At 69.7% G+C, this 57372-nt stretch carries 45 protein-coding genes (1 of these 45 only partly in view); 11 read left to right on the forward strand and 34 right to left on the reverse strand.

The features are described 5' to 3' along the window. The coding region (locus H6A23_RS02725) for an MBL fold metallo-hydrolase (protein ID WP_204830670.1) at window positions 1-1065 on the reverse strand (1065 nt) is incomplete at its 3' end. Continuing rightward, window positions 1058-1522, reverse strand: coding sequence for a YhcH/YjgK/YiaL family protein (locus tag H6A23_RS02730; protein WP_204830671.1), 465 nt, complete (start codon window positions 1520-1522; stop codon window positions 1058-1060). The genes H6A23_RS02730 and H6A23_RS02725, both read right to left, overlap by 8 nt. Before the next feature lie 133 nt (window positions 1523-1655). Between H6A23_RS02730 and H6A23_RS02735 the strand changes: the two genes are divergently transcribed. The 4 genes from H6A23_RS02735 (at window position 1656) to H6A23_RS02750 (ending at window position 6445) form a co-directional block, all read left to right on the forward strand. Beyond that, window positions 1656-2537 (forward strand): Mrp/NBP35 family ATP-binding protein, encoded by an 882-nt coding sequence (locus tag H6A23_RS02735; RefSeq protein ID WP_204830672.1) that lies wholly within the window; start codon window positions 1656-1658, stop codon window positions 2535-2537. A gap of 1 nt (window position 2538) precedes the next feature. Further along, window positions 2539-3777 (forward strand): NAD(P)/FAD-dependent oxidoreductase, encoded by a 1239-nt coding sequence (locus tag H6A23_RS02740; protein ID WP_204830673.1) that lies wholly within the window; start codon window positions 2539-2541, stop codon window positions 3775-3777. 353 nt (window positions 3778-4130) lie between these two features. After that, window positions 4131-5792, forward strand: coding sequence for an NAD(P)/FAD-dependent oxidoreductase (locus H6A23_RS02745; RefSeq protein ID WP_204830674.1), 1662 nt, complete (start codon window positions 4131-4133; stop codon window positions 5790-5792). A gap of 164 nt (window positions 5793-5956) precedes the next feature. Continuing rightward, window positions 5957-6445: a GNAT family N-acetyltransferase gene (locus H6A23_RS02750; protein ID WP_204830675.1), complete on the forward strand. Its 489-nt coding sequence runs from the start codon at window positions 5957-5959 to the stop codon at window positions 6443-6445. Between the two features lie 6 nt (window positions 6446-6451). Here the strand turns inward: H6A23_RS02750 and H6A23_RS02755 are convergent, their stop codons facing one another. The 3 genes from H6A23_RS02755 to uvrB all read right to left on the reverse strand — a co-directional run bounded on the left by H6A23_RS02755 (window position 6452) and on the right by uvrB (window position 10282). After that, a complete protein-coding gene (locus tag H6A23_RS02755; RefSeq protein WP_204830676.1) occupies window positions 6452-6736 on the reverse strand; it encodes a PTS sugar transporter subunit IIB in 285 nt (94 codons plus the stop codon). A gap of 1 nt (window position 6737) precedes the next feature. Beyond that, a complete protein-coding gene (locus tag H6A23_RS02760) occupies window positions 6738-7949 on the reverse strand; it encodes an Mbeg1-like protein (RefSeq protein ID WP_204830677.1) in 1212 nt (403 codons plus the stop codon). Between the two features lie 98 nt (window positions 7950-8047). Then, window positions 8048-10282, reverse strand: a complete 2235-nt coding sequence (gene uvrB / locus H6A23_RS02765) for an excinuclease ABC subunit UvrB (protein ID WP_204830678.1) — start codon at window positions 10280-10282, stop codon at window positions 8048-8050. 161 nt (window positions 10283-10443) lie between these two features. On the opposite strand from uvrB, the gene H6A23_RS02770 reads away from it, so the two are divergent. After that, the gene (locus tag H6A23_RS02770; protein WP_204830679.1) at window positions 10444-12795 is read left to right on the forward strand and encodes a hypothetical protein; all 2352 of its coding nucleotides are present in this window, start codon (window positions 10444-10446) and stop codon (window positions 12793-12795) included. Window positions 12796-12852: 57 nt separating this feature from the next. Here the strand turns inward: H6A23_RS02770 and H6A23_RS02775 are convergent, their stop codons facing one another. The 15 genes from H6A23_RS02775 to rpsA all read right to left on the reverse strand — a co-directional run bounded on the left by H6A23_RS02775 (window position 12853) and on the right by rpsA (window position 28406). After that, window positions 12853-13374: a lytic transglycosylase domain-containing protein gene (locus H6A23_RS02775; RefSeq protein ID WP_204830680.1), complete on the reverse strand. Its 522-nt coding sequence runs from the start codon at window positions 13372-13374 to the stop codon at window positions 12853-12855. Window positions 13375-13558: 184 nt separating this feature from the next. Continuing rightward, on the reverse strand, window positions 13559-14248 hold the full coding sequence (gene coaE, locus H6A23_RS02780) for a dephospho-CoA kinase (protein ID WP_204830681.1): 690 nt from the start codon (window positions 14246-14248) through the stop codon (window positions 13559-13561). A gap of 179 nt (window positions 14249-14427) precedes the next feature. Beyond that, complete coding sequence (locus H6A23_RS02785; RefSeq protein ID WP_204830682.1) at window positions 14428-14934, reverse strand: hypothetical protein; 507 nt, start codon at window positions 14932-14934, stop codon at window positions 14428-14430. A 129-nt stretch (window positions 14935-15063) separates the two neighbouring features. Further along, window positions 15064-15681 (reverse strand): ATP-binding cassette domain-containing protein, encoded by a 618-nt coding sequence (locus H6A23_RS02790; RefSeq protein WP_204830683.1) that lies wholly within the window; start codon window positions 15679-15681, stop codon window positions 15064-15066. Further along, entirely contained in the window at window positions 15678-16469 is a 792-nt protein-coding gene (locus tag H6A23_RS02795) for an ABC transporter permease (RefSeq protein ID WP_204830684.1), read from the reverse strand. The genes H6A23_RS02790 and H6A23_RS02795 overlap by 4 nt, the downstream gene beginning before the upstream one ends. Before the next feature lie 6 nt (window positions 16470-16475). Further along, complete coding sequence (locus H6A23_RS02800) at window positions 16476-17516, reverse strand: MqnA/MqnD/SBP family protein (RefSeq protein ID WP_204830685.1); 1041 nt, start codon at window positions 17514-17516, stop codon at window positions 16476-16478. A 95-nt stretch (window positions 17517-17611) separates the two neighbouring features. Further along, complete coding sequence (locus H6A23_RS02805; protein ID WP_204830686.1) at window positions 17612-18022, reverse strand: hypothetical protein; 411 nt, start codon at window positions 18020-18022, stop codon at window positions 17612-17614. Between the two features lie 288 nt (window positions 18023-18310). Then, window positions 18311-19366 carry a M20/M25/M40 family metallo-hydrolase gene (locus tag H6A23_RS02810; protein ID WP_204830687.1) on the reverse strand — a complete coding sequence of 352 codons (1056 nt, stop codon included), beginning with the start codon at window positions 19364-19366 and terminating at the stop codon, window positions 18311-18313. 57 nt (window positions 19367-19423) lie between these two features. Further along, window positions 19424-20674 (reverse strand): peptidase T, encoded by a 1251-nt coding sequence (gene pepT, locus H6A23_RS02815; RefSeq protein ID WP_204830688.1) that lies wholly within the window; start codon window positions 20672-20674, stop codon window positions 19424-19426. A gap of 168 nt (window positions 20675-20842) precedes the next feature. After that, window positions 20843-21898: an ABC transporter ATP-binding protein gene (locus H6A23_RS02820; protein WP_204830813.1), complete on the reverse strand. Its 1056-nt coding sequence runs from the start codon at window positions 21896-21898 to the stop codon at window positions 20843-20845. A 19-nt stretch (window positions 21899-21917) separates the two neighbouring features. Next, window positions 21918-22997, reverse strand: coding sequence for an ABC transporter ATP-binding protein (locus H6A23_RS02825; RefSeq protein ID WP_204830689.1), 1080 nt, complete (start codon window positions 22995-22997; stop codon window positions 21918-21920). A 12-nt stretch (window positions 22998-23009) separates the two neighbouring features. Next, complete coding sequence (locus tag H6A23_RS02830; protein ID WP_087320373.1) at window positions 23010-23978, reverse strand: ABC transporter permease; 969 nt, start codon at window positions 23976-23978, stop codon at window positions 23010-23012. After that, complete coding sequence (locus H6A23_RS02835; protein ID WP_204830690.1) at window positions 23978-24913, reverse strand: ABC transporter permease; 936 nt, start codon at window positions 24911-24913, stop codon at window positions 23978-23980. Before H6A23_RS02835 ends, H6A23_RS02830 begins: the two co-directional genes overlap by 1 nt. Window positions 24914-25033: 120 nt before the next feature. Then, window positions 25034-26680 carry an ABC transporter substrate-binding protein gene (locus H6A23_RS02840; protein WP_204830691.1) on the reverse strand — a complete coding sequence of 549 codons (1647 nt, stop codon included), beginning with the start codon at window positions 26678-26680 and terminating at the stop codon, window positions 25034-25036. Window positions 26681-27233: 553 nt separating this feature from the next. After that, window positions 27234-28406 (reverse strand): 30S ribosomal protein S1, encoded by a 1173-nt coding sequence (gene rpsA / locus H6A23_RS02845; RefSeq protein ID WP_204830692.1) that lies wholly within the window; start codon window positions 28404-28406, stop codon window positions 27234-27236. A gap of 278 nt (window positions 28407-28684) precedes the next feature. On the opposite strand from rpsA, the gene H6A23_RS02850 reads away from it, so the two are divergent. After that, entirely contained in the window at window positions 28685-29434 is a 750-nt protein-coding gene (locus H6A23_RS02850; RefSeq protein WP_204830693.1) for an HAD family hydrolase, read from the forward strand. A gap of 692 nt (window positions 29435-30126) precedes the next feature. On the opposite strand, the gene H6A23_RS02855 is transcribed toward H6A23_RS02850, so the two are convergent. Next, window positions 30127-32217: a glutamine synthetase III family protein gene (locus H6A23_RS02855; RefSeq protein ID WP_204830694.1), complete on the reverse strand. Its 2091-nt coding sequence runs from the start codon at window positions 32215-32217 to the stop codon at window positions 30127-30129. A 370-nt stretch (window positions 32218-32587) separates the two neighbouring features. On the opposite strand from H6A23_RS02855, the gene polA reads away from it, so the two are divergent. Together polA and rnhA are read left to right on the forward strand one after the other, a co-directional pair. Further along, complete coding sequence (polA, locus tag H6A23_RS02860; RefSeq protein ID WP_204830695.1) at window positions 32588-35272, forward strand: DNA polymerase I; 2685 nt, start codon at window positions 32588-32590, stop codon at window positions 35270-35272. After that, on the forward strand, window positions 35272-35808 hold the full coding sequence (rnhA, locus tag H6A23_RS02865; RefSeq protein WP_286165766.1) for a ribonuclease HI: 537 nt from the start codon (window positions 35272-35274) through the stop codon (window positions 35806-35808). The genes polA and rnhA overlap by 1 nt, the downstream gene beginning before the upstream one ends. Window positions 35809-36338: 530 nt before the next feature. Here the strand turns inward: rnhA and H6A23_RS02870 are convergent. The 5 genes from H6A23_RS02870 to H6A23_RS02890 are packed head-to-tail and all read right to left on the reverse strand — an operon-like array spanning window position 36339 to window position 41018. After that, window positions 36339-36734, reverse strand: a complete 396-nt coding sequence (locus tag H6A23_RS02870) for a DUF956 family protein (RefSeq protein WP_204830696.1) — start codon at window positions 36732-36734, stop codon at window positions 36339-36341. A gap of 8 nt (window positions 36735-36742) precedes the next feature. Continuing rightward, window positions 36743-37759: a PTS system mannose/fructose/sorbose family transporter subunit IID gene (locus H6A23_RS02875; RefSeq protein WP_204830697.1), complete on the reverse strand. Its 1017-nt coding sequence runs from the start codon at window positions 37757-37759 to the stop codon at window positions 36743-36745. Window positions 37760-37769: 10 nt separating this feature from the next. After that, window positions 37770-38564, reverse strand: coding sequence for a PTS mannose/fructose/sorbose transporter subunit IIC (locus H6A23_RS02880; protein WP_204830698.1), 795 nt, complete (start codon window positions 38562-38564; stop codon window positions 37770-37772). Between the two features lie 36 nt (window positions 38565-38600). Beyond that, window positions 38601-39563, reverse strand: a complete 963-nt coding sequence (locus H6A23_RS02885; protein WP_204830699.1) for a PTS sugar transporter subunit IIB — start codon at window positions 39561-39563, stop codon at window positions 38601-38603. A 45-nt stretch (window positions 39564-39608) separates the two neighbouring features. Then, window positions 39609-41018, reverse strand: a complete 1410-nt coding sequence (locus H6A23_RS02890; RefSeq protein WP_286165767.1) for a 6-phospho-beta-glucosidase — start codon at window positions 41016-41018, stop codon at window positions 39609-39611. Window positions 41019-41194: 176 nt separating this feature from the next. Here H6A23_RS02890 and H6A23_RS02895 point away from each other — a divergent pair, with 176 nt between their 5' ends. Further along, entirely contained in the window at window positions 41195-42052 is an 858-nt protein-coding gene (locus tag H6A23_RS02895; RefSeq protein WP_204830700.1) for a MurR/RpiR family transcriptional regulator, read from the forward strand. A gap of 207 nt (window positions 42053-42259) precedes the next feature. Here the strand turns inward: H6A23_RS02895 and H6A23_RS02900 are convergent, their stop codons facing one another. The 4 genes from H6A23_RS02900 to H6A23_RS02915 form a co-directional block, all read right to left on the reverse strand. Beyond that, window positions 42260-43336: an ABC transporter ATP-binding protein gene (locus H6A23_RS02900; RefSeq protein WP_204830701.1), complete on the reverse strand. Its 1077-nt coding sequence runs from the start codon at window positions 43334-43336 to the stop codon at window positions 42260-42262. Window positions 43337-43339: 3 nt separating this feature from the next. Beyond that, on the reverse strand, window positions 43340-45049 hold the full coding sequence (locus tag H6A23_RS02905; RefSeq protein ID WP_204830702.1) for an ABC transporter permease: 1710 nt from the start codon (window positions 45047-45049) through the stop codon (window positions 43340-43342). Between the two features lie 115 nt (window positions 45050-45164). Beyond that, entirely contained in the window at window positions 45165-46307 is a 1143-nt protein-coding gene (locus tag H6A23_RS02910; RefSeq protein ID WP_204830703.1) for an extracellular solute-binding protein, read from the reverse strand. 195 nt (window positions 46308-46502) lie between these two features. Further along, window positions 46503-47435, reverse strand: a complete 933-nt coding sequence (locus tag H6A23_RS02915; RefSeq protein WP_204830704.1) for a hypothetical protein — start codon at window positions 47433-47435, stop codon at window positions 46503-46505. A 129-nt stretch (window positions 47436-47564) separates the two neighbouring features. On the opposite strand from H6A23_RS02915, the gene H6A23_RS02920 reads away from it, so the two are divergent. Beyond that, window positions 47565-48083 carry a DUF308 domain-containing protein gene (locus H6A23_RS02920; RefSeq protein ID WP_204830705.1) on the forward strand — a complete coding sequence of 173 codons (519 nt, stop codon included), beginning with the start codon at window positions 47565-47567 and terminating at the stop codon, window positions 48081-48083. A 359-nt stretch (window positions 48084-48442) separates the two neighbouring features. Here the strand turns inward: H6A23_RS02920 and H6A23_RS02925 are convergent, their stop codons facing one another. The 4 genes from H6A23_RS02925 to H6A23_RS02940 all read right to left on the reverse strand — a co-directional run bounded on the left by H6A23_RS02925 (window position 48443) and on the right by H6A23_RS02940 (window position 56034). Beyond that, on the reverse strand, window positions 48443-48748 hold the full coding sequence (locus tag H6A23_RS02925) for a hypothetical protein (protein ID WP_204830706.1): 306 nt from the start codon (window positions 48746-48748) through the stop codon (window positions 48443-48445). A 2-nt stretch (window positions 48749-48750) separates the two neighbouring features. After that, a complete protein-coding gene (locus H6A23_RS02930) occupies window positions 48751-50220 on the reverse strand; it encodes a glutamate synthase subunit beta (protein ID WP_204830707.1) in 1470 nt (489 codons plus the stop codon). A gap of 1 nt (window position 50221) precedes the next feature. Beyond that, the gene (gene gltB, locus H6A23_RS02935; RefSeq protein WP_204830708.1) at window positions 50222-54874 is read right to left on the reverse strand and encodes a glutamate synthase large subunit; all 4653 of its coding nucleotides are present in this window, start codon (window positions 54872-54874) and stop codon (window positions 50222-50224) included. A 212-nt stretch (window positions 54875-55086) separates the two neighbouring features. Beyond that, complete coding sequence (locus tag H6A23_RS02940; protein WP_204830709.1) at window positions 55087-56034, reverse strand: CPBP family intramembrane glutamic endopeptidase; 948 nt, start codon at window positions 56032-56034, stop codon at window positions 55087-55089. Window positions 56035-56236: 202 nt separating this feature from the next. Here H6A23_RS02940 and H6A23_RS02945 point away from each other — a divergent pair, with 202 nt between their 5' ends. Next, window positions 56237-57372: the 5' portion of a BMP family ABC transporter substrate-binding protein gene (locus tag H6A23_RS02945; RefSeq protein ID WP_204830710.1), read on the forward strand. The gene runs 826 nt beyond the window's last position; 1136 of the gene's 1962 nt are visible here — the first part of the coding sequence; it begins with the start codon at window positions 56237-56239; its stop codon lies off the right edge, out of view.

A 57372-nucleotide genomic window follows, 5' to 3' on the forward strand; every position in this document is an offset into this window, starting at 1 on the left:
GCGGCGCGCGGCGCCGGTGGCCACGAGGTGGTCGAGGTGCGCGATGCTCTCCGAGACGAGGAACCACCGCGTCAGGGCCGGCGTCTCCGCCCAGCGCTCGAACGGCGCGCGCCAGCCCATCGCCGGCACGAGCTCGAAGCCCGTCTGCCCCGCACGCTCGCGGATCGCCGCCAGGGCGCGGGCGCTGCGGCGCTCGTGGTGCGCGGCGTTGGCGCGGCACCGCGCGTCGAGCGGGCCCTCCTGGAGGCCGTGCCCCATGAGGGCCCGCTCGATCCCGAGCGCCGCCAGCCGCTCGAGCGTGGCGAGCTGCGCGCCGATGGGGTCCTCCCCCTCGCCCCAGAAGCCGATGCACGTGGAGCAGAGGAAGAGCACCGCGTCGCCGAGAAGCGCCGTCCGCGTGACGGGCTCCCACAGCACGCACTGCCCGACGGTGTGGCCGGGCGCCGGGACCACCTCGAACGACCAGCGGCCGCAGCGCACGCGCGCGCCGGGCCCCACCGTCTCAAACGGGACGCCCTCGCGCTCGAAGTTGACCACGTGGTCCCAGATCGCGTCCGCGAGCTCGGCCGCCTCGGCGTCGCCGACGCCCTCGGCCCGCATGCGCGCGACCATCCCGTCGCGCCAGGCGGGCACGGCGAAGCGCCGCATGTCCGCGAGCACGCCCTCGGGCACGAGCACGCGGGCGCCCGCCTCGGAGAGCTCGCGGGCGAGCCCCACGTGGTCGATGTGGGCGTGCGTGCAGAAGAGCGTCACGCGCGTGGGGTCGACCCCCAGGCCGAGGAGCGCCCGCATGAGGCGCGTGTCGTTCATCGGGTCCGGCGTGCCGGTGTCCACCACGAGCGCGTCCCCGCCGTCGAGCGTCACGAAGGCGTTCACCGAGGGCAGAAAGGTGTCGTGCATGAGGAGCTCCACGCGCCAGACCTCCGGCTCGTCGAGCACGCGGTGGCAGGTGAAGCCGTCCCCGTCGAGCGTGAAGCAGTTCGGCCCGCAGCCGCAGCCCCAGTCCTCGCCCGGCGCGGCCACCCCGGCGAGGCGCTGCTCCGGGGCGCCGCCGGCGCTAGCCAACGAGCACCTTCACGCAGATCTTCTTGAGCGGCGCGGGTGCCGTGCCCGCGGGGCAGCAGCCGGGCTTGTGCGCGTCGCACGGGGGCGTCACCACGATGTCGCCGGCGACGAGGACGGCGCTCGCCTCGCGCGCGCCGGGCATGAACAGGCCAAAGTCGTCCGCCTCGGAGAACTCCCCCACCGGCTCGCACTCCCCCACCGGCGCGACGCAGATGAGCTCGGTCCCGCTGACCACGTAGTGGATGTCGGCGTAGCGGCGGTGCGCCTCGTAGTTCTTCTCGCCCGCCGGGACGGTCACGAGCTCCTGGACGTTGGCGAAGACCTCGTCGCCGTCTATCTCGTGGCGCCCGGGCGCAAGCCCGGCGAGGTCCTCCCTGGCGAGGAACGCGAGCGCCTTGGCAAAGCGCCCCGCGGAGAGGTCGTTGTCGCGTGCGTGGTCGATCGACGAGAAGATCATGGTGTCTCCCTCCTTGCGCGGCCCCGCCGCGGGGCCCTGTTCTTCTCAGTATGAGGCATCCGCGACTGCCGCTTGGGTAGAATCGAGACGTCGCACACACGCGCCGCCGGGCGGCGCCGAGGAGAGGAATCCCATGGAACAGAGCGATCAGGAGCGGCTCCGTCAGGAGGTCGACGAGGTGCTGCACGGCCAGAGGCAGCCCCAGGCCCCGGAGTTCTTCAAGCAGAACGACTACTCGGACGTCCACCACGTGATCGGCGTGGTCTCGGGCAAGGGCGGCGTGGGCAAGTCGCTCGTCTGCGGCACGCTCGCCGTCGAGCTCGCGCGGCGCGGCGCCAAGGTCGGCATCCTGGACGCGGACGTCACCGGCCCCTCCATCCCCAAGATGCTCGGCCTCTCCGGCGCGCGGGCGCGCGGCGTGGACGAGCTCATCGTGCCCGTCCTCACCAAGGGCGGCATCAAGGTCATGAGCGCCAACCTCGTGCTCGAGCACGAGACCGACCCCGTCATCTGGCGCGGGCCCGTGGTGGCCGGCGCCATCAAGCAGTTCTGGGAGGACTGCGCCTGGGGCGAGCTCGACTACCTGCTCGTGGACATGCCCCCGGGGACGGGCGACGTGCCCCTCACCGTCTTCCAGTCGCTGCCGGTGGACGGCATCGTGATCGTGAGCTCGCCGCAGGACCTCGTCCAGATGGTCGTGGGCAAGGCCGTCAACATGGCCAACATGATGAAGGTCCCCGTGCTCGGCCTCGTGGAGAACATGGCCTACGTCGAGTGCCCGGGCTGCGGCGAGAAGATCTACCCCTTCGGCCCCTCGCGCCTCAAGGAGACCGCCGAGGCCTTCGAGATCGAGGCCCTGGGCCAGCTGCCCATCGACCCCAAGATCGCCGCCGCCTGCGACACCGGCACCTTCGAGGACGAGCTTCCCGCCGGCACGCTCTCCGAGGCCGTGGACACCGTGGTCAGCGCGGCAGAGTTCGTGGACGCCCTGCGCGACCGTCCCCAGGGCGCCTAGCTTGGCGCGCCAGGCGAGGAGGGCCCCGCGGTCGCGGGCGCGCGAGGAGGCGCTCGCGGCCGCGGCGGCCGTGCGCGTGGCCGACGCCTATGACGTTGCCGTGGTCGGCGGCGGCGCCTCCGGGCTCGCGGCCGCCATCGCGGCGGCGGAGTCGGGCGCCTCCGTCCTGGTGCTCGAGCGCGACGTCGCCTGCGGGCGCACGATCCTCGCCACCGGGAACGGCCGCTGCAACTTCATGAACGCGCGGCTCTGCGGCCCCGCGCCGGCATGGGGGCGCTACAACGACCCCGCCTTCGTCGAGGCGGCCTCGGGGCCGGGGTTCGGCGACGACGTGCTCGCGTTCTTCGAGGAGTGCGGCCTCGCCTGGGCCGAGGAGGGCGCGGGGCGCCTCTACCCGCTCTCGCGGCAGGCCGCCTCCGTGCGCGAGGTCCTTCTTTCCCGGGCGCGGCGGGCCGGCGCGGTCCTGGCGCCCGCCCGCGAGGTCGCCGACGTGTCGACGGACGGGGCTCGCTGCCGCATAACCTGCCAAAACGACCCCAAAATGGGTGGAAAATGTCAGGTTGTGTCCTCGTGCGCGGTGCTCTCCGTCGGCGGCGGCCCCGCACGCGCGCTCGATGCCCTCGGCCTCGAGCACGCGCCCCTCGAGCCCGTGCTCTGCTCGCTCGCCTGCGAGCCCGTCGGGGCGGGCGTCTCGCTCGCGGCGCTCGACGGCAGGCGCGCGCACGTGACCGCCCGCCTGCTGCGGGACGGCGCGGAGGTGGCGCACGAGGAGGGCGAGGCGCTCTTCCGGCCGTACGGGCTCTCGGGCATCGTGACCTTCGACCTCTCCCGCGCGGCGCGGCCGGGCGACGTCGTCTCGCTCGATCTCACGTGCGGCATGGATCCCGCCCGCGCCGAGCGCCTCGCGCGGGCGGCCGGGGGCTGCGCCGGGCTCGTCGACCCCGTCGTCGCCCGCGCGCTGGGAGACGACGCCGGGACGCTGCGCGACCTTCGCTTTGCCGTGCGCGGCCCGGCCGAGCCCGAGCGCGCGCAGGTGACGCGCGGCGGGCTTGCCACCTGGCAGTTTGACCCCGCCACGCTCGAGGCGCGCGGGCTGCCCGGGCTCTTCGCCTGCGGCGAGGCGCTCGACGTCGACGGCGCCTGCGGCGGCTACAACCTTGCCTGGGCGTGGAGGAGCGGCCTCGTGGCCGGGCGCGCCGCGGCGGCGCGCGCTGCCGGGCGCCAGGCGGCCGTACGCTGACGCGGTGGCCGCCCCCTCGCCCGGGCGTGACCGCCCCTGCGACGCGCCTCTCGCCCGGACGTGACCGCCCCTGCGCCGCATCCCTCTCCGATTGGGTGGCATGCTTGATATAAAACCCGGTCAATATCAGGAATGCCGCCCAATCGCGCCGGGAATCTGGCCATTTTATATTGCAAGACTTTAATTTTTGCCCTAGGGACGCGCCGTCCCTCCCAACGGCATCAAACATGCCACCCAATCGCCCGCAAAAGCGGCCCGGGGCGCCGTCCCCGGAGACGCGGCCGAGCGCCACCGCGGTCCCGGGAGGGCAGACATGTGTGACAATGTCCCCACAGGCAAGGGAAAGGACTCGCATGCTCGAGGTCTCCGGAATCCGCATACCGCTCTCTGCGCTCGACGGCACAGACGGCCGCGAGCTCGCCGCGTGCCGTCGCGCCCTCGCGCGCAGGCTCCGCGTGGAGGAGGGCGACCTCGGCCCCGTCGAGCGGCGCCGGCGCTCCATCGACGCCCGAAAGCGGGGGGACGTCCACCTCACGTTCACGCTGCGCGCCGGGCTCGCGGGCGGCGCAGGGGCGGAGCGCGCCCTGCTCGCCCGCCTCTCCAGAAAGCGTGCCGAGAAGAACGTGCGCCTCGTGGACGAGGCCCCCTACGGCTTTCCCTCCCCCGTCGCGCGCCCGGCGGCGCGGCCGGTGGTCGTAGGCGCCGGGTGCGCGGGGCTCTTCTGCGCGCTCTCGCTCGCCCGCGCGGGGCTCGAGCCGCTGCTCGTCGAGCGCGGCGACGACGCGGCACGTCGCACCGAGGCCGTGCGCCGCCACGACGAGACCGGCACGCTCGACCCCGAGAGCAACATCCAGTTCGGCGTCGGCGGCGCGGGCACCTTCTCCGACGGCAAGCTCAACACCGGCACCAGGAGCGCGGCGCACCGCCTCATCCTGGAGACGCTCGTCGCGGCCGGCGCCCAGCGGGAGATCCTCTGGGACGCCAAGCCCCACGTGGGAAGCGACGTCCTGCCCGCCGTGGTGACAGACATCGTGCGGCAGATCGAGGAGGCGGGCGGCGAGGTCCGCTGCCGCTGCCGCATGACGGACGTGGACGTCACCGAAGGCGAGGTCCGCTCGGTGACGCTTGCCTCTACGGGCCCGGACGGCGCGGTGCGCGAGGAGCTCGTGCCCGCGAGCTGCGTGGTGCTGGCCTGCGGGCACTCCGCGCGCGACGTCTTCGAGCTCCTGCGCGAGCGCGGCGTGCCCATGGAGCGCAAGACCTTCGCCATGGGCGTGCGCATCGAGCACCTCCAGGCGGACGTCGACCGCGCGCTCTACGGCGCCGCCGCGGGGCACCCCGCCCTCGGCGCCGCCCCCTACAAGCTCTCCTGCCACCTCCCCTCCGGGCGGAGCGCCTTCTCCTTCTGCATGTGCCCGGGCGGCTACGTGGTCTCCGCGGCGAGCGAGCCGGGCGGCGTCTGCACCAACGGCATGAGCCTCTCGGACCGCGCCGGCGAAAACGCCAACTCGGGGCTGCTCGCCAACGTCTTCCCGGAAGACCTCCCCGGCGACGACGTGCTCGCCGGCGTGGCGCTCCAGCGCGCCTGCGAGCGGGCGGCCTTCGCGGCAGGCGGCGGTGGCTTCGTGGCGCCCGCCCAGCTCGTGGGCGACTTCCTCGCCGGCACGCCGTCCACGGCGGGCGGGCGCATCGCGCCCACGTACCCGCGCGGCGTGGCATGGGGCGAGGTGGGCACGTGCCTGCCGGACTACGTCACGGAGACGCTGCGCGCGGCGATTCCCGTGCTCGGACGACGGCTTCGCGGCTTCGACGCGGCCGACGCCGTGCTCACGGGAGTGGAGACGCGCTCGAGCTCGCCGGTGCGCGTAACGCGCGGGGACGACGGGCAGAGCGTGGGCGTGCGCGGCCTCTGGCCCGTGGGCGAGGGCGCGGGCTACGCGGGCGGCATCATGAGCGCCGCCACCGACGGCATCCTCGCCGCCGAGAAGATCGTGGCGGGGTACTCCTCGCGATAGGCCCGCGCCGCCCCGAGGTTCTTCTCGCTGCTCGCTGCTGCGCAGAAGTCGCGCGAGAAGAACCTCGGGGCGGCGCGGGCCACGGCACAGAGTCTGGCGCCACGGTCTTCTCGAGACGGGCGCGTCCTTCGGCGGCGGCTGCCGCCGGGATTGGGAGGTTCGGGATGGACTCGATCGAAATTCGTCCTATGACGGAGGGGGACCTCGAGGCGAAGGCGCGGCTGCACGTTGCGTGCTGGGACGAGGCGTATGCGGGGATGCTGCCCGCCGCGTGGCTGCGGGAGAACATCACCTACGAGGGCATCCTCGCGCGTCAGCGTCGCATCGGCTGGGAGCGCATCCTGCTCGCCTGCGACGGCGACGGGCCCGCGGGGTTTGCGAGCTGGGAGCCCGAGGCGCGCGCCTGGGCGGGCCGCCCGGACGCCTCCGAAGTCTCGTCGATCTACCTGCTGCGGTCCCACCAGGGCCGGGGCATGGGGCGCGCACTCATGGAGGCCGCGCTCGCGCGCTGCCCGCATGCCGAGGTCGCCCTGCTCGTCCTCGAGGACAACGCGCGGGCCATCGGGTTCTACGAGCACATGGGCTTCTCGCTCACGGGGCGCACGTTCGTGGACGGCGTGCTCCGGGAGGCCGAGATGCTCCTCGCGCGATAGCGGGCCCTACGCCCCGCGCACGATCTCCAGCAGGCGGGCGAGCTCCTTCTCCTGGTTCATGCCCGTGAGGAAGGCCACGCCGCTCACCGTGGGGACGTCGTACTCGCGCTCCGGCTTGACCACGGGCACGAAGGCGTCGGCCCCCTCGAGGGCGGCGTCGGCGTGGGCGATGTCCACGGCCACGACCTCCGCCTCGGCGCCCTCGGCGTCAAGGAGCCGCCTGATCTTGGCCGCGACCATCTCGGAGGTCGCCACGCCCGAGCCACACGTCACCACAATCCTTGCCGCCATGTCAGACCTCCGTCTCCTCGGTCGCGTCCCCTCCCTCCATTTTACCCGCGAGCAGGCCCTCAAGGTCAGGGAAGCGCGGCAGCGAGAAGTCGGGCATCTGGGGCAGCTGGGGAGGCTCGAGGTCCGGCATGGCGGCGCGCAGCAGCAGCGCGAGCGCGCGCATGATGTGCTCCCGCCGCCCGGGCTCAAGGCCGCCCAGCTCGTGGAGCATGGCGGGGACCGAGCTCTGCCAGTTGCCCGCCAGCTCGGCGAAGGTGGCCTCCCCTCCCGCGGAGAGCACCGAGAAGAGCGTGTCGACAAATCCCGCGCGCTCCTCGCGCGTCATGCTGGAGATCCAGCCGTTGAGGGTCTCGTCCACGAAGCCCGCGCCGCGCCCGATCCCCTCGAGCCGCACGAAGTCCGACCCCTCGACGACCCACGAGAACGGGTCGTGCTGGGAGACGCCCGTAACCGAGGAGTCCACGACGGCGTAGTCCTCCTGCTGCTCGAAGAGCATCCCGATGAGCGAGGAGCGCGGCACCGTCTTGGAGACGAGCCCCGCGCGGGCGCGCCAGCCCTCCGAGGAGAGCGTCTCGGCGGTAAAGCCGGGGCCGTCGTGCGAGAAGACCCGGGCGAGCCGCGCGGCAACGGCGTCAGAGCAGGTGCAGGCGGCGTAGACCGCGAGGTTGCCGCCCTTGGAGTGGCCGCCCGCGAAGAGCGGGCCGGACACCGTCGGCGCGACGCGCTCGAGGTAGGCCGTCGCGGCGCGCTGCGAGGGCACGCCGGTCTCGAACGCCATGTTGAAGTCCTCGCGCCATCCCACGAGCGTGTTGTCGGTCCCCCGGAAGGAGACGTAGGCGCCACCCCCGGGCAGGCGCAGCGTGCAGGCGGAGAACTGCTTCTCGGCCGCCTCGTCGAAGTCCTCGACGTAGTGGCAGACGCGCAGCTCGCGCAGGCGCGGGCTCGCGGCGACGGCCCCGAGCAGGCGCGCGAGCCCCTCCGGGGACCAGAGCCCGCGCGTCATGGCGTCGAGCCAGTCCGCCCGGAAGAGGTCGAGGAGCGGCGCGCCCTCGGAAGTGCGCGCCCGCGCGGCCGCCTCGGGGACGCGCAGGTACGAGAGGCACGAGAGAACGAGGCTGTCCACGTCCCCGAGCGGGCGCTCGTCAAGCGTCTCGAACTCGCGGGCGAGATACCCGAAGACGTTCCCTTCGTCCGGCGAGAAGAACGGCGCCATCGAATCACTTCCTCATGTGCGAAGGGGGCAGGCGTGCGAAGGGGGCAGTCGCTTCTTGCGCGGGAGCGTGCAGAAGTGACTGCCCCCTTCGCGCGGCGTCACTTCTTGTGCGGGCGGTAGCGGCGGCGCGTGGCGTGCGCCGAGCCCTTGCGCGCCCCGGACTTCAGCCGGGCGATGACGGCATCCGCCGAGCTCCCCTCCACGCGCGTGCGGATGGCGACGATCTGGTCGCGGATGCGGGCGGCGGTCTCGAAGTCCATGGCCTCGGAGGCCACGGCCATCTCCTCCTCGAGCGCGTCGAGGACGTCTGTGACCTCGTGCTCGGAGAGCAGGGCGAGCTCGGCGGCTATGGAATCTGTCGCGGCGCCGTCGTCGGCCTGCTCCGCTGCGGGGGCGTCCGAGAGCGTCTCGAAGGCGCCGTGGCTGCCCGTGCCGTGGCGGTCGCGCGTCTTTCCCTCGAGCGTGGCCTCGGCCTCCGAGATGAAGGAGGAGACGTCGGTGATCGACTTCTTCACCGTGCGCGGCACGATGCCGTGCTCCTCGTTGAAGGCCTCCTGGATCTGGCGGCGGCGCTGGGTCTCGCCGATGGCCTCGCGCATGGAGTCCGTGATGGTGTCCGCGTACATGATGACCTCGCCCTGGGCGTTTCTCGCCGCGCGGCCCATGGTCTGGATGAGGGAGCGCCGGTTGCGCAGGAACCCCTCCTTGTCCGCGTCCAGGATCGCCACGAGCGAGACCTCGGGGATGTCGAGGCCCTCGCGCAGGAGGTTGATGCCCACGAGCACGTCGATCTTGCCCACGCGCAGGTCGCGGATGATCTCCACGCGGTCGAGCGTGGCGGTGTCCGAGTGCATGTAGTTCACGCGGACGCCCTCGTCGAGGAGGTGGTCGGTGAGGTCCTCTGCCATGCGCTTGGTGAGCGTGGTCACGAGCACGCGCTCCTTCTTTGCCACGCGCGCCTTGATCTCCGCGATGAGGTCGTCGATCTGCCCGCGCACGGGGCGGACGTCGATCTTGGGGTCGAGAAGGCCCGTGGGGCGGATGATCTGCTCGACCTCCTGCTGCGTCACGGACTCCTCGTAGTCTCCCGGCGTGGCGGAGACGTAGATGAACTGCGGGACGCGCTCCTCGAACTCGTCGAAGCGCAGCGGGCGGTTGTCGAGCGCGGAGGGCAGGCGGAATCCGTGGTCCACGAGCGTCACCTTGCGCGAGCGGTCGCCCTCGTGCATGCCGCGGATCTGGGGCACCGTGACGTGGGACTCGTCGATGATGCAGAGCATGTCCTTGGGGAAGTAGTCGATGAGCGTGTAGGGCGGCTCGCCGGGACGCCGGCCGTCCAGGTGACGCGAGTAGTTCTCGATGCCGTTGCAGTAGCCCATGGTCTCGAGCATCTCGAGGTCGTAGCCCGTGCGCTGGGCGAGGCGCTGGGCCTCGAGCAGCATGTCGTTGGCCTTGAGCTCGGCCACGCGCGCCTCGAGCTCGTCGTTTATGGTCTCGAGGGCGTGCGCGATCTTGGGTCGCTCGGTCACGTAGTGGGAGGCCGGCCAGATGGGGATGGCGTCGTACTCGCGGACGACCTCGCCGGAGAGGTTGTCCACCTCGGCGATGAGCTCCACCTCGTCGCCAAAGAACGAGATGCGCAGCGGGTTCTCCGCGTAGGGCGGGAACACGTCCACGGTGTCCCCGCGCACGCGGAAGGTGCCGCGGGAGAGGTCGTAGTCGTTGCGGTCGTACTGGATGTCGATGAGGGCGCGGATGAGGTCGTCGCGCTCGAGCGGCTCGTCCTTGCTCACGTTGGGGGCGAGCCCCGCGTAGTCCTGGGGGCTGCCGATGCCGTAGATGCAGCTCACGGACGCCACCACGATGACGTCGCGCCGGGAGAGCAGGCTCGAGGTGGCCTGGTGGCGGAGCTTCTCCACCTCCTCGTTGATCGAGGCGTCCTTCTCTATGTAGGTATCCGTCTGCGGGACGTAGGCCTCGGGCTGGTAGTAGTCATAGTACGAGACGAAGTACACGACGGCGTTGTTGGGGAAGAGCTCCTTCATCTCGCTCGCCACCTGGGCGGCGAGGGTCTTGTTGGGCTCCATGATGAGCGTGGGGCGGTTGAGCCGCTCGATGGTCTTGGCCATGGTGAAGGTCTTGCCCGAGCCCGTGACGCCCATGAGCGTCTGGTAGCGCAGGCCCCGCTCCACGCCGTCGGCGAGCTTCTCTATGGCCTGCGGCTGGTCGCCCGCCGGCTCGAAGGGCGAGACCACGGTGAGCGCCTCCCCGCCGGACTCCCTGCCAAACCTCACGAGCTCCCCGCCGAAGCGCTCGGAACCATCCTGCGTCATGCGACCCCCTCTCCAGCCGACCTTCAGACAGTGTACCCCAGAACTCCTTCTCCAAACACTTGTTCCTGTTTTCTTTTTGGGGTAGAGTTCTCGAATCCCGCGGCGGGGCTCCGCGCGGGAACGGGATACGATGGAACGGAAGAGCCGCGAGAGGAGGGCGCATGCCACAGGACGGGCAGAGGGACGATACGAGGGGACGGGGCGTGAGGCGGGCCCTCGCCATAACGCTCGTCGCCGTTGCCGCGGTGGCGCTCTGCCTGCTCGTGGCGAGGGGCAACCCCAACGGGACGCGCATGGTCGCCCGCCTGGGCGCAGGCGCACTCTGGATCGCAGTCCTCGCCGCGTACCTGGCAATCGTGCGCCGCAGGCGCCGCGCCGGGAGCGACCTCGAGGCGGCTCCGCCCTCCCCCGTCCCCAGCGCCACGCAGGACGCCGGGGACGCCGAGAAGGACGGGCCCAGCCAGCAGCCGGAGACGGCGAGGGCCGAGCTCGACGGCATGCTCCTCCATGCGGACGACGCGCTGGCGGCGCTGCGCGACCTCGTGGCCCACGGCCGCGGCCGGGCGGGCTCCGAGCTCCTGCCCCAGCTCCTCGAGAGCGCGGGCCTCATGTCCTGGGAGGACGCCCCGAGCGTGGGCGCGAACAAGCTCCGGCGCAACGGGCGCTGGTGGCTCACCCCGCGCGGGGACGAGCTCTCCGAGGGGGACCTCGACCGCCTGCTCGCCGTCGAGGCCGCGCTCAACGTGAACGAGGACCTCGAGCGCGGCAGCTGGCCCGAGCGCATGACGCCCGAGTGGCGCGTCTCGAAGGTGCTCGCGCGCGTGGCGGACCTGCGGCCCGTCCAACACGACGAGAGTCCGGTCATGGCGTTTCTCTCCGAGGGGGAGGCGCGCGGGGGCGAGTGGGCGTGCCGGCTCTCCCTCGCGGACCGGCTGGAGAACCTGCCTGCCCCCTTCCGCGTGGGCGCCAGCTTCCAGTGCAACGTCGCGCGGGGGCTCGTCGTGGCGGAGCTCGCCGTGCCAAGGCCCGCGTGCTTCTCGCCCTTCGCGGGCGATAAGGGGCGGAGGGCGGCGCTGGCCCGCGCCTATGCGCTCAGGAGCGCCGTCCTCGTAGGGCGGATGGCGCTCGCCTCGATGCCCGAGGGCGCGCGGGCCGTCGTCAACTGCCACGAGTTCGGCGGGGAGGCGACGCTCCTCTCGCTCGAGCTGACGAAGGATGCGCTCGACGTGCTCTCGGCCCTCGCGCGGGACGCGCGCGCCGCCGAGGGCGACCTCGCGGACATCCCGGGACTCCGCGCGCGGCCGGGGGACTCCGGGTGGCTCTCCCCCGTGGAGCCCCACCTGCGCCCCGGCGACGAGGAGGTGTTCCCGCGCGAGCGCTACCGCGAGGTCGAGCTCGACGACTCCCCCGCGCCCGGCCCCGTCGCGCGCGCCTGCGGCGCCGCGCGCGTGAGCGACCTCGGCATCATGGAGAAGGCCGGCCGCGCGAGCGCGTGGAACCAGGTGGTCCGCGAGCTCGGCGACACCACGGCGACGGCGGTCTCGCGCCTCGTCGCCCTACGCGAGGCGACCGACGACGTCACCGTGGCCGAGGCGTGCGAGCGCGCGGCGAAGGCGCTCGTCGACGGCACGATGGACGTGGCCGACCGCCGCGGGCTCGCCCTGCTCTTCGTGGACGGGGGCTCGCTCGCGGAGGCGTCTCGCCGGGCGCGCCAGGCCGTCAACGCCGACGAGCCGACGCACGAGGAGCTCGTCTCCGCGCTCGACGCGCTCGAGGGGGCCCTCTCCCCCATCACCGAGATGGGGGTCTACCTGGACGACGGGGACTCGGTCTATCGCTACTTCAACTCCGTCGCCGAGCGCGTCCGCTACAACCGGACGGCAGACGACGGGGGACGCAGGGTCCGCCTCGTCCCGGACGAGTACTACGCCGCCCACGCGGAGGCCGCGCGCATCCTCAACGCGCTCGGCCGCCACGACGAGGCGCTCGCCCACGCGGAGGAGCTCATGCGCGTCGCCCCCGCGACGCCGGACGCCGCGCTCTGCAAGGTGCGCTGTCTCGAGGGGCAGGCGCGTATCTTCGAGGCGGCCGACCTCCTGAGCGACGCGGTCTGCTACTCCGCCACGGCGCGCGACATGTCAATCTGCTTCTACCGGCTCGCGTTCATGGAGTGGAAGCTCGGGCGGGGCGACCTCTCCGTGGCCTGCTACCAGCGCGCGATCGACCTGCACGGCGAAATCGCCGGCCAGGCGCGCCAGGAGCTGAGAGACCTCCTTGAGGCGGAGTCGCCCGCGCTCGCCCCGCTCGAGGACTCGCAGGTCATCCCCACGCTCGAGGAGGGAGGCCTTCCCGCCGGACCGGTCGGGGCCCTGCGCGAGGAGCTGCGCGACGCCGTGGCGGCCTGCACGGACGCGGGAATCTTCTCCGTGGCGCGGCCGCTCGCGGGGGCGCTTCTCGAGGTCTGCCGGGACGACGCGCTCGTCAACGTGCATCAGTCGCTCATGCGGCCCTAGCAGGCCCTCCCCGGGGCCCGCGCCAGGCCGCCGCGTCCTCGCCCGCCCGGCGACAGCCTATCCCGCGATGCCCTCCGGGTAGCTCTCCCGATACCCCTCGTAGGCGCTCATGACGCGCTCGACATAGGCGCGCGTCTCCGCGTACTCGATGTCCTCCGGTATGCTCCCGCCGTTCGCGAGCCAGCCCTGGACGGCGCCGAGGCCCGCGTTGTACGCCGCGACGATCTCCTCGGTGGTCGAGAGGTTCTCGTGCAGATAGGCGAGGTACGCGCAGCCGTACTCGATGTTCACGATCGGGTCCGAGAGGTCTGCCGGGTCGTACTTGCTCGCGTCGACGAGCCCCATCTCCGCGAGATGGGCCGCCGTGTCCGGCATGACCTGCATGAGCCCCACGGCCCCCGCATGCGACACCACGTCCTCGTCCCAGTCCGACTCGCACTTGATGACCGCGCAGACGAGCGCCGGGTCGAGGCCGTAGTCCTCGGCCGCGACCTTCACCGCCTCGGGATAGTGCGTCCCCAGGAAGAGGCGGCGCAGCGGCGAGGTGGGGACGGCCGCCATCACGAGCAGCGCCGCCACCGCGACGCCGAGCACCACGAGCAGGGCAGCGCGACGCGAGACTCCGCCGGACGCCCGCGGGGTGCGCCGAGCACGCGGGGTCGCCTTCCTCCGTGCGGGCCCGGCCGACCGCCGCGCCGCAGACCCCGCGGCGGAGGGGGCGTGAGTCTTCGGGGCGCGGCCGGTCTTCCCTCTCGGCGTCGGCCTAGGCCCGCGCCTCATGCCCGGACCCCTTGGCGACGGGCGCCCAGCCGGCCTCCTCGCGCGCCTTCCACCAGTCGTGGACCTCCTGGGCCATCACGTCCGCCGTGCGGATGTTGTTGAAGACGTGCGAGCTGTGGGCGCGCAGGTACGCCTCGCTCGGCTGCTGGTCGCGCCGGCGCTCGAAGTCGCCGCGGTCCATGCCGCGCTGGATGGCGCGGACGCGCCGGGCGTTGAGCGGGCAGACCACGCACACGATCTCGTCGGCCAGGTCGAAGGACCCGCGCATGCGGTCGAGGAGCGGGACCTCAACCACCGCGACGCGCTCCGCGGGCGCAGGCTCGCCGTTCTTCTCGGCCTCGGCGCGGGCCGCGTCCTCCTCCGCGCGGAGCTCCGCGATGCGGGCGCGCAGCAGCTCGTCGATGAGCGGCAGCTCGATCTCCTCGAGCGTGACCGAGCGCTCCATCGTCACGAAGGCGCGCGCCGCGAGCAGGCGGCGGTTCACGGTGCCGTCCGGGCGCACGACGTCGTCGCCGAACTCGCGGCAGATGTCCGGCAGGATGCGCGACCCAGGCGCGAGCGCCTCCCTCGAGAGGTCGTCGAGGTCGATGAGCGTGGCCCCGCACTCGCGCATGGTGCGGGCTATGGTCGACTTGCCCGAGGCGATGCCCCCGGCCAGATAGATGACGTGCATGCGTCCCCCTCCGTCGTCAATTGATCGAGGGATATCTTCGCATGCCCACGCTCCCGCACGGGCCCACGCCGAGAAAAACCCGCCCATCTCCAGAGGGCGCCGGGAGGCCTGACAACACCTGACAAGGGTGACAGGGTCGTTTGTCATGAAAAACATGACAAACGACCCTGTCACCCTTGTCAGGTTGCCGGGCCTCTCCTGGCAAACGTCCCCGCCAGTGCGATGACGACCCCGCACACGATTCCCAGGACGGCGGGGAGCACGAACGCGCCCGCGAGCCCCAGCGCGAGGGCGGCCGCCATGAGCGCCGCGCCGAGGGCAACGAGCGCCAGGCCGACGTTGCGGTGCCGCCCGGCCACCACAAGCAGCTCGTCCTTCTCGCCCCGCTCCCAGAGCAGGTGCGAGCGCACCATGACCTGGCACACCTCCAGGGCGCAGCACAGCGTCATGACCACGGCGAGACGGAGGGGCCGAAGGACCTCGCCCGAGACGAGCTCGCCTCCCCACATGATTCCCGAGGCCTCGGGCGCGAGGGCACTCAGGACGAACACGGCCGCCTCGCACGCGAGATACACCACCGTCAGGACGAGAAGGACGATGCTGGCGACCGCCCAGCGCTGCGTCGTCGAGAAACGTACCTCGTAGTGCTTGCCCGACGCCTCCTCCATGGCAGACGAGAACAGCATGGCATCCTCCCTTACCGAACATCGCCCCTGAAGTTACTGCTTTTATGCCCAATCAGGCCGGCCCGATCGGGGGGCGGCCCGCATGGAGCCGAGCGGCCCGTTTTTCCCGGCAGGCGGGACCGCACCGCCTCATCGGCGCACGGCGCCGCCCGCCACGTGCCACAGCTCCGCCCGCGGGAACCACGCGAGCTCGCGCTCGTCGTGCGTGACCCAGAAGACGGTGCGGCCCGGAAGCTCCGGCAGCAGAAACGCCATCACGCGCGCAACCGTCGCGTCATCCATGCCCTTGAGCGGCTCGTCAAAGAAGAGCGCGTCGGCGTCGGCGAGCGCGCAGCGCAGGATGGCCACGCGGCGGCGCTGCCCGCCGGAGAGCTCGCGCACGGGGCGCGCGTCCGCGGGCAGGCCCACCGCCGCGAGCGCCGCGCGCTCCCGGGCGAGAAACGCCTCAAGCTCGGCTCCGCGCATCCTGCCGTGCGGCGCGCGGATGTTCGCCGTGGCCGTGAGGCTGTCCAGCAGCCGGTCCTCCTGGAACGTGGCGGCAAGGCGCGCGCCCTCCGGTCGCTCCACGATGCCCGCGTCCGGCTCCTCGAGCCCCATCAGGAGGCGCAGGAGCGTGGTCTTGCCCGCCCCCGAGGGCCCCATGAGCACGTGCGCGCGACCGGGCGCGAACTCCGCCGTGACGCCCGAGAGGACGCCCCGCCCGCCATACGCCTTGGTGACGTCCCTGAGCGCGAACCCCGCCGTCATGGCCTCGCCTCCCAGCGCGCCTGCGCCGCGGCCATCCCACGCGCGACGGCCCACTCCACGAGCGAAGAGAGCGCCACGATGGCGACGGTCCACGCGAAGAGGCTCGGCGTGTCGAGATAGACCTTGGCGTCGTAGAGGTGCTCGCCGATGGTGAAGTCCGGAAGGCCGATGACCTCGGCCGCGATGCCCGCCTTCCACGAGAGCCCAAGCCCGAGCGAGATGGCGGCGCGCACGTACGGCAGCACCTGCGAGGCGTAGACGAGCCGCACGCGCTCCCAGCCGCGAATGCCAAAGACCTCCGCCATCTCGACGAGGGCGGGGTCGGCCTGCTCGATGCCCTCGAGCACGTTGGTGTAGACCACCGGCAGCGCCATGAGGAAGGAGATCACGATGGAGAGCTCGCGCGAGGAGACCCACAGCAGCACGAGGATGACGAAGGACGCCACCGGCACCGCCTTCACGGCGCCCATCACGGGGGCAACGAGCTCGCGCACCGCGCGCCAGCGGCTCGCGAGCGCGGCGAGCGCCACGCCGAGGGCGAGCGCCGCCCCAAAGCCGAGGGCGATCCGCCCGAAGGAGAGCGCCACCGACGCCCAGAACTCCCCCGTCGCCACGAGCTCGGCGAGGCGCGCGAGCACCTGCGAGGGGCCCACGAGGATGATCTTGAGGTCGATGGCGCGCGCCGCAAGCTCCCAGGCCACGAGCCAGAAGGCCACGGCGGCGAGGCGGGCGGCCCACGCGCGGGCCCGCCCGCCCCTCCGGGGCCCGAGGTTCTTCTCGCCCCGCATCAGGCGCTACGCGCCGTAGTAGAAGTCGTCGCCGGGGACGGCGCCGCCCACTGCCTCGGGGTTCTGGTCCGCGAGGACCTGGAGGTAGCCGGAGAGCCGCTCCTTCATGTCCTCCCCCGTGATGCAGACGATGTTGCACTCCGGGATGGCCTTCTTGGCCACCTGCGCGGGCACGATGTCATAGGAGCCCACGAGCTCGGCCGCCTCGTCCACGTTGTCGTTCACGAAGTCGACCGACTCCGCGTAGTGCGCGAGGAAGGCGTCCACGGCCGCGGCGTTGGCGTCCGCGAACTCAGAGCGCACGATGGCCACGCCCGTGACCATGGAGCTCCGCTCGTCGCCGGTCTGGACGCGGTCCCACTCCTCGGTGAGGTCGAGCGCCACGCGGATCTGGTCGTTCTGGGCCTGCGCGGTGGTGACGAAGGGCTGCGGCAGCAGCGCCACCGCGTCTCCCGAGGAGGCGACGAGCGCGGCCACGCACTCGGCGTGCTCGCTCTTCCACTCGATGGTCACGTCCTCGCCCACGGTAAGGCCGTTCTTCTCGAGCACGTACTGGAGGCCGTACTCGGTCGTGGAGCCCTTGCCCGAGGAGAGGATCGTCTTGCCGCGCAGGTCCTCCACACTGTGGACGGTGTCGCCGAGCTCGCAGATGTAGAGCACGCCGAGGGTGTTGATGGCGATAGCGCGCACGCCGCCGTCGTTCTTGTTGTAGAGCGTGGCCGCGAGGTTCGCGGGCACGGCGGCGATGTCCACCTCGCCCTTGGCGATGAGCGGCGTGACCTCGTCCGGCGAGGCCATGATCTGGAACGTGTAGTCGTTGTCCGCGGCGTTGCCCGCCTCGGCCTCGCTCATGAAGCGCACAAGGCCCATGGCCGTGGGGCCCTTGAGGGCCACGGCGCGCACCGCGACGGGCTCGGCGGGCTCCTCCTGCGGCTCCTCCTCGGCCGCGGGCTCGCTTTCCGCCGGGGCCTCGCCGCCGCACGCGGCCAGGGCAAGCGTCATCGCACCCGCGCCCGCGACCTGCAGAAACGTCCTTCTGTTAAGCATGAGAGAACCTCCCCTTCCATGGTTGCACCAAGCAACGATAGCACGGGGAGGCTCCGCGGGCACGGCCCTTTGGGCAAGCGGCGAGAAGGTCGGCGCTACGATTTGACCTCGAACTTGGTCCCGCACCGGGGGCAGGTGACGCGGAGCTTGCCCTTCCCGCGCGGCACGCGGACCCTCTGCTTGCAGGAGCCGCAGCGCGCGTGCTTGTACCTCCTGAGCTCCGTCCAGGCGGCGCGGGGGTTCTGGACCCAGGGGCGAGCGGGCCCGAGGGCGTTGAGGAACGCCTCGTTCTCGCGCGCGCGGCTGCCGAGGTTCTTGGACTGGATGCGGAACATCGCGTAGACGACGAGCGCGAGCGCCACCCAGCCGAGCCACGACGTGCGCGCGAAGAGGTTCACGATCACCACCACGATCGCCAGGTTCACGCAGAACGTGGCAAGGTCGTCCGGCCCCTGCCGGCCCCTCAGCCAGTCCGCGAGCCTGCGCTGCCAGTCACCTGCTGCCATCTCTCCCCCTTGGTCGCATATCAACCCTTTGCTGATACCCATTCTTGGGCGTCTCTACACATGGCGGCGGGCGGCACGCCCCTTCCGGGTACGTACACACCCCCTCCGGGTACGTACACACCCCTTCCGGGTACGTACGCCCGCACCACGCCCAGGTTCTTATCGGCACAAGAAAACCCCAGGTCAGAGGCCTGGGGCTCCCATATCAACAGGTGAAGTTCGTACGTACCCGGGGGCGGAGTGTACGTACCCGGAGAGGGCCCCGCCCCAGGGCCCGGCGAGAAGGACCTAGCGGCCCTCGCCCATCACGTAGGCGCGCGCCAGGCGCTCGGTCTCCACGAGGGCGTCCACGTGGCAGCGCTCGCGGCCGTGGGTGTTGAGGCACGCCATGCCGAAAGCGCCGCTGCGCAGGTCGTTGCTGTGGGTGTAGGCGCCGTTGGCGTCCGTGGAGTAGTGGAAGCAGACCTGCGTGGACCAGCGGCCCTCGGTGCAGGCCGCGCCGGCGCAGGCGATCAGCGTGTTGGTGAGGTCCCAGTCGTAGGGGCCCTTGGCGTCGGAGCAGATGACGGCCACGGAGTGCTCGTCGGCGAGCGCGTAGTCGGGGCCGATGAGCGTGATATCCACGGCCACGTACTCGGAGACCTCGGCCGGCACCCAGGACGCGCCGTGGCCGATCTCCTCGTAGATGGGGAAGGCGAAGAGCGTGTCGTACGCGGGCTGCTCGCCAGTCTCCTTGAGCCATCGCAGGACGTCGAGAAGGACGGCGACGCTGCCCTTGTCGTCGATGTGGCGGCTCACGATGTAGCCGTTGTCGAAGGCCTCGAAGTGCGGGTCAATGCCGATCATGGCGCCCTCGGTCACACCGAGCGCGCGGGCATCCTCCGGGCTCTTGACGTCGGCGATGAGGCTCACGGACATGGTGTCCTCGGTGCGCGCGTCGGTCTTGGCCTCGGCCCACACGTGGACGGAGTGGTGGTTGCAGATGACCTGGCCGGCCACCGTGCGGCCGTCGCGGCAGTGGACGAGGCAGGTCTCGCCCTCGATGCTCGCGTAGTTGATGCCGCCGAGCTGGCGGACGCGCAGGGTGCCGTCATCGTTGAAGCCGCGCACCACGAGGCCGATGGTGTCGAGGTGGGCGCCCAGGCACACGGTCTTCTCGGCGCTCTTGCCGGGCACGCGCACGTAGGCCGTGGCCTTGTTGTCGACGGTCATCTCGTAGCCCATCTCGGCGAGGGTCTCGCGCAGCCAGGCGTGGACCTCGGGGTAGTAGCCCACGGGGCTCTCCACCTCGACGCACTCGTGGAGGGTGTCGATCAGGTACTGGGGGTCGATCTGGTAGCTCAAGGGTCCTCCTTCGTCGTGGCGGGCACGCGCCCGCCAGGTTCTTCTCGCCGGGCTATTCTACGCCTGCGGGCGCGCGTAGAGCGCCACGAGCTCCTGGAGCACGTCGACCATGCGCTCCAGCTCGCGCACCGGGACGAACTCGCGCACGCCGTGGGCGTTGTAGTAGCCGGCGGAGAGGTTGGCGCACGGGAAGCCGCGGAAGGAGAGCTGCGAGCCGTCGGTGCCGCCGCGCATGGGCACGCAGAACATCTCCTGCCCCGCCGCCGCGTACGCCGCGCGGGCGTTCTCGATGAGGTGGGCGTACTCCGGGCGGCAGATGACCTCGGCGAGGTTGCGGTACTGGTCCTTGAACTCCACGGAGATGACGTCGGCGCCCATCTGCGCGTTCACGAGCGCCGCGGCGTCGCGCATGATCTTCTCGCGGCGCTCCACCTGCGCCCAGTCGTGGTCGCGGATGATGTAGTCCGAGGAGGCCTCCTCGCAGGAGCCCTCGATGCGCTCGAGGTAGAAGAAGCCGTCGTAGCCCTCGGTGAACTCCGGGCGCTCGGCGGCGGGAAGGAGCTGGTGGAAGCGGACGAGCGCCTCGGAGGCGTTGATCATCTTGCCCTTGGCGGTGCCGGTGTGGACGGAGACGCCGTGCGCGCGGACGAAGGCCTCCACGGCGTTGAAGGTCTCGTAGCAGAACTCGCCGAAGGGGCCGCCGTCGATGGTGTAGCCGTACGCCGCGCCAAAGCGCTCGAGGTCCAGCAGAGCCGCGCCGTGGCCGATCTCCTCGTCCGGGACAAAGGCGAGCGCGAGGCGCGGGTGCGGGAGCGCCGGGTCCGCCTTCAGACGGGCGAGAAGGGCCACGCACTCGGCCACACCGGCCTTGTCGTCCCCGCCGAGCAGCGACGTGCCGTCCGTGACCACGAGCTCCTCTCCCGCCATGCGCTCGAGCTCGGGGTTCATCTGGGGGCTCAGGGTCACGGGGCGGCCGTCGCGCCCGGTGCCCAGGGCGAGCTCGCCGCCCTCGTAGCGCACGACGCGCGGGTGCACCGGGTCACCCCAGCTCTGCCAGGCGGTGTCCAGGTGGCAGCAGAGGCCGAGCGTGGGCTGGTCCTCGGCGCCGGCGCTCGCGGGCCAGTGGGCCGTCACGTAGGCGTGCTCGTCAACGGTCACGTCCTCGGCACCGAGCGCACGCAGGTCCGCGGCCACGACCTCGGCGATCTTGAACTGGGACTCGGTCGACGGCACGTGGTCGGCCGTCTGGGGGTTGGACTGCGAGGGCACCTCACAGTAGCGGATGAAGCGGTCAAGCACGTCGGACATGGGGACTCCAATCGACGATGGTCCGTTCGAACGCGATTCTCCCACAAAGGTCCCTCGCAAAGAGTGACAGGCTTCGAACGGATGAGGCCCCCGAGGGCGCCCCGTCCGTCTAAAACCTGTCACCCACTACAAACGCTCAGAACCTGACAGATGACCCTGACACCTTTGTCATGATTGCGCGCCGGAGAGGGCCGCCTCCGCCTCGGCGAGGGCGGCGGCCATGACGGGCTGGCGCTCCTCGGCGGTGAGCCCCCCGTCAAAGAGGTGGCACGCGCAGCGGTGCCCCGGCGCGACCTCGTGCATCTCGGGCGCGCGCTCGCCGCAGACCCTCATGCACTGCGGGCAGCGCGTGTGGAAGACGCAGCCCTGGGGCGGGTTGGTGGGGCTGGGGACGTCGCCCTCGAGGATCTTCTTGTCCTGGATGCGCTCGTGGCGGATGCGCGGGATGACGTCCAGCAGCGCCTTGGTGTAGGGGTGCAGCGGGTTGTCGAAGAGCTCCTCCTTGCTGGCGAGCTCCATCGTGTGGCCGAGGTACATGACCATCACGGTGTCGGAGATGTGCTTGACCACCGAGAGGTCGTGGCTGATGAAGATGTAGGAGAGGCCGAACTCCTCCTGCAGCTCCTCCAGCAGGTTGATGACCTTCGCCTGGACCGAGACGTCGAGCGCCGAGACCGGCTCGTCGCAGACCACGACCTCGGGCTTCAGCACGATCGCGCGGGCGATGCCGATGCGCTGGCGCTGGCCGCCGGAGAACTCGTGCGGGTAGCGGTACTTGTACGCGAGGTCCAGGCCCACGGCCTTCATGATCTGCTCGACGCGGGCGTCGCGCTCGGCGCGCGTCTTGTAGGTCTTGGCGATGTCAATCGGCTCGGCGATGATGTCGGCCACCGTCATGCGCGGGTTGAGCGAGGAGTACGGGTCCTGGAAGATGAGCTTCATCTTCTGGCGGGCGCGCGTGAGCTCGTCGCCCTTGAGCGAGGTGAAGTCCTCGCCGTCGAGCGTGACCGTGCCCTCGGTGGGCTCGGTCAGGCGCAGGACGCACTTGCCCGTGGTGGACTTGCCGCAGCCCGACTCGCCCACGATGGCGAAGGTCTCGCCGCGGTGCACCTCGAAGGAGACGTCCTCGAGCGCGTGCACGTAGGCGCCGGTCCTGCCGAAGACGCCCTTCTTCACGGGATAGCGCTTGGTGAGGTGCTCGACCTTGAGCACGACGTCCGTCATGTCGGCGTTTCTGCCCACGCTACTCACCCCACTTCTTGGAGTCGAACATCCAGCAGGCCACGGTGTGGTTCTCGTTGCCGTCGAGCGGCGCCACGTGCGGGCACTCGCGGCGACAGACGTCCTTGGCGTACGGGCACCTTGGGTGGAAGGGGCAGCCCGAGGGCAGCTCGTCGAGCATGGGGACGTTGCCCGGGATGGCGTAGAGCTTCTCCACCGCGTCGTCGAGCGACGGGATGGAGTTGATGAGGCCGATCGAGTACGGGTGCTTGGGGTTGGTGAAGAGCTCGGAGGCGAGCGTGTACTCCACGAGGTGCCCCGCGTACATGACGGCCACCCAGTCGGCCATCTCCGAGACGACGCCCATGTCGTGCGTGATGAGCATGACCGCGGTGCCCAGCTCCTCGCGCATGCGGTCGATGAGCTGGAGGATCTGCGCCTGGATGGTCACGTCGAGCGCCGTGGTGGGCTCGTCGCAGATGAGCAGCGCCGGCTGGCAGGCAAGGGCCATGGCGATCATCACGCGCTGGCGCATGCCGCCGGAGAGCTCGTGCGGGTAGCTCTTGAAGACCTTCTCGGGCGCGGGGATGCCCACGAGCTTGATCATCTCGAGGGCGCGCGCGTCGGCGTCCTTCTTGGGCATCTTGGGGTTGTGCACGAGGATGCCCTCGCGAATCTGGCGTCCCGCCGTCATGACGGGGTTGAGCGAGGTCATGGGCTCCTGGAAGATCATGCCGATCTTGCTGCCGCGGTAGGTGCGCATCTCGTCGCGCGTGAGCGCCGCGAGGTCCGTCCCCTCGAGCATGATCTTGCCGCCCACGATCTTGGCCGGCGGCTGGGGCAGAAGGCCCATGATGGAAAGCGCGGTCATGGACTTGCCGCAGCCCGACTCGCCCACCACGGCGAGCGTCTCGCCGCGGCGCATGACGAAGGAGAGGTTGCGGATGGCGGGCAGCGCCCCGTCCTCGGTGAACAGCGTCACCGAGAGGTCCTGGACGTCGAGAAGGACCTCGGCGCGGGCGGCCTGGTCGAGCGCCTGCTCGGTGACCTCCTCGGCGACATCGCGGAGCTCGGCGTTGACCGAGACGTTGGTCTCTGACATGGGTCCTCCCTCCTAGGAGCGCATCTTCGGGTCGAGGGCGTCGCGCAGGGCGTCGCCGAGCAGGTTGAACGCCATGACCGTGATGATGATGGCGATGCCCGGGATGACGCTGTAGTACGTGCTCGACTGGATGTAGGGCTGGGCGGCGTTGATCATCTGGCCCCAGCTCGACATCGGCGGCTGGACGCCGAGGCCGAGGAAGGAGAGCGAGGCCTCGGACATGATGGCCGAGGGGATGCCGAGCGTGGTGGTGACGATCAGCGTGGAGACGCAGTTGGGAAGCAGGTGCTTCATGATGATGCGCCAGCTCTTGCCGCCCGAGAGGATGCAGCTCTGGATGTACTCGGAGCCCTTGAGGCGCATGACGTCGCCGCGCACGAGGCGCGCCGTGGACGCCCAGCCCAGAAGGCCCAGCGCCACGTACAGGTTCACGAGGCCGGGGCCCAGCGCGTACATGACGACGATGGCGAAGAGCAGGAACGGGAAGCTCGAGAAGACCTGGATCACGAAGGAGATGACCGCGTCGACCTTGCCGCCGAAGTAGCCGGCGCACACGCCCGCGAGAAAGCCGATGACAAGGGCGATGGCCTGCGAGACCACGCCCACGGAGAGCGAGACGCGGCAGCCGTAGAGCACGCGGGAGAGGATGTCGCGGCCGTACTCGTCCGTGCCAAAGAGGTGCGCGGCCGAGGGGGCCTGGAGCATGTTGGTGAGCTCCTGGGCGTCCGGGTCATAGGGTGCGAGCACCGGCGCCAGGATCGCGATGAGGGCGAGAAGGACGACGACGCCGAGGCAGAAGACGCCGACCTTGTTCTTCTTGAAGATGTTCCAGCTCACGGCCCAGTAGCTCGAGGCGCGGCGCTTCACGGGGCCGCCGTTCTCGGGGCTGCCGGTGGGGACCTGGGCCTCGGAGGCGCGCTCGGCGACGTCCATGGCCTTCTGGACCTTGGGGCTGTTCTTGTCGCTCGTGAGGAGAGCCATTACTCAGCCGCCTCCTTCCCCAGTCGGATGCGCGGGTCGACGACGGCGTAGAGGATGTCCACGATGAGGTAGACGGCCACGCAGATGATTGCGATGTACATGACGCCGCCCTGGATGAGGGGCAGGTCGCGGGAGTTGATGGCGTCGAGCAGAAGCTTGCCCATGCCCGGCATCATGAAGATCGACTCGATGAGGATCGAGCCCGTGAGGATCTCGCCGAGCTGCGTTCCCGCGATCGTGATGATGGGGATGAGCGCGTTTCTCAGGCCGTGGGCGATGATGACCGTCCACTTGCGGACGCCCTTGGCCTCGGCGGTGCGCATGAAGTCCTGCGAGAGGACGTCGAGCATGCTCGTGCGCGTGACGCGGGCGATCGAGGCGGCGTAGCGCACGCCGAGCGCGATCACCGGCAGCACGAAGGCCTGCCAGGTCTTGATGCCCGAGAGCGGGAACCACTTGAGCGTGAGCGCGAAGACAATCTGGAAGATCACGGCCACCCAGAAGACCGGGGCGGAGATGCCCAGGATCGAGAGGGCCATGAGGGCGCGGTCGATCCACTTGCCGTGGTTGACGGCCGCGACGACGCCGATGACGAGCCCGAGCACGAGCGCGAAGACGTAGGCGAGGCCAGCGAGGCGGGCCGTGGTGAGGAAGGCCTGACCCATGAGGGTCACCACGGGCTTGCTCTGCGTGTAGGAGGTGCCGAAGTCACCCTGCAGCATGTTGGTGAGCCAGCGCGCGTACTGCACGTGGACCGGGTCGTTGAGGCCCATCTGCTCGCGGATGCGCTCGACCGTCGCGTCGTCCGCCATCTCGCCCACCATGATGCGCACCGGGTCGCCCGGCACGATGTTCAGGACGAAGAACGTGATGGCGGAGATGGCGAAGACCACGCCGATCGCCAGCAGGATCCTCTTGATGAGAAAGCTTCTCACCGCCTGCTCCTTTCTTCTCGCTCGGGCGCGCCGCCCTACCCGCCCGGGCCGCGCGCCGCGACGTGGGGCGCCCCGGCACGCGAAACCGCCGTGCCGGGGTGCCCCCTCTCAGGACTTCGACTAGGCCGAGTAGTTCGGGTCGGACGTGTCGATGTCGATGTCGAACATGTGGTAGATCAGGTTGCCGACCTTGGCGTTCTTGACGTAGGACTTGGCGACGAAGGAGTTCTTCGGCCAGTACAGCGGAATCGTGGCAAAGTCGACGCGGGTGACGAGGTTGTCGGCCTGCTTGTAGAGGTCGGCGCGGACGTCCTGGTCCTGCTCCTGGCGCGCCTCGGTGACGAGCTGGTCGAACTCGGGGCTGTTGTAGAACGAGGACTTGCCCTTGGCGTTGTCGGAGAGGAAGTACGTGTAGAGGTGGTTGTCGCCGTCGGCGTAGAGCGGGAACCAGCCCACGGCCGTAATCTGGCAGTTACCGTCGGCCCAGTCGGAGGACCAGACGCCGTTGTCCTCGATAGTGAGGTTGAGGTTGACGCCGATCTCCTTCCAGTAGCTCTGGACGACGGTCATGTACGTCTCATAGAGGTTGGCGCGGATCTTGGCCTCAAGGGTCAGGCCCTCGGCGCCGGCCTCCTTGATGAGCTCCTTGGCGCGCTCGGGGTCGTACGGGATCTCGGCGTCGGGGTCATAGCCCGGGGTCTGCGGGGCGAGCCAGCCCATGGCGGGCGTGCCGGCGCCGGCGAGGACCGTGTCCACGAGGGCCTGGCGGTCGATGGCAATAGAGAGCGCCTCGCGGACACGCGGGTCGGTGAGACCCATGTCGTCGCGCAGGTTGAGGTTCACGAAGTGCACGCCGAGCGTCTCGTAGAGCGTGATCTGGTCCTTGACGTCCGGGTCCTCCTGGTACTGCTTGAGGAGGGTGGCGTCGAGGTCGCACCAGTCGATGTCGCCGTTCTTGAAGGCGAGGAGCTTGGTGTTGTTGTCGTCGTAGTAGATGATGTGGACCTCATCGAGGGCGGGCTCGCCGCCGTGGTACTCGGCGAACTTCTCCATGACGACCTCGGTGGTGTCGTCGTTGGAGACGACCTTGTACTTGCCGGTGCCCACGCAGTCGGTGCCCCAGCCCCACTTGCGGCCCTCGGACTCAACCTTCTCGACGGCGGCCTGCGGGAAGATGTCCGCGTAGTTGATGCCGAGGTTGTTGACGAAGGAGACCATCGGGTACTCGAGGACGAAGGTGAAGTGGGTGTCGTCCTCGACGGTCAGGCCCTCGAGCTCGGTGGCCTCGCCGTTGAGCATGGCCTTGGCGCCCTTGATCATGTCATACATGTAGGTGGACTTGGCCGCCGTGGCGGGCGTGAACATGCGCTCGAAGGAGAACTTGACGTCGTTGGCCGTGAGCGTGGAGCCGTCGTGGCACGTAATGCCCTCCTTGAGGGTGCAGTGCAGGGTCACGCCGTCGTCCTCGAACGTGGGAATCTCGGTGAGCAGGCACGGGACGAGCTCGTTGTCCTCGGTCCAACGCAGCGGCGCCTCGAAGATGCAGTCGGCGATCGAGGAGGAGCCGGAGTTCGTGGAGATCTGCATGTCAAGGCCGAGCTTCGGGTTGGACTGGCCGAAGCGCAGGATCTTCTTGACGGAGCCGTCCTCGTTGGTGGCCGGGGCCGCGTCCTCCCCGCCGCATCCGGCAAGGGCAGCGGTGGCGGTGGCGGCACCCGCGAGGGCAGCGCCCTTCACGAAGCCGCGACGGGTGATCTTGTCGCTCATTGGCATTCCTCCCTTGGGTTCCTGGCGCGCCGTCCTCCGACGCGCGGCCTCTTCATTATGTGTGAGCACTGCCCTGGCAAAAGAAGCCTTAACGTACGATTTACTTTGCTAAAGTCCACTGCCGCAGCCCCGTAACCGGCTCGCAATCGAGGCCGGCTTGTTAGGGAATCGCGGCCGTTGCAGGAATTGGGGTCCCGCGGGTTAGAAACTCCCACCGGTTGCAGGCCGTCCCGGACGGGCCGTTAGCGGCTCGGAGTCGTTGCGCCGCATAAGGGGCGAGAAGAACCCGCGGGCCGCCCGCGCGGGCCGCAGGCGGCGCGATCGGGCGGCGTGGCAGGGCGCCTCCGCTCGCCCCTTCCCGCGACGACCCCGCGCCTCCAACGTTCTTCTCGCCCCTCCGCGCAACGACCCCGGATTGCTAACCGCTCCCGCCCGAATGTGCGCAACGACCCCGGATTGCTAACCACCGCAGATGGCGGCCGCGGTGCCTGGCAACAAAAAGGGGCCGCCCCGAGGGGCGGCCCAGAGGTGACGCTATGAGAGGGGAAGCGCGTTACTCGGCGTCCTCGTCCTTCTCGGCAGGCTTGTCGCTCTCGGGGAGCGGCTTAACCTCGACCTCGGTGCCGAGGGTCTCGGCCGCGGCCTTCATGGACAGGGAGATGCGACGACGGTCGAGGTCGATCTCCATGACCTTCACCTGGACGTGATCGCCCACGGTGCAGACCTGGGACGGCTGGTCCACGTGCTGCTTGGCCATCTCGGAGATGTGCACGAGGCCCTCCACGCCCTCACCGAGGTCGACGAAGGCACCAAAGGTGACGAGCTTGGTGACGGTGCCCTCGACGATGGCGTCGACGGGGTACTTCTTGACGAGGGAGCGCCAGGGGTCCTCGGTGGTCTGCTTGAGGCCGAGGGAGATGCGCTCGCGGTTGAGGTCGACGTCGAGCACCTGGACCTCGACCTCCTGGCCGACCTTGACGACCTCGGAGGGGTGGTTGACGTGGTTCCAGGAGAGCTCGGAGATGTGCACAAGGCCGTCGATGCCGCCGAGGTCGACGAAGGCGCCGAAGTCGACGATCGAGGAGACGGTGCCCTTGAGGCGCATGCCGACCTGGAGCTTGGAGAGGATCTCCTGGCGCTCGGCCTTGCGGGCCTCCTCGAGGACGACACGGCGGGAGAGGACGACGTTGTTGCGGTTGCGGTCCATCTCGATGACGCGGGCCTCGATGCGGGTGCCGAGGTAGGCGTTGAGGTCCTTGACGCGACGGAGGTCGACGAGGGAAGCGGGCAGGAAGCCGCGCAGGCCGATGTCGAGGATCAGGCCGCCCTTGACGACCTCGATGACCTCGCCCTCGACGGTCTCACCGGAGTTGAACTTCTCCTCGACGGCGTTCCAGGCGCGCTCGTACTCGGCGCGCTTCTTGGACAGGACGAGGCGGCCCTCCTTGTCCTCCTTCTGGAGAACGAGCGCCTCGATCTCGTCGCCCATGGCAACGACCTCGGCCGGGTTGATGTCCTTGCGGATGGAGAGCTCGCGGGACGGGATGACGCCCTCGGACTTGTAGCCGATGTCAAGCAGGACCTCATCGCGCTCGATCTTGACGACGGTGCCGGTGACAAGATCGCCCTCATCGAAGTCGGTCACGGTGCCGTCGATGAGGTTGTTCATCTCCTCGTCTGAGATGTCATCCAGGGAGAAGATGGACGAGTTCTGAATCTCACTCAAAGGTGGACCCCTTTCGAACAACGGGGCCCCGGTCGTCATGGTCGCTGCCTGCAGTGCCTAGAATCGTGGCGTCTACGTGGAAACTTACATGCTCTCGGGGGCCAACAGATACGGTTGTGCGGGCCCCTGTGCCCACACGTGGACTAGAGTAGCGTTATGTGAGTGTGTATTTCAAGCGGAACTCTTGGGTATCTAGTAATTTTCTTACAGGAAATCCGGGGGGACGCCGCGCGCCGCGAGGGCGACGCAACGTCTCCGGAGCGACCAGGGAGGCCACCGTGATACGAGCCGTGCTCTTCGACCTCGACGACACGCTGCTGCGCCTCAACCTCACCGCCTTCATCGCCCGCTACGTGGCCGGCGCCGCGAGCCTGCTCGGCGCGGCTGCGCGCATGAGTCCGGCCGCGCTCGGCGCCCCCTTCGTGCGGAGCCTGCTCGCCATCGACGCGCAGGACCGCGCGGACTCGCTCACCAACGAGCAGCTCTTCAACCAGACGTTCTTCTCGGCCTCCGGCATCCCACTCGACGACCCGGTGATCCACGACCTTGTGGACTGCTACGAGCGCGAGGTCGTCCCCGGCTACGCACACGGCATCGTGGCGGCGCGCCCGGTCGAGGGCGCGCGCGAGGCGATCGACGCGGTCTGGTCCCAGGGCCTCGTCTGCGCGCTCGCCACCAACCCCACGTTCTCGCTCGCCTGCGACCGCGCCCGCATGGAGTGGGCGGGCGTCCACGTGGACGACTTTGCCCTCGTCTCCACCATCTCGAACTCCACGCGCTGCAAGCCGAGCGCCCGCTACTACCAGGAGTTTGCCAACCAGCTGGGCGTGCGCCTGGAGGAGTGCCTGATGGTCGGCAACGACGCCGTGCGCGACCTGCCGCGCGCCGACTGCGGCCTGCGCACCGCCTACGTGGGGCACGCCCGGCCCAAGCGCGCCGTCTGGCGCGGCCCGATGGCCGAGCTCGCGCGCGAGCTGCCGGACCTCGTGCACCGCCTCAACGAGGCCGACGCGCGCAAGGAGCGCTGAGGCGGGGCTGCCGTGTTCTTCTCGCCGCCGCGCTTCTCTGCGTTAGGGAATGGCGGTCGTTGCGGCCCCGCCGCCGCTCCGGGTTAGTAACTGCCGGTCGTTGCAGGCGGGCCGCCCCTCTTGGTTAGAGAATCGCCGTCGTTGCGCGCCACGAGCGGTGCCACCCTCGTGAGAAATAACGTTTGACGCTAACTGATTGCCAGAATCCGGCTTCATCGCGCGGGCCCGCCCCCTCAGGCCCGCAACGACCCCCACTTTCTAACGCGCTGGCGAGAAAAACCTGCAACGGGCGCGATTCTCTATGCAGGCGCCGGGCCGCCGGGCCCCACGCGGACACCGCCAGAAACGGCGGGGTTTTGTGTAGTCGAGGCGCGCCGAGCCTCCCGATTGACGCCCCGTCGCGCAGGACGGCCGCAACTGGGCGGGCACTTTGATATAGCGAGAAGAACCTCCGCTCGCTGACCTGCCCTTTTGCTGAGGCGGCATCAAACATACCACCCACTGGCCCCCACTTCCTGGCGGGCGCATCAAACATGCCGCCCAATCGCCGGGGTTTTCGCGGGGAGCCACACGGAGGGGTCGGCCGCGGCGGGAACGACGCTGCAGAAACGCCGCCCCGCGCGGCCACGGGGGCCGGGCGGGGCGGCGACGGGAGGTTCTTCTCGCCTGCGGGCCAGAAATGGGCCGAGGGGCTACACCCAGAAGAGCATCTGGTTGTAGGTGGGCACGGGCCAGTAGTCCTCGCCGCAGACCTTCTCCATGGCGTCCACGCACTCGCGCAGGTGCTCCATCGAGGGAAGGACGGTGTCGCGGTAGGCCTCGCACTGCCCCTGCGGGTCCTCGACGCCGCGGGCGGCGGCGTTGTTGGCCTCGAGGTCGGTCGCGGCCTCGTGGATGGCGGAAATGCCGTCCGTGAGCGTGCGCACGAGCTCCTTCTCGACCGGGCTCTCGATGCCGATCTCGGCCTTGGTGGCCACGGAGGTCGCGATGTCGCCGGAGTAGTCGAAGAGCGCGGGCAGGTAGAGGTGGCGCGCCATGTAGACCATCGTGTTGGCCTCGATGTTCAGCAGCTTGGCGTACTGCTCGGCCTTGGAGACGTAGCGGGCGTGGATCTCCGCCTCGTCGAGCACGTGGTACTTGGCGTAGAACGCCACGTTCTCGGGCTTGACCATGCAGGGCAGCGCGTCGGGCGTGGTCTTGAGGTTGGGAAGGCCGCGCCGCTCGGCCTCTGCCTCCCACTCCTCGGAGTAGCCGTTGCCCTCGAAGAGCACGCGCTGGTGGTCGCGCAGGGTGTGGCGCACCCAGCGCAGGGCGAGGTTGGTGAACTCGTCGCCCGTCTTGCCCTCGAGCTTGGTGGCAAAGCGGTCGCACTGCTCGGCCACGGCAGTGTTGAGGACCAAGTTGGGGTCGGCCAGATTCTGCTGGCTGCCGCACATGCGGAACTCGAACTTGTTGCCCGTGAAGGCGAAGGGCGAGGTGCGGTTTCTGTCCGTGGTGTCGCGCAGGAGGTCGGGCAGCGCCGGCACGCCCAGGTCCATGACCTCGGCCTCGTGGACCTCGGGCTCCTCCTTGTTGATCAGGGCCTCCACGATGGCGTGGAGCTGGTCGCCGAGGAAGATGGAGATGATGGCGGGCGGCGCCTCGTTGGCGCCGAGGCGGTGGTCGTTGCCCGCGGAGGCCACCGAGGCGCGCAGCAGGTCGGCGTGCTCGTCGACGGCGGCCACGAGCGCGGCCAGGAAGACGAGGAACTGCAGGTTCTCGGAGGGCACTGCACCCGGCTCGAGCAGGTTCCTGCCGTCGGCGCAGATGGACCAGTTGTTGTGCTTGCCCGAGCCGTTCACGTACTCGAAGGGCTTCTCGTGCTCGAGGCAGGCCAGGCCGTGGCGCGTGGCCATGAGCTTGAGCTTCTCCATGGTGAGGAGGTTGTCGTCGATGGCGAGCGACCCCTGCTCGAAGATCGGCGCAAGCTCGTGCTGGGCGGGCGCGACCTCGTTGTGCTTGGTCTTGACGGGGATGCCGAGCTTCCAGAGCTCGTCGTCGACCTCCTTCATGAAGTCGTTCACCGTCGGGCGGATGGCGCCGAAGTAGTGCTCCTCGAGCTCCTGGCCCTTGACCGGCTCGCAGCCAAAGAGCGTGCGGCCGCAGTAGATGAGGTCGGGGCGCTTCTCGTAGTCCTCCTCCTTGACGAGGAAGTACTCCTGCTCGGGGCCGATGGTGGTGAAGACGCGCTTGGGCTCGCGGCCAAAGAGCGCGAGCACGCGCTTGGCCTGCGTCTCGAGGGCGACCTGCGAGCGCAGAAGCGGCGTCTTCTTGTCGAGCGCCTCGCCGGTGTAGGAGACGAAGGCCGTGGGGATGCAGAGGACCTCGTCCTTGATGAAGGCCGGGCTCGTGGGGTCCCAGGCGGTGTAGCCGCGGGCCTCGAAGGTGGCGCGCAGGCCGCCGGAGGGGAAGGAGGAGGCGTCAGGCTCGCCCTGGACGAGCTCCTTGCCCGAGAAGGACATGAGCACCGTGCCGTCGCCCTTGGGCGTGAGGAAGCTGTCGTGCTTCTCGGAGGTGATGCCCGTGAGCGGCTGGAACCAGTGCGCGAAGTGCGTGGCGCCCTTCTCGAGCGCCCACTCCTTCATCGCGTGCGCGACCTCGTTGGCGATGTCCAGATCGAGCGGCTTGCCGTCGTCGATGACCTGGCGAAGCTCCTTGTACGTCGGCTTGGGGAGACGCTCCTGCATCACGGCGTCCGTGAAGAGCAGGCTCCCGTACTCCTCTGTGACCTTGTCCTTGCCCATGTGCGCCCCTTTTCGTCGTCGGCGTTGTGGCTTACGGCGGAATACTCTAAGGGGTCATTATTTCACGACCGTTGCGCTCGCGTGAAGCTCGCGGTGACGTTTGGTTGCAGGCACGCTGCGACTTCGTGGCAAGAACGGCGCTCGCGCGTCCGCGACGGGACCCGCACGGCTTCGACCGTCACAGAAACCTCGCACCTGGTGAGTCTGACATAATATTGAGCTTTAATTACATAAAGAATAATCGAGAAAAGTGGGGTCAGGTGCGAGGTTTGCGGGGAGGGGCGGCGAGAAGAACCCGCGGGCGCGCGGCCCCGACCGTTCTTGTCGCCCTTCTCGCCTACAATCGGGAGGCAACCACAAGGAGGTACTCATGCCAGACGCCGCCCGCACCATCGCCGTCATCGACGGCAACTCCCTCATGCACCGCGCGTTCCACGCGATCCGCCAGCCGATGAGCGCGCCGGACGGGCGCGCCACCAACGCGCTCTTCGGCTTCTTCAACATGTTCATCAAGCTCGTGGACACCTTCCATCCCGACGGCGTGATCTGCGCCTTCGACAAGGGCAAGCCGCGCGTGCGCATGGAGATGCTCCCGCAGTACAAGGCGCAGCGACCGCCGATGGACCCGGCGCTGCACGAGCAGTTCCCCATGGCGAAGGAGCTCCTCGGCGCGCTCGACGTGCCGGTGGCCGAGCTCGAGGGCTGGGAGGGCGACGACATCCTGGGCACGCTCGCCCGCCGCGGCGAGGCGGCCGGCTACGACATGTACCTCTTCACCGGCGACCGCGACATGTACCAGCTCACCACCGACCACGTGAAGGTCGTCTCCACCAAGAAGGGCGTCACGGACGTGGCGATCATGGACCCCTCCACGGTGGAGGACCTCTACCACGGCATCACCCCTGAGCTCGTGCCGGACTTCTACGGCCTCAAGGGCGACTCCTCCGACAACATCCCCGGCGTGCCGGGCATCGGCCCCAAGAAGGCCGCGGCCCTCATCGTGCAGTACGGCAGCCTCGACGAGGTCATCGCGCACGCCGACGAGGTCAAGGGCAAGATGGGCGAGAACCTGCGCGCCCACGTCGAGGACGCGCTGGTGTCGCGCAAGGTGGCCACGATCCGCACGGACGCCCCCATCGAGCTCGACCTCGCGGACGCGCGCTTCCCCACCTTCGACCCCGCCGAGGTCGCGCGCGCCTTCTCCGCGCTCGGCTTCACGGGCATGACCTCGCGCCTCGTCAGGCTTGCCGGCGAGGGCGCCGTGGCCGCCGCGCGCCAGGCGCTGGGCGAGAAGGACGAGGCCGCGCCCGCCGCGCGCACGGTCGAGCTGCCCGCGCCGCTCTCCGGCGACGACGCGCTCGCGACGCTCGACGAGGCCGTGCAGGCGGGCTGGGTCGGCGTGGCGCTCGACGACGACCGCGCCGACGGGGCGCTCTTCGGCCTCGCGCACGCCCTGTGGGCCTATGACGGCGAGCGGCTGCTGCGCCTCGAGGGCGACGCCGCCGACGCCGCGCTCGCCCGGCTCCTGCGCGAGGGGCGCGTGGCCGCGGGCGACGTCAAGGCGCTCGTCCACGCGCTCTCCCCCGCCGATTCCTCCAAGCCCGAGCTCCTCTCCCCCGGCGAGGTCGACCCCGCGCGCATCTTCGACGTGGCCGTGGCGGCCTACCTGCTCGACTCCGAGCGCGGCTCCTTCGGCCCCACCGAGCTCGCCGAGGCGTATCTCGCCGAGACCCTCCCCGCCGCGAGCGAGGAGCTCCCCGAGGCCGCGCTCGACGCGGTCCGCGCGCGCCTGCTCGTTCCGGCGCTCTCCGAGCGCATGGAGCGCGACGGCGCGACCGGCCTCTTCCAGGACATGGAGATGCCGCTTCTGCCCGTGCTCGCCGAGATGGAGCGCGTGGGCCTCGGCGTGGACGTGAGCGTGCTCGCCGCGCAATCCGCCGAGCTCGGCGCGGAGATCGAGGGCATGGTCGAGCGCATCCACGCCGAGGCCGGGGAGGACTTCAACATCGACTCCCCGCAGCAGCTCTCCCACGTCCTCTTCGACGTGCTCGGGCTTCCCACCTACGGGCTCAAGCGCACCAAGCGCGGCTTCTACTCCACCAACGCCAAGGTCCTCGGCGACCTCGCCGACCACGCCATCGTGGCCGAGGTCCTGGACTACCGCGAGCGCTCCAAGATCAAGAGCACCTACCTCGACGCCCTGCCCGCGCTCGTGGCGGGCGACGGCCGCATCCACACCACGCTCAACCAGACGGTCACGGCCACCGGGCGCCTCTCGAGCTCCGACCCCAACCTGCAGAACATCCCCACGCGCTCGGAGCTGGGGCACCGCGTGCGCCAGGCGTTCACGGTGCCGGAGGGCAGCGTGTTTCTCGCCTGCGACTACTCGCAGATCGAGCTCAGGCTGCTCGCGCACCTCTCCGGGGACGAGCACCTCATCGCCGCCTTCTGCGAGGGGCGCGACTTCCACGCCGCCACGGCCGCGCGCGTCTTCGGCGTGCCGGTGGAGGAGGTCACGCCGCAGCTGCGCAGCCGCGCCAAGGCCGTGAACTTTGGCATCGTCTACGGGCAGCAGGCCTTTGGCCTCGCGAGCTCGCTCAAGATACCGCGCGCCGAGGCGCAGGAGATGATCGACCGCTACTTCGAGGCCTACCCCGGCGTGCGGGCGTTTCTGGACGAGGCGGTGCGGCGCGCCCACGAGCTCGGCTACGCCGAGACCCTCTTCGGCCGGCGCCGCCACATCAAGGAGTTCCGCCAGCGCAACCGCCAGCTCGTGGCCTTTGGCGAACGCACGGCCATGAACCACCCGATGCAGGGCACCGCGGCCGACATCATCAAGATCGCGATGGTGCGCGTGGAGCGGCGCCTCCACGAGGAGGGCCTCGCGTCCAAGCTCGTGCTGCAGATCCACGACGAGCTGGACCTCGAGGTCCCCGAGAGGGAGATCGAGGCCGCGAGCGCCCTCGTGCGCGAGACGATGGAGGGCGTGATCGAGCTCAAGGTGCCGCTCATCGCGGAGGTCTCCTATGGCGCCAACTGGGCGGAGGCCAAGTGATGGCGAGCTGGGCGGAGTTCTCGGGGAGCCTGGCGGATTCCCCCGCCTCCCCGGCCAGGATGCGCGTCGAGGCCTGGTCGGACGGCTCGTCGCGCGGCAACCCGGGGCCGGGCGGCTACGGGACGGTCCTGCGCTACACGGGCCCGGACGGGCGCACGCACGAGCGCGAGTTCTCCGCGGGCTACCGGCGCACGACCAACAACCGCATGGAGCTCATGGGGGCCATCGTCGCCCTCGAGGCGCTGCGCCGCCCGTGCGCCGTCACCATGACCACCGACTCGCAGTACGTGGTCAACGCCTTCAACAAGAACTGGATCGGCGGCTGGCTCCGGCGCGGCTGGAAGACCGCGAGCAAGCAGCCGGTGAAAAACGTCGACCTCTGGAAGCGGCTGCTCACGGCCTGCGATGCGCACGAGGTCACCTGGGTCTGGGTCAAGGGCCACGCCGGGCACCCCGAGAACGAGCGCTGCGACGAGCTGGCCACGGCCGCGGCCGACGGCGCGCAGCTCGCGGAGGACGCAGGCTTCACGGAGTAGCCGGGGCCGCGGGGAAGGCGAACGCGCTCGCGAATCGGGGCGCGTCCCGGTTCCCAGCGGCGGCGCGCTCCGGAATCGGGGTATGTCCCAGTTTCTGGGCCGGTTTTTTCTGGGGCATGAGGCGATTTGCGAGCAAATCCGCCCGCCGGGCTGGGACATGCCCCGATTCGCGAGCAGACCGTCCTTCTCGACTGGGACGTGGCCCGATTCTGGAGCGCCAGGCCGACGTCCTTCTCGCCGGGCCGTCGCGCGCCCTCCAAGTCGCGGTTGTGAGCAACACGTTTGATGCGACAGATAAAAGGTGTTGCACACAACCGCGCCGCCCCGTGCCCAAACGTGCAAAACCGCGCGGAGGTGGCGCGCCGGGGGCCGCTGCATAAAAGATGTTGCTCACAACCGCCCGGCGGAGGGCGGAAACGTCGCCCGGCGGAGCGCGCGAGACGCCCCGGTGCAAAACCGCGGCCCCACGCGCCAGAGAAAAAGTCGCCCGGACGGAAGGAGGTCCGTCCGGGCGACGCAGACGCTCGCGGCTAATACCGGCCAGATCCGCGAGTGCGCCTCGTGATGATGTCCGTAAGCGGCCGACGGGCGGGCACGAGCTTGGCGCGGCCAAGATGCTCGTTCATTGCCCGCACGACCCGGGCGCCCTCGGACAGGACAAACGGGAGCGATCTTCCTTCGGAGACGCAAAGCTCCACGCTGCGCACGAACTTTCCGTACGCGTCCACGCGCACGAGACCGATCTCCTCCCAAGGAACCTGAACGAACCCTCGCCCGTCCCGCGCGCGAAACTCAACTCCGCGCTCGCCAAGCATGAGCAGCCCCTGCTTGGGAAAGAGCGGCGAGAAGGACGAAGTGGCCCGCACGCACAGCTCTACCGACTCGTTGAGGGCTCCTGGATCTCCCTGGTCATGTCGCTCCGCCATGGTCCCTCCTAGAAGATGCCGAAGAACGCGCCGACAACGCCCACGGCAAACAGGCCGCAGATGATGACGATCGGGTTCACCTTCTTGCGGAGCAGGAAGATGCACAGGAAGGTGAGCACAAGCGGCATGAGACCCGGAAGCAGGGAGTCGCACACGCTCTGGAGCGTGGTCGTCTGCATCAGGCGCACCGGGGCATCGGGGTAGGCGGCCGCGTTGGTGATGGCAGTGTAGCCGCTCGAGAGCATGCTCTGCAGGCCGGAGAAGCCGTTCGTGAGCGCCTCGGCCGTCATCTCCGTGCCGCCGTTGATGAGGTCGAGCAGGGTGGTGATGCCGGGGAACTTCTCCGCGACGGCGCCCATGTCAGAGGTCGAGAAGACCACGTTGGCCAAGTTGATGCTCGTCCAGCGCGGGATGAGCACGCCCATGACGAACATGCCAAGGATCGAGGAGCCCGTCGTGATCTTCTGCATGATGCCGCCGGAGAGGTCGGAGACGATGTTGCGGCCCTGCTTGTAGCCAAGCTCCTGCGTGTACCAGGTGAAGGCCATGCGCACGGCGTTCCACACCACGAAGAAGGCGACGGCGCCCATGACGTTGCCCGTGAGCGCAAGGGACGCGGCAAAGGCGCCCAGAATCGGGCGCAGCGTGCCCCAGAAGACCGGATCGCCCACGCCGGCGAGCGGGCCCATCATGCCAATCTTGACGCCCTGGATCGCAGCGTCGTCAATGTCGGCACCGGCAGCGCGCTCCTCCTCCAGCGCCATGGTCACGCCGAGAATCGGTGAGGCAAGGTAGGGGTGCGTGTTGAAGAATTCGAGGTGACGCTTGAGGAAGGCCGAGCGGTCATCCTTGTTGGGATAGAGGCGGTTCACAACCGGCACCATGGCAAAGGTGAAGCCCATGGTGATGAGGCGCTCGTAGTTGTTGGATGCCTGCATGAAGGTGCTGCGAAGCCACACGGCAATGCGGTCACACTTGGTGAGGCGCAGGGCCTCGCCGCCTTTGGCGGTCTCGTTGGTAGCCATGGGTCCTCCCTTACTCGTAGTCGTTGATGATCGCGTCGAGCTCGTCGCCCGCCACGCCGGCGCTCGCCGTCTGCGCGCCCGACGAGTTGAACTCGGGCGCCAGCTGCAGATACACGAAGGCGATGCAGAGGCCGATGATGCCCATGGAGATGAGGTTCAGGGCAGAGAGCGCCGAGAGCGCAAAGCCGAGGAAGAAGAAAGGCCAGAGCTTGGGCGTGGCCATCATGTTGATGACCATCGCGTAGCCAACCGCCACGATGAAGCCGCCGGCAGTGGAGAGGCCCGTGGTCACCCATGTGGGAATCGCATCGAGTGCAGCCTGGACCATCTCGACGGGCACGGCGATGATGAACGCCGCGGGAATGACGACGCGCAGGCCCTGGAGCAGAAGCGCAGTGAGGTGAGCGACCTCCACGCCGCGGACGCTGCCCTTCTCGGCAGAGGCATCGGCAAAGTGGATGAGGCCAACGGTGATCGTGCGGACGATGATCGTGAGGCCGAGGCCCGCAACGGCGAGCGCCATGGCGGCGGAGATGCCAACGCCCATGTCGACGCCCTTCATGCAGACGAGGATGGCCGAGGCCACCGAGCAGAGCGCGGCGTCGGGCGCGACGGCAGGGCCGATGTTCATCCAGCCGAGCGCCACGAGCTGGAGCGACCCGCCGAGCATGATGCCCTCCGCCGGGTGCCCGGTGACAAGTCCGATGAGCGTGCAGGCCACGATGGGCTGGTGGAACTGGAACGAGTCGAGAATGCCCTCGAACCCGGCGAGCAGCGCCACGATAAGGACGAGGATAACTTCCATGAGACAAACCTCCCTTGGTAGGTGAAGTCGAAGGGGCTAGTCGAGAAGGCCACTCTGCTCGACAAGGGGCCAGACGGGCTCCTCGTGGTCGGCGGGCACCTTCTGCCAGCCGAGCTCGCAGCCATGGTCGTGAAGGGCCTTGAGGGCGCGGGCGTCGTCGGCGTCAATCGAGACGGTCCCATTGATGGCGACCTTCCCGGCGGAGTGCGCCATCGAGCCCACGTTGACGTGGGCTATCTTCACGCCCGCCTCAACGACGCGGAGCAGGTCCTGCGGCGTCTCGAAGAGCAAAAGGGCGCTCGTGTGCGAGAAGCGCGGGTCGCGCGTGATCTGGACGAGCTTGTCGATGGGGCAGACGTTGGCCTTGATGCCGGGAGGCGCCGCCTGGGTGATGAGGTCCTTGCGAAGCTGGTCGTGGGCAACGGCGTCGGAGACCACGATGATGCGGTCGGGGCGGATCTCCTTGGACCACGCCATGGCGACCTGGCCATGCAGCAGGCGCGAGTCGATGCGCACCCAGCTGATGTTGAGGCCGCCCTCCCCCGCCGGCGCCGGGCCGGGGGCAACGACTGGCGCCGAGGAGGTGCGGCGTGCCTTGGGCATGAGCTCCTCCGGCAGCGCGCGGACGCCGCGGCGCCCCTCGACCACGAGCTGGGCCGCGAGACCGCGGGCGCTCGAGCCCGGCTCGCGCGACGAGCATGCCTCGATGGCCATGGGCAGGTTGAGGCCCGTCACCACCGCCCAGCCCTCGTGGTCGGCGAGCAGCGCCGAGGACTGGTTGAAGGGGGTGCCGCCCCAGAGATCGACCAAGACGAGCACGTCCGCCGGATCCGAGAGACCCTGAGCCGCGGACGTAATCATCGCGCGCAGCTCATCCGGTGACATGCTTGGCTCCAGAGAGGCGCACGCGAGGTCCGCCTGGTCTCCGAGCAGCATCCTGAGGGAGTCCCTCACCCCCTCGGCGAGCCCTCCGTGGCTGGCAAGTACGATGCCTGTCATGCTCTCTCCTTCCTGTGAGCGCGAATTCCTTGCACCAGCAGCCGCCTACTTCCCCTCGGCGAGCAGCTGGAGAACGACCGGGTCGGTTACGCGTGCGCCCTTCGCCTTGAGCGCGGCGATGGCGTCTGCGAACTGCGGCAGGTACTTCTCGTGCGCGAGCAGGAGCTGGTCCAGGACCTCGATGGCCTCGGGGTTCTTTGCCACGAGCGGGTTGATCGTGAAGGCCTCGCGAGCGGTGCCGTAGTCACCCGTGAGGGCAGCGGAGATGGTGAGCTCCTCCATGGCCTTCATCTCCTGCAACCAGCCCTTCTCGGCCGTGGGCATGGGACCCCAGCAGATGGGCTCGGCGCCGCGCGCCGAGATGAGGCTCGAGACCTCCACGATCGAGGTCGGGTCGAGGTCGGTGAGGGCGCCGTTGTTCTGCGTGGAGACGACCATGTGCTCGTGCTTGTCGTTGACGATCGCGGCGATGCACTCGCAGGCGGCGTCGGAGTAGTACGCGCCGCCGCGCTCGGCGAGCTGAGCCGGCTTGTGGTCGAGCTCGGGGTTGCGGTAGAGCGCGAAGAGCTCGTCCTCGACCTCCTTGACGTGCTCGGCGCGCGTGTCGTTCTCCTTGAAGTCCTCGACGCAGTGGCCGAGCATCTCGTCCGCCATGTAGTAGTAGCGATGGTAGCCGCAGGGCATGAGGTGCATCGAGTGGAGCAGGTCGGAGGGGAACTCCGCCGCAAAGATGTTCACCGGGAACGGCCCCTCGGGGTCGTTGGCGTGCTCGATCATCTCGTCGGTGAGGTCGTTGCCCGCGTTGTCGAAGACCTTGTGCCAGTGGAAGTGGTTGAGGCCCGCGAAGCGCCAGGTGAGCTCGGAGGGGTCGCGCCCGATGAGCGCCGGCTCCTTCATCATCGAGATGACGGGGATGTTGCAGAGGCCGATGGTGCGCTTCCAGCCAAAGTGCTTGATGGCGGCCTCGGTCACCATGCCGGAGGGGTTCGTGAAGTTGATGAGCCAGGCATCCGGGCAGAGCTCGCGCATGTCGGCGATGATCTGGCCGATCACGGGAATGGTGCGGAAGGCCTTGAACATACCGCCGGCACCGTTGGTCTCCTGGCCGAGCATGCCGTGGGCGAGCGGGATGCGCTCGTCCTTGATGCGAGCGTAGAGCAGTCCCACGCGGAACTGCGTGGTCACGAAGTCCGCGCCGGGCAGCGCCTCGCGGCGGTCGAGCGTGACGTGGACCTCGACGTCGTGGCCGGCCGCCCTCCACATGCGCCGCGCCATGTCGCCGATGATGCTGACCTTCTCGCGGCCCTCCTCGATGTCCACGAGCCAGATCTCTCGGACGGGCAGCTCGTGGTAGCGCTTGATGAAGCCCTCCATGAGCTCCGGCGTGTAGCTGCTTCCGCCTCCGATCGTGACGATCTTGATGCCGTTCGCGTACTTCTCGGCGTTCATTGCCATTGCGTGCCTCCCTGCTCGCAGCCGATAAGACCGTGCTGTGGCAACTATGGGGGCAGGCACCGGAATCGTGGGCGCTCAGCCGGCAGACTGGAAGTCGTTTTCAGAAGTTGTTCTTTGCCCGGCGGCGCCTGTGATAAGTTCTGATAAGTTCTGACTTCTCTGGCGAAGGGGGCGCGATGGACATCCGACACCGAATCCAGGCGTGCGAGCGGCTCACGTCAACCGAGCAGTCCCTCGCCGGCACGATTCTGGCAAACCAGGAGCGGCTGAGCTCGCTTTCCATCGAGGACCTCGCCCGAGAGTCGCACACCTCTCCGGCGGCAGTGAGCCGGTTCTGCAAGAAGCTCGGGCTGTCCGGCTTTCGCGAGCTCAAGATCGAGGCGGCACGCTCGGCCGGCGCGATGGCGTCCGTCGAGGAGGTCAACGTCGACTACCCGTTCATGGCGGACGACTCCCCTCGCCTTGTGGCCCAGAGCTTTCGCTCGCTCTACCAGCTCATCATTGACGACGCGGTCTCCTGCCTCAGCTACTCCGAGCTCTATGCCTGCGCCCGGCTCGTCGCGCGCGCCCGCGACGTTCAGCTGCACACGCACTCGCACAACTTCTACGTTGCCGCGACGTTCCAAGAGCGCCTCCTGCGCATCGGACACTCCGCGATCCTGCCCTCGGCCGAGGAGGAGCAGCGCATCATCGCCGCCGCCTCGCGCTCGGACGCCGTGGCGATCGTCATCTCGTACTCCGGGCGAGCAACCTTCCTCTCTCGCGTGCTCCCCATTCTGCGCGAGCGCAACGTGCCAGTCATCTTCATTGGCTCGATGGAGGGGGCGCGCCTGAACCCTGGCCTTGCCCACTACCTGCTCGTCAGCGACCGGGAGGACCCGCAGGAGCGAATCTCCCAGTTCGCGTCGCACATCGCGCTGCAGTACGTGCTCGACGTGCTCTATGGCTGCGCCTTCACGCTCGACTACGATAACAACGTCGAGTTTCTCCAAAAGACGATGCGCAGTGTGGACGACCGCAGCTTCGACGAGTAGCCGCCGGCGCGCGGGCTTCTCGCCCGACGCTCTTCTCGCTGCCGCCCCTCGCTGTTAGGAATCGCCGGCCGTGGGTAGGTTTTCTCGCCAGATGTATACGAATCGCCGCCGGTGGGTAGTTTGGCAAGCCAGAACAACCCACCGGCGGCGTTTTCTAACAAGCAACAAGGACACGGCGACAAGAACGGCGAGAAGAGCCCGCCAGGCCTAGAGCACGTGCACGTCCTCGGGCGTGAACTGGACGAACGCCTCGTCGCCGACCTCGTAGATCTTGTGGTTCTTGGGGTTGAAGTCGGTGATCTTGACCAGCGTGTCGCCAACCATGACCTGGTAGTTCTGGTAGTTGCCCATGAAGCGCGAGAGCGTCACCTTGCACGGGAGCACGCCCTCGTCGGCGAGCTTGGCCGCCTCGGGGCGCAGCACGAGCACGCAGTCGCTGCCCTGCGAGAGGTGCCCCACGCTCGCGACCTCGACCGGGTGCCCCTCGATCTGCGCCACGCCGGACTCGCCGTCCTTCTCGCTGAGCGTGCCGCGCAGGAAGTTGGACTCGCCGATGAAGTCGGCCACGAACTCGTCCACGGGGTGGTAGTAGACCGTGTGCGGGTCGCCCACCTGGTCGATGACGCCCTTCTTCATGATGATGATGTTGTCGGAGAGCGCCATGGCCTCGGACTGGTCGTGCGTGACGTAGATGGCCGTGATGCCGGCGGCCTGCTGGATGCGGCGGATCTCGTTGCGCATGTCAACGCGCAGCTTGGCGTCCAGGTTGGAGAGCGGCTCGTCGAACAGCAGCACGCCCGGCTCGATCACCAGCGCGCGGGCGAGCGCCACGCGCTGCTGCTGGCCGCCCGAGAGCTGGTTGGTCATGCGGTCCTCCATGCCCTCCAGCCCCACGAGGGCGAGAATCGCGTGGACCTTCTCGGCAATCTCGTCCTTGGGTAGCTTGCGGAGCTTGAGGCCGTAGGCCACGTTGTCGAAGATGTTGTAGTGCGGCAGGAGGGCGTAGCTCTGGAAGACCATCGCCGTGTCGCGCTTGTTGGGCGTGAGCTCGTTGATGGGCTCGCCGCCGAGGTAGATCTCGCCCTCGTCGGGGCTCTCGAAGCCGGCGATCATGCGCAGGATCGTGGTCTTGCCGCAGCCCGAGGGGCCGAGCAGCGTCACGAACTCGCCGGGCGCGATCTCGATGTTGGCGTCATGGACCGCGTAGAAGTCCTTCTTGGTCTTGGGGTCCTGGTAGATCTTGGAGACGTGCTCCAGGCGCACGCCCTTCTTCTCCTTGGCCATGCTTTATGCCTCCTCGGTGTACTTGCTGGTGCCAAAGTGCTTGATGGCGAGGTTCATGAGCAGAACCGAGCCGTAGGTGATGGCGATAAGAATCGTGGCGAACGCGCAGGCGATGCCGTAGGAGCCCTTCTCGGCGAACTCGTTGATCTGCACCGTGATGAGGAAGAACTGCGGCGTCACGAGCAGGATGATCGCGGAGATGGCCGTGATCGAGCGGACGAACGCCGTCACGAGGCCCGAGAGGAACGAGTCCTTGATGAGCGGCAGGGTGACCGTGCGGAAGACCGTGAGGCTATCCGCGCCCATGTCGTAGGCACTCTCCTCGATGGACTTGTCGATCTGGCGCAGCGCCGAGATGCCCGAGCGCGTGCCCGTGGGCAGCGAGCGCACGATGAAGACGATCACGAGGATGGCCGCCGAGCCGTAGAGCCCCTGGAGAAAGCCGGTGCGGAAGACGCCCGCGGAGAAGCCGCGGATGAAGCCGACGCCCAGCACCGTGCCGGGGACGGCCATGGCGAGCATGGAGACGAACTCGATGAAGCCCTTGGTGCGGAAGTTCCGCTTGACCACGAGGTAGGAGATGATCATCGAGAGCAGGGCCGTGAGCGGCGCGGCTATGAGCGAGAGCACGAAGGAGTCGCGGAACGCCTCGAGGCCGTGGTAGCGCTCGAAGACCTGGATGAACCACTTGGGCGTGAGCGTGAAGTCGTAGCCCCAGGTCTTGAACAGGGCGCCAAAGGGCACGCAGATGTACATGATCACGACGAACAGCGCCACGGCGCCGCACAGGATGGTGAGCGGCAGCGTGACGGACTTGTCGGTGATGAGCATGCGGGCGCGGGAGGCCTTGCCGGTGAGCGTTGCCGTGCTCTTGGCCTCGAGCACGTACTTCTGCACGATGAACATGAGCAGCGTGATGCACAGGAGCACGACTGCCATCGCGGCCGCGCCCTCCTTGTCGTAGGCGCCCGTGATCTGCAGGTAGATCGTAGTGGCCAGCGTGTCGTAGGAGCCGCCGATGATCATGGGGTTGGCAAAGTCGGCGATCGACTCGATGAAGGTGACGAGAAACGCGTTGCCCAGTCCCGGAAGCACCAGCGGCAGCGTGACGGACGTGAAGACCTTCCAGCGGGAGGCGCCCATGTCGCGGGCCGCCTCCTCGAGCGACGGGTCGATGTTCTTGAGCAGGCCGCGCAGCATCATGTAGCACACGGGGAAGAACGTGAGCGTCTGGACCACGAAGATGCCCCAGAAGCCGTAGACCGAGTTGTCGTAGATGCCGAGCATATAGCGCGTGATGATGCCGGCCTTGCCGAAGAGCATGATCACCGAGAGGGAGAGCACGAACGGCGGCGAGACCACGGGCAGCATCGAGACGACCTTGAAGAGGCCCGAGAGGAAGCGCGTGCGCAGCTTCACGTAGACCTCGACGTAGGCGAACAGCAGGCCCACCAGCGCCGACGCCACGCTCACGAGCAGTCCCACCGAGAGCGTGTTGGTGATCGCCGTGGTGAACGACGGCATGTCAAAGATGCGCTGGAAGACGGACAGGCTCGGGCCCTGCTCGGTGATGAAGCTGTCAACGAGCAGGATCGCGAGCGGGTACAGGATAAAGAGCGTCAGAAACGCGATGAGCACCACGATGGTGGTCACCATGATGGGGTCTGCCAAGAGCTTCTTGCGGTCGAGCTCGGCGCCCTGCGATCTTGCCATAGTCACTCTCCCTCGCTGACTCCGGGACGTGCGAACGCCGGGCGGATGGATGCACCCGCCCGGCGCGCTTCGCTCACGTGAGGTCGCTCACGTTGGGCGAGAAGAACCTGGGAGCTTACGCGTCCTCGGTCTCGAAGCGGTCGTCGCCGCCGCCCAGGGCCTCCATGACCTCGGCGACGTAGGTGTCGGTGTTGGCCTTGGCGTCCTCGAAGTCGTAGTCCATGGTGTTGTTCGGGTCGAGGCCGAACTCGGTGGCAATCTCGGGCTGCTCGGCGTTGTCGATCACGAGGAACTGGTAGGAGCCGTTCTGCGCGGCAAGCTCGACGCACTCGGGCGAGAGGGCGTACTCGATCCAGAGCTTGGCGGCGTTGGGGTGCTTGCAGCCCTTGAAGATGGCCGTGGCGCCGACCTCGCAGGAGGTGCCGGAGGACGGAACGACGAGCTCGATGTTCTCGTAGCCCTGGTCCACGATCTGGAAGATGCCGTCGTGGAGGAACCCGAGGCCGATCACGCACTCGCCGGTGCCGATGTTCTTGGACGGGCCGGAGCCGGACTTGGTGTAGACCTGGATGTTCTTGTCGAGGTCAACGAGGTACTGGATGCCCTCGTCGTGGCCGTACTTCTGGATCATCGTGTTGACGATGAGCTTGGCGGTGCCGGCCGTGTTGTAGTTGGACGACCAGATGAGGCCCTGGTACTGCGGGTCGGTGAGGTCGGCAAAGTCCGCCGGCGGGGTGACGCCTAGGCGCTCGACCTCGTCCTTGTTGTACATGATGCCAAGAAGGCCGGTGTAGATGCCGTACCAGTTGCCGTCGGCGTCCTGGTACTTGGGGTCGGTGATGTGGCTCGCGTTGGCAGCGGCGTAGGGCTCGAGCAGGCCCTCGGCGGTCACGACGTTGTACGGGTCGGTGGTGCCGCCGAACCAGACGTCGCCGGAGGGGTTGCCGTTCTCCTCCTCGATCTTGGCCTGGACCTCGCCCGTGGAGAGGCGCTGCTGCTCGACCTTGATGCCAAAGACCTCCTCGAAGTGCTCGCAGGCGGCGGCGAGGTAGTCCTCCTCGCAGGAGCCGTAGACGACGAGGGTGCCCTCCTCCTGGGCGGCCTTGATGAGGTCCTCGGAGGCGCCGACGCTGTTCTCGGCAACCTGGCCGTCGGCGGCCGGCTGCTCGCCGCCGTCACCGCCGCACGCGGCAAGGCCGAGGCCGGCGAGCGTGGCGGCGCTGGCAGCGATGAAGTTCCTGCGGGAGAGGCTAGACATAAGTGTTCCTTCCTTCCGTGTGCCCCCGCGGCGCGGAGGCCATTCCCACCCCTCTTTATAGACTCCTGACAGGTTCCTTACGGTCAGCTTTCCGTAAGCGGCATGGGTCCGGCGGAGCGGCGGCAGAAGAAACGAGCGGCAGGCAGCGAGGGGGGGCGGCGGGGCGCTCCGAGGCACGACGGGGCCCGCTCGGCCCTAGTCGTCGGTGCCGGGGCGACCCTCGTAGTTGAGGCCGTCCACGAGCTCGCGCAGGCGCGGCTCGTCGCCGCGAACGAAGGCCTCGGCGAGCTTGGGATAGGCGAGGCGCGCCTCGTCAAAGAGGTCGGCAAAGGAGGCGCTGCGAACCTCGCCGGTGAAGGGGTTCTCCCAGTCGCGGCACGCGAGGTTGGCGGCAGGGCACTCGTCGGTCGTGCGCACGTAGTGGGCAACGGCCTCGGCGAGCGAGCGGCCGCGCGCGAGGCGCTCGAGCGCGCCCAGAAGGCGCGTCCGCGGCGAGCCGGCCGGGTCAACGAGGCGCAGCGTGAGCTCGTAGTCGCGCACGGCGAGGCCGTACTCGCCGGCGCCGATCACGGTCCCAAAGACCGCGAGCGCCACCTGCGAGACGAGCGCGCCGCCCACGCGCTCGACGCGCGCGGTGCGCATGAGGTTGCCCGCCGCCGGCCGCTCGAGCACGGTGGCGCGGCGCTTCTCCCACAAGATCCAGGCGTCGATGTCCGACTCGATGACGGCGTGGACCTCCCGCGCGCAGGGCGCGAGCTCGGGGTCCGCCTCGGCGAGGGCGCGCTGCTGCGCGATCACGAAGGGATGGGCCGCGCGGTCAAGCGCGTAGTGGCCGAGAAGCCCGAGCGCGAAGGTCCGGCCGATCCGCTCGTCCGAGACGGGCAGCCGGCTCACCCCCTCGCGCACGGCCATGAAAGCGCGCGTCACGCTCCCGCCCTGGATGCGATGGCCCAGCTCGCGGCAGGCGGCGGAGCGACCGGGCAGCGCCAGGCGACGGGCGAAGAGCGGGTCGGGGCCCTGGTTAGCGAGCAGGAAGGCGAGCAGCTCCTCCTCGCCCTCGAGCATGCCGGGCGGCAGCGTGCCCGCGACGTCCTCGCCGAAGATGTGATGCGTGATGACCGCGGGCATGGGACCCCCTTCGATGCGTTGCGTTTCCCCTAGGGTAGCGCAACGCTGCCGCCGCGCGGCCGCGCAGGCCCGACCGTTGACGAGCCTGAAAAGCGGGTAGAACAAAGGCAGCGAGAGAAAGGCTTACCCATGCACAACATGTTCCAGCGCGCGCGAACGACGACCGGTCTCATGGGCGTGGCGTCGCTTCTGTGCGGCATCGTCGTCCTGCTCAACCCAACGGGCGTGGCCCTGTTCATGACGAGCGCCATCGGCGTGGTCCTTGCCGTCGTGGGCGTGGCCACGGTCCTTGGCTACGTCCGCCGGCGCGAGGCGTCCGGCGGGCTCGACCTCACGATCGGCCTCATCGAGCTCGTCCTTGGCGCGGCCCTCGCCTCGATGCCTGCCGTCTTCGTCAACTGGGTCATCGTGGTCGCAGGCGTGTTCATCCTGTTCTCCGGCTTCGGCGACCTCATGGAGGCGCGTGCCCTGACTGTCGTGGGGGCGCCGTTCGCGGGCGCGGGCACGCTCATGGCCCTCCTCACGATCGTCTTCGGCGTGCTCGTGGTGGTGGCACCCTTCGCGCTCGTGGACCTCGCGCTTGCGGTCGCCGGCGTGGGCCTCGTCTTCAACGGCGTCACCGAGCTCGTCGCCGCCTTCAAGCTGTAGCGCACTTATCGCCGACGCCCTTCTCGCCGACGTTCTTGTCGCCGACGCCCTTCCCCCCAAATGTTATCTGGGCACAAACTTCTAACCAAAATGACCCAGATAAGACCTTTGGCGAGAAGAACCACAGGTCGCGAGTGCCCAGATAAGCGGCCTCGCAGAAATGGTTCAACCTCTATGCGGGCCGCCCGGGGACGGACGACTGAGGGCGGCTCTGTGCGGGCACGCCGGCGCGCGGCGTGGCGAGAAGTACCTTCAGGCCGCCAGATGGCACGGACACGAATCGGTCGTCACGGCGCCCCTCGCGCAAGCGCGAGGGGCGCCGTCTTTGGATGCCGCCTTTGGGCGCCGCGGGCACGCCCCTAGAGCCAGATGAGGGTGTCGGGCGGCTTGGGGCCCTGGTTTGCGGGCGGCGCCTCACGCCCGGGCTCTCCCCACGCCGCCGACTCCTCGAGCCAGGGGCGCCGGTGCTCGGGAGGCGGGGTGAAGGGCCGCTCCTCCCCGTCCTCGAGCCAGACGAGGGGCTCGTGCGCCGGCTCGGGGCCGCGCTCGGCCGCGGGCCCCGAGCCGCGGGCCGCATCGCCCGCAGGGCCCGGGGCGGAGGCCGCAGGGCCCGTCACCACCGTGGCCGACCCGCGGACGAGCATGATGCCGACCGGTCCGTCCATGGCTAGAGCCCCAGCTCGGAGGCGACCTCTGCCGCGCACGCCACCGCGTCCGCGATGGCGCTCACCACGAGCGAGGAGCCGCTCCGCACGTCGCCGGCGAGAAAGACGGGCGTGGGGCCCGCCGCCGCGGCGCGGTGCGCACCGCCCTCGACGACGGGCAGCCCCCGCTCGCCAACGCCCACGCCGAGCGCGTCCAGCAGGCCGCGCTCCGGGCCCACGAAGCCGCACGCCACGAGCACGAGCTGGGCGGCGAGCTCGCGCTCGCTGCCCGCCACGCGCTCGGGCCGGCCGGCCGACCAGTCAAGGTCGGCCACGCAAAGGCCGCGCACCGCGCCGTCCGCGCCGAGCAGGACCTCGAGCGTGTCGACGCCCCAGGCGCGCATCTCGCCGCCCATGAGCTCGATGGCCTCGGCCTGGCCGTAGTCGGTCTTGAGGGTGGCGGGCCACTCGGGCCAGCGCGTGGCGTCCGGCCCCGGCTCGGCGGGGCGCGGCAGGAACTCGATCTGGGTCACGCTGCGGGCCCCCTGGCGCACGGCGGTGCCGAGGCAGTCGTTGCCCGTGTCGCCGCCGCCTATCACCACGACGTCGAGCCCGGCCGCGCTCGGCGCGGGCTCGCCGCCGTCGAGCAGCGAGCGCGTGGAGGCCTCGAGGTAGTCGACGGCCCAGGCAACGCCGCCGGAGGCGAGCCCGGCCTCGAAGCCCGTCGCCGAGAGCCCGCGCGGCACGCGCGCGCCGGCGGCCACGACCACGGCGTCGGACTCCGCGAGGAGCGCCGAGACCACGTCCTTCTCGGCCGCGTCCGTGTTGAGGCGAAACTCCACGCCCAGCTCCTCCATGAGCGCGACGCGCCGGGCGACCACCCGCTTCTCGAGCTTCATGTTGGGGATGCCGTACGTGAGCAGTCCCCCCGCGCGGTCGGCGCGCTCCACGACCGTCACGCGCGCCCCGCGCCGGGCGAGCTCCCAGGCCGCCGCCAGCCCGGCGGGGCCGGAGCCCACCACGGCCACGCGCGGCGCGCCCTGCGCGGCGGGCGAGAAGCGCCGGGGGCCGCCGTGCGCCCACTCCCAGTCCGAGATCGCGCGCTCGTTGTCGTGGATGGTCTCGGGCTCGCCGTGGCACCCCAGGTTGCAGGCCGCCTCGCAGAGCGCCGGGCACACGCGGCTCGTGAACTCAGGCAGCGGCGAAGTGAGCGCGAGGCGCTCGGCGGCCTCGCGCCAGAGGCCCCGGTAGACGAGGTCGTTCCACTCGGGGATGAGGTTGTGGAGCGGGCAGCCGCTCGGGCGCGCCCCGCCAAAGCCGACGCCCGCCTGGCAAAACGCCACGCCGCACATCATGCAGCGGCTCGCCTGCGCTCGGCGGCGCACCTCGTCCAGCTCGCCGTGGAGCTCGTCGTAGTCGAGCACCCGCTCGGCGACCGGCCGCAGCGGCTCGGTCTCGCGCCCAACCGTCAGATACGCACCAGGCCTTCCCATGCTAGCCCTCCCTCATGACGTCAAATGCGCGCTCGAGCGCGGCCTCGCGGGTGGCGCCCGCGGCCTCGGCCTCGGCCACCAGGCCGAGGACCCGCTCGTAGTCGCGCGGGATCACCTTCACGAAGTGCGCGGACGCCTCGTCGAACTGGTAGAGCAGCTTGATGCCGCGCGGGCTCGCCGTGCGGCGCACGTGCTCCTCCACGAGCGAGCGCACGAGCGCGAGGTCCTTCTCGTCCGGCTCCTCCAGGTTCACGAGCTCGCGGTTGCAGCGCCGCGCGAGCGTGCCAAAGCGGTCGTAGACGTAGGCCACGCCTCCCGACATGCCGGCCGCGAAGTTGGCGCCGACCTCGCCAAGCACCACCACGCACCCGCCCGTCATGTACTCGCAGCCGTGGTTGCCCACGCCCTCCACCACCACCGTGGCGCCGGAGTTGCGCACGCAGAAGCGCTGGCCGGCGAGGCCGTTCACGAAGGCGCGCCCGCCCGTGGCGCCGTAGAGGGCCACGTTGCCCACGATGACGTTCTCGTCGAACTTGTAGGTGGCGCCGTCGGCCGGCCGCACGGACAGCACGCCGCCCGAGAGCCCCTTGCCGAAGTAGTCGTTGGCGTCGCCGGAGACGTTCAGCGTGACGCCCGCCGGCAGAAACGCGCCGAAGCTCTGGCCGGCCGACCCCTCGCAGTCCACCGTGATCGAGCCCTCCGGCAGGCCCTCCGGGTGCGCCCGCGTGACGTGGCTGCCCAGAAGCGTGCCCACGCACCGGTTGACGTTGTCGATGTCCGCCCGGAAGCGCACCGGCGTGAGGTGCGCGCGGGCCTCGGCCGTGTAGGGCACGAAGAGCGTCGCGTCGAGCGTGCGGCCGAGCTCCAGGTCCGGGCCCATCTCGGGCAGGAAGCGCGGCGCGTCCGCGCCGGGGATCTGCCGCCCGTACTCGCAGGACCCCGGGGCGAGAAGGTCGGAGAGGTCCAGGCGGTTGGCCTTCCAGTTGGCCTCGCCCGCCACCGGCACCTGACGCAGGCAGTCGGCGCGGCCCACCATCTCGTCCACCGTGCGGAAGCCCAGCTCGGCCATGACCTCGCGCAGCTCCTCGGCCACGAAGGTCAGGTAGTTCACCACGTGCTCGGGCCGGCCCGCAAAGCGGGCGCGCAGGCGGCAGTCCTGCGTGGCGACGCCCGCCGGGCAGGTATCGCGCTGGCAGTCGCGCTGCATGAGGCAGCCGCAGGCGATGAGCGGCATCGTGGCGAAGCCGAACTCCTCGGCGCCCAGAAGCGCCGCCATGGCCACGTCGCGCCCGCTCATGAGCTTGCCGTCGGTCTCGAGCACCACACGGGAGCGTAGGCCGTTTCTGAGGAGCGTCTGCTGGGTCTCCGCGAGGCCGATCTCGAACGGGATGCCCGCGTGGTAGATCGAGTCGCGCGGGGCGGCGCCGGTGCCGCCGTTGTGGCCGGAGACGAGGATCTTGTCGGCCCCGCCCTTGGCGACGCCCGTGGCGATGGTGCCCACGCCGGCCAGCGCGCAGAGCTTGACCGAGATGCGCGCGCCGGGGTTGGCGTTCTTGAGGTCAAAGATCAGCTCGGCGAGGTCCTCGATCGAGTAGATGTCGTGGTGCGGCGGCGGCGAGATGAGCCCGACGCCCGGCGTGGACTGGCGCACCTCGGCGATCCACGGGTAGACCTTGCGGCCGGGCAGGTGGCCGCCCTCGCCGGGCTTGGCGCCCTGGGCCATCTTGATCTGGATCTCGATCGCGCTCGAGAGGTAGCGGCTCGTCACGCCGAAGCGGCCCGAGGCCACCTGCTTGATCGCCGAGCACGCGGAGTCGCCGTTCGGGAGCGCCGTCTCGCGCGCCGGGTCCTCGCCGCCCTCGCCAGTGTTGGAGCGGCCGTGCAGGCGGTTCATCGCGATGGCCAGGCACTCGTGCTGCTCGCGGGAGATCGAGCCGTAGCTCATCGCGCCGGTGTTGAAGCGGCGCACGATCTCGCTCGCGGGCTCCACCTCGTCGAGCGGCACCGGGGCGCCGGCCGGCGCAAAGCCCATGAGGTCGCGCAGGGTGACGGCGCGCCCGGGGCGATGGACCCACGCGGAGAACTCCTTGAAGAGGCCGTAGTCGCCCTCGCGGCAGGCGCGCTGCAGGAGGTAGATGGCCTTCGGGTCGATGAGGTGCTCCTCGCCGCCCGGGCGCCACTTGGTGAGGCCGAGCGTAGGGAGCTGGTCGGGCGCGGGCGAGGCCGCCTGGGCGCGCGCCGCGGCGGCGCGGGCGTCCAGCTCGCGCTGGAGGTCGGCCACCGTGAGGCCGCCCACGCGGGTGGCCGTGAACGTGAAGTACCTCTCCACCAGCTCCTCGGAGAGGCCCAGGATCTCGAAGATCTGCGCGGAGTGGTAGCCCTGCATCGTGGAGATGCCCATCTTGGACATGATCGAGACGATGCCCGCCGTGACAGCGCGGTCGTAGGCGGCGCAGGCCTCCTCCGGCGCGAGGGCGAGCTCGCCGCGCGCGCAGAGGTCCTCGATGCAGTCGTGCGCCAGGTAGGGGTAGATGCCGCTCGCCGAGTAGCCCACCAGGCACGCGAAGTCGTGGGCGCAGAGGGCGTCGCCGGTCTCGACCACGAGGTCGGCGCGGGTGCGCAGGCCGCAGCGAATGAGGTGGTTGTGCACGCAGCCGAGGGCCAGAAGAGACGGGATCGGCGTCTCGCCGGCGCCCGCGCGGTCGGAGATCACGATGACGTTGGCCCCGGAGCGCACGTCCTGCTCGGCCGCGCGGGCCAGCTCGTCGAGGGCGCGCTCGAGGGCGCCCTCGCCGCCGTCCGACAGGTAGACCGCGCGCACCGTCTCCGTGCGGAAGCCCGCGCGGTCGATCGCGCGGATGCGCTCGAAGTCGGCGCGGGAGAGCATGGGGCCGGACAGGCGCACGAGGCGGCAGGAGTCGCGGCAGTCCTCGAGGAGGTTGCCGTGGTTGCCGAGGTAGAGCACCGTGCTCGTGACGAGGCTCTCGCGCAGGGCGTCGATCGGCGGGTTGGTCACCTGGGCGAAGAGCTGGTTGAAGTAGTCGAAGAACGAGCGAGTCTTGGTGGAGAGGCACGCGAGCGGCGCGTCCACGCCCATCGAGGCCAGCGGCACCGAGCCCTTCTCGGCCATCGGGCGCACGACCTCGTCCACGTCGTCGTAGTGCCAGCCGTAGGCGGCGAGGCGCGCGGCGAGCGGCTCGTCGGTCCTGACAGGGGTGTCAGGGTCGTCTGTCATGGACCTGACAGTTGACCCTGACACCTTTGTCAGGTCGGGCGCGGGCAGGTCGGCGACGTCGATCGTCTCCTCGTCGAGCCAGTCGCGATAGGGCTTCTCGCCCGCCAGGCGGTCGCGGATCTCGTCGTTGCCCACGACACGGCCGGCCACGGGGTCGACCTCGAGCATCTCGCCGGGGCCGAGGCATCCCGTCCGCAGGATGTTGGCGGGCTCCACGTCGATGGTGCCCACCTCGGAGGCCAGGATCAGCCGGTCGTCGCGCGTCACGTAGTAGCGCGCAGGGCGCAGGCCGTTTCGGTCGAGCGCGGCGCCCAGCGTGCGCCCGTCGGTGAAGACGATTGCGGCGGGGCCGTCCCAGGGCTCCATGAGCATGGACTGGTAGGCGTCGTAGGCGCGGCGCTTCTCGCTGAGCGCGGGGTTCTTGTCCCACGGCTCCGGCATCATGAGCGAGACCGCGCGGTCGAGGGGCCGCCCGTTCATGACGAGGAACTCGAGCACGTTGTCCAGGATCGCGGAGTCCGAGCCCTCGCGGTTGATGATCGGCAGCACGCGCTCCAGGTCCGCGCCCAGAACCGGCGAGTAGAGGCTCGGCTCGCGCGCGCGGATCCAGCTCACGTTGCCGCGCAGGGTGTTGATCTCGCCGTTGTGGATGAGGTAGCGGTTGGGGTGGGCGCGCTCCCAGGAGGGCGTGGTGTTGGTGGAGTAGCGCGAGTGCACAAGGGCCAGCGCCGTCTCCACCGCGGCGTCGTTGAGGTCCAGGTAGAAGCGACGCATCTGCGTGGCCACGAGCATGCCCTTGTAGACGATCGTGCGGCTGGACATGCTGCAGACGTAGAAGATCTTGCCGGCGAGGGCCGGCGTGGCGTCCGCGGCGCGCTCGATGGTGCGGCGGCAGACGTAGAGCCGGCGCTCGAAGTCGAGCCCCCGGGCCACGTCCTCCGGGCGGCGCAGGAACGCCTGGTAGATGGTGGGCATGCAGGCGCGCGCCGTGGAGCCGAGGTCGTGCGGGTCCACCGGGACCTCGCGCCAGAACATGAGCGGCACGCCGCACTCCGCGCAGCCCCGCTCGAAGACCTGGCGCGCCGCCGTCACGCCCGCCGCGTCGTCGTGCGGGAGGAAGAGCATGGCCACGCCGTAGTCGCCCTCGTCGGGCAGGAGCTGGCCCTCCTTCTGCGCCTCCTTGCGGAAGAAGCGGTGCGGCACCTGGAAGAGCACGCCCGCGCCGTCGCCGGTGTTCTTCTCGAGGCCCTTGCCGCCGCGGTGCTCCAGGTTCACGAGCACCGAGAGCGCGTCGTCGAGCGTCTGGTGGCTGCGCTTGCCGTGCAGGTGCGCGATGGCGCCGATGCCGCAGGCGTCATGCTCGTACTCGGGCCGGTAGAGGCCGCGCGGGCGGCGCTCCGTGAGGTTCTTCTCGCTCATGTGACTCCCCTCGCTCGGGTTTTCAAGGGGAGTCTATGACGCGCGGGCGTGAGGCGAGAAAACCGAGACCAACTCGCTACGCGCTCGCCACGCGCGCGTTTCCCGGCCGCCATCTGCGCGTTGCGAGCCGGAAACGGGCGGGAAATCTGGGCCGCTCACGCGGGCGGGCGGACGTCGCGCACCTGCCCGCGCGGGCTCGGAGGGGGCGCGGCCTAGCGGCCGAGCCCCGCGGGCGGCACCGGCCGGCCGTCCCCGGGGCCGCGGCCCGCGGGCGGACGGACGTCGCGCGGCTCCCACGCGCAGGCGAGCGGCCCCGGCTCGGGGACGTCCGCCGCGGCGAGCAGGCGCCAGCCCCTCACCGCCGCCGGCGCGTAGAGCAGGACGGCGACGACGTAGAGGGCGACCATCACCGCGCCGAGAAGCGCCGCGGCGGGGCCCTCGCCCACGGCCACGTAGGAGCCGAGCAGGTCCTCCCCGCCTCCCACGAGCGCGAGGGGCGCCATGAGCAGGAAGTCAGAGAGCCCGTGCACGAGCGCGGCGCCCCACACGCCGCGCGTCCGCACGAAGATGCCGGAGAGCAGCAGCGAGAAGCAGGTGACCTGCGCGGTCTTGAGCGCCATCTGCGCGATCGCCAGGGCGTCCGCGGTCCCGATGGCGTAGCTCACGTGCGCGAGCCCAAAGACCACCGAGGAGGCGAGCGCCGAGCCGAGGACGCCGCGGCGCGTGTCGCCAAAGCGCGAGAGCATGCCGCCCAGCAGAAGCGAGCGGAAGAGCAGCTCCTCGAAGGCGCCCACGCCAACGCAGAGGAGTGCCATGCCGAGAAGGTCCGTCGCCCACGCGGCGGAGGGCGCCGCCTCGCCCGCGCGGACGGAGGCGAGAAGGGACGCGAGCTCGAGGGCACACAGGCCCGCGGCGAGCCCCAGGGGATAGGCGCCCTCGCGCAGCGCCGTGCGTAGTCCCGCCGCCCGGGGCGCGAGGGAGCGCGCGCCGCCGAGCAGCGCCACGAGGCCGGCCACCGCGGCCGCGGCGACGGCGCGCCTCAGCGCCTCGTCGAGGTAGAACGGAAGGCCCGCCACGCCCGGGACCACATCAAGCAGCGCGAGCCCCACCACGAACAGCGCGACCGACCTGCCGAGCCTTCCCTTGCGCACCCGCTCCATCCCCGCACCTCCGGCATCCGATGCCCCTCCTGGGCCCCAGGCCCAGTCTATCCTGACAATCGCCTCCGGGGAAACTGTCATGATCGCCCCCGGGGAAACTGTCAGGGGAAACTGTTGACATTCCCAACGCGGGCCACGGCGGCGGGCGGCCGCGCTACCATGGACGAGGGGAATCGATTCCACGCCAACGAAAGGCGGTCCCATGCTCGAGGACTACGCTAAGGCTCGCAAGCTCGGTCTCAAGCAGGTCGAGCGCGACGTCTCGGACGGCCACTACCCGTACCCGCCCGCGCTGGACGACATCCTCAAGAACCAGGGCTACCAGGGCGAGGTTCCCATCGGCCTCACGGAGATAGACCTCTCGCTCATCGCCGGCACCAAGACGCGCGGCCGCCAGAACATGTTCTCGAGCGGCTTTCTGCCCATCGCCGAGCCGGAGTCCGAGTTCGCGATGAAGTGGAGCGACCTCATCGACTCCCAGCGCGCCGAGGGCCTGCGCGACCCGATCGTGGTCTTCGAGTACCTCCAGCGCTTCTACGTGCAGGAGGGCAACAAGCGCGTCTCCGTCTCGCGCTACCTGGGCATGCCCACGATCCTGGCAAACATCACGCGCGTGACGCCCATGCCCGCGGACGAGAAGGGCCTGCGCATCTACCACGAGTTCACGCGCTTCTACCGCGTGTGCCCCATCTACGGCATCACCTCCTCCGAGGAGGGCTTCTACGCGCGCCTCGCGGCCCTCCTGGGCCGCGACCTCCACGAGCCCTGGCCCGACGACGTGGTCCGCGACCTGCGCGCGCTCTTCGACAGCTTCTCGGCGGCCTTCCGCGCCCACGGCGGCGACGGGCTCGACCTGCAGGTGGGGGACGCCCTCGCGCAGTACATCAGCATCTTCGGCTTCGAGCACGTGCGCGGCCTCTCCCCGCGCGAGGTGGACGCCCAGGTTGAGAAGATCTGGGGCGAGTTCGTGGTCACGCAGGGCACGGGCGCGCGCGCCTACCTCGAGGACCCGAGCGCGGAGCGCACGGCGCCCCTGCCCAAGCTCAAGAACCTCGCCAAGAAGGCCGTGTCCGCCAGGCCCTTCCGCGTGGCCTTCATCTACGACCGCAACCCCCTCTCCTCGGGCTGGATCTCCATCCACGACCGCGGCCGCAAGAAGCTCGAGGAGGCCCTCGGCTCGAGCGTGTCCACCTCCGCCTACACCGACCGCAGCTCGGACGCCGCGTTCGACCAGGCCGTTGACGACGCCGTGGCGCAGGGCGCGGACCTCGTGGTCACCTGCGCCGCCGCGCAGATGCGCCAGACCCTGCGCGCCGCGGCGGAGCACCCGGGCCCGGC

The sequence above is a fragment of the Olsenella uli genome, from assembly GCF_016900775.1.
Lineage (GTDB): Bacteria > Actinomycetota > Coriobacteriia > Coriobacteriales > Atopobiaceae > Thermophilibacter > Thermophilibacter uli_A.

What these genes read in the sequence shown, in the direction of transcription:
- H6A23_RS02730 (WP_204830671.1), bottom strand. Translation starts at nt 1,522, where the DNA reads ATGATCTTCTCGTCGATCGACCACGCACGCGACAACGACCTCTCCGCG.
- H6A23_RS02735 (WP_204830672.1), top strand. Translation starts at nt 1,656, where the DNA reads ATGGAACAGAGCGATCAGGAGCGGCTCCGTCAGGAGGTCGACGAGGTG.
- H6A23_RS02745 (WP_204830674.1), top strand. Translation starts at nt 4,131, where the DNA reads ATGCTCGAGGTCTCCGGAATCCGCATACCGCTCTCTGCGCTCGACGGC.
- H6A23_RS02750 (WP_204830675.1), top strand. Translation starts at nt 5,957, where the DNA reads ATGGACTCGATCGAAATTCGTCCTATGACGGAGGGGGACCTCGAGGCG.
- H6A23_RS02755 (WP_204830676.1), bottom strand. Translation starts at nt 6,736, where the DNA reads ATGGCGGCAAGGATTGTGGTGACGTGTGGCTCGGGCGTGGCGACCTCC.
- H6A23_RS02760 (WP_204830677.1), bottom strand. Translation starts at nt 7,949, where the DNA reads ATGGCGCCGTTCTTCTCGCCGGACGAAGGGAACGTCTTCGGGTATCTC.
- uvrB (WP_204830678.1), bottom strand. Translation starts at nt 10,282, where the DNA reads ATGACGCAGGATGGTTCCGAGCGCTTCGGCGGGGAGCTCGTGAGGTTT.
- H6A23_RS02770 (WP_204830679.1), top strand. Translation starts at nt 10,444, where the DNA reads ATGCCACAGGACGGGCAGAGGGACGATACGAGGGGACGGGGCGTGAGG.
- coaE (WP_204830681.1), bottom strand. Translation starts at nt 14,248, where the DNA reads ATGCACGTCATCTATCTGGCCGGGGGCATCGCCTCGGGCAAGTCGACC.
- H6A23_RS02785 (WP_204830682.1), bottom strand. Translation starts at nt 14,934, where the DNA reads ATGCTGTTCTCGTCTGCCATGGAGGAGGCGTCGGGCAAGCACTACGAG.
- H6A23_RS02790 (WP_204830683.1), bottom strand. Translation starts at nt 15,681, where the DNA reads ATGACGGCGGGGTTCGCGCTCAGGGACGTCACCAAGGCGTATGGCGGG.
- H6A23_RS02795 (WP_204830684.1), bottom strand. Translation starts at nt 16,469, where the DNA reads ATGCGGGGCGAGAAGAACCTCGGGCCCCGGAGGGGCGGGCGGGCCCGC.
- H6A23_RS02800 (WP_204830685.1), bottom strand. Translation starts at nt 17,516, where the DNA reads ATGCTTAACAGAAGGACGTTTCTGCAGGTCGCGGGCGCGGGTGCGATG.
- H6A23_RS02805 (WP_204830686.1), bottom strand. Translation starts at nt 18,022, where the DNA reads ATGGCAGCAGGTGACTGGCAGCGCAGGCTCGCGGACTGGCTGAGGGGC.
- pepT (WP_204830688.1), bottom strand. Translation starts at nt 20,674, where the DNA reads ATGTCCGACGTGCTTGACCGCTTCATCCGCTACTGTGAGGTGCCCTCG.
- H6A23_RS02820 (WP_204830813.1), bottom strand. Translation starts at nt 21,898, where the DNA reads ATGACGGACGTCGTGCTCAAGGTCGAGCACCTCACCAAGCGCTATCCC.
- H6A23_RS02825 (WP_204830689.1), bottom strand. Translation starts at nt 22,997, where the DNA reads ATGTCAGAGACCAACGTCTCGGTCAACGCCGAGCTCCGCGATGTCGCC.
- H6A23_RS02830 (WP_087320373.1), bottom strand. Translation starts at nt 23,978, where the DNA reads ATGGCTCTCCTCACGAGCGACAAGAACAGCCCCAAGGTCCAGAAGGCC.
- H6A23_RS02840 (WP_204830691.1), bottom strand. Translation starts at nt 26,680, where the DNA reads ATGAGCGACAAGATCACCCGTCGCGGCTTCGTGAAGGGCGCTGCCCTC.
- H6A23_RS02855 (WP_204830694.1), bottom strand. Translation starts at nt 32,217, where the DNA reads ATGGGCAAGGACAAGGTCACAGAGGAGTACGGGAGCCTGCTCTTCACG.
- polA (WP_204830695.1), top strand. Translation starts at nt 32,588, where the DNA reads ATGCCAGACGCCGCCCGCACCATCGCCGTCATCGACGGCAACTCCCTC.
- rnhA (WP_286165766.1), top strand. Translation starts at nt 35,272, where the DNA reads ATGGCGAGCTGGGCGGAGTTCTCGGGGAGCCTGGCGGATTCCCCCGCC.
- H6A23_RS02870 (WP_204830696.1), bottom strand. Translation starts at nt 36,734, where the DNA reads ATGGCGGAGCGACATGACCAGGGAGATCCAGGAGCCCTCAACGAGTCG.
- H6A23_RS02875 (WP_204830697.1), bottom strand. Translation starts at nt 37,759, where the DNA reads ATGGCTACCAACGAGACCGCCAAAGGCGGCGAGGCCCTGCGCCTCACC.
- H6A23_RS02880 (WP_204830698.1), bottom strand. Translation starts at nt 38,564, where the DNA reads ATGGAAGTTATCCTCGTCCTTATCGTGGCGCTGCTCGCCGGGTTCGAG.
- H6A23_RS02885 (WP_204830699.1), bottom strand. Translation starts at nt 39,563, where the DNA reads ATGACAGGCATCGTACTTGCCAGCCACGGAGGGCTCGCCGAGGGGGTG.
- H6A23_RS02890 (WP_286165767.1), bottom strand. Translation starts at nt 41,018, where the DNA reads ATGGCAATGAACGCCGAGAAGTACGCGAACGGCATCAAGATCGTCACG.
- H6A23_RS02895 (WP_204830700.1), top strand. Translation starts at nt 41,195, where the DNA reads ATGGACATCCGACACCGAATCCAGGCGTGCGAGCGGCTCACGTCAACC.
- H6A23_RS02900 (WP_204830701.1), bottom strand. Translation starts at nt 43,336, where the DNA reads ATGGCCAAGGAGAAGAAGGGCGTGCGCCTGGAGCACGTCTCCAAGATC.
- H6A23_RS02905 (WP_204830702.1), bottom strand. Translation starts at nt 45,049, where the DNA reads ATGGCAAGATCGCAGGGCGCCGAGCTCGACCGCAAGAAGCTCTTGGCA.
- H6A23_RS02910 (WP_204830703.1), bottom strand. Translation starts at nt 46,307, where the DNA reads ATGTCTAGCCTCTCCCGCAGGAACTTCATCGCTGCCAGCGCCGCCACG.
- H6A23_RS02915 (WP_204830704.1), bottom strand. Translation starts at nt 47,435, where the DNA reads ATGCCCGCGGTCATCACGCATCACATCTTCGGCGAGGACGTCGCGGGC.
- H6A23_RS02920 (WP_204830705.1), top strand. Translation starts at nt 47,565, where the DNA reads ATGCACAACATGTTCCAGCGCGCGCGAACGACGACCGGTCTCATGGGC.
- H6A23_RS02925 (WP_204830706.1), bottom strand. Translation starts at nt 48,748, where the DNA reads ATGGACGGACCGGTCGGCATCATGCTCGTCCGCGGGTCGGCCACGGTG.
- H6A23_RS02930 (WP_204830707.1), bottom strand. Translation starts at nt 50,220, where the DNA reads ATGGGAAGGCCTGGTGCGTATCTGACGGTTGGGCGCGAGACCGAGCCG.
- gltB (WP_204830708.1), bottom strand. Translation starts at nt 54,874, where the DNA reads ATGAGCGAGAAGAACCTCACGGAGCGCCGCCCGCGCGGCCTCTACCGG.
- H6A23_RS02940 (WP_204830709.1), bottom strand. Translation starts at nt 56,034, where the DNA reads ATGGAGCGGGTGCGCAAGGGAAGGCTCGGCAGGTCGGTCGCGCTGTTC.